Raw genomic sequence first — 57671 nt, forward strand, 5'->3', positions numbered from 1 at the left:
GCGATCCTACGGAACAACTTGCAAAGAGGTAACACCTATGAATATTACACCGGAGCAGCGAATCATGAATAACGACCCTAAACGCATCATCGACGCCGCGATGCAATTGGAGCCTACGGTTCGCGCCTTCATTGCTGAAACGCTATTGGAATCTTTGGATTTTGAGGAGGACTTCCCCGTCTCGGCTGCATGGCAGGAAGAAATTCAGCGCCGTTGTGCTGCCATTGATAACGGAACCGCTCGACTCGTCGATCACGAATTAGCAATGGTTCAACTGCGCACAAGCCTTGGCTAATGCGTGTTGTTTGGAATGATGAGGCATTGACCGAAGCGAATGCCGCTACCTTGTACTATAGGGAGAAACAAGCTGAGTTGGGACAGCGTTTTGTCGATGCAATCGAGGACGCGGCAGCGAAAATTGCTTACCGGCCATTGCTGTATCGGAAACTAGCGGGCGATGTTCGCAAATGTAAACTACCTCACTTTCCTTTCGGTATTGTTTACAGTGTTCGAGAGGACGCAATATACATCCTCGCCGTGATGCATATGCGGCAAGAACCGGGTTATTGGAAGCATAGGATTAAATCGTAAATCAGACGTGACAAATAAAAACCGCTGCCCACCCGGCAGCATTTTTTAACGCCGGTAAATTAGACGACCGGTCATTTATTAGGAGATTATCATGCCCAAATATCTTATCGAACGCGACATTCCCGGCGCTGGCCAGTTGACGCCAGCCGAGCTGCAAGGCATTTCCCAAAAATCCTGCGGTGTTTTGCGCGACATGGGGCCGCGCATCCAATGGCTGCAAAGCTATGTGACCGGTGACAAGGTGTATTGCATCTATATCGCCGACAGCGAGCTGGCGATCCGCGAACACGCCGAGCAGGGTGGTTTTCCGGCCAATCGCATTGAACAAATTACCACCATCATTGACCCGACTACGGGCGATTGATACACCAAACCTTTCATGGTTCCTACGCTCCGGCGTAGGAACCGAGTCAGGGACGCTCCAGCGTCCCGAACCGCAGAGCGGTTCAAGATGCATTCCCACGCTGGAGCGTGGGAACGATAACAACAACCAGGGGAGAGAACATCATGACATTCAAACTAAGCACCTTTACCGCCGCGCTAATGCTCGGCACCGCCAGCCTGTCGGCCAACGCCGACGAAACCTGCGCCTCGCCGTACATGGCGAAAATCACCGGCCAGGAAGATTTTGTGTACATCTGGACCTTGGGCGCGGAAGGCGTCGGCGACGAGCAGGACAAACTGGTCACCGTCGACGTCAATCCGAAATCCAAACAATACGGCAAGGTGATCGGCAGCCTGTCGGTGGGCGGCCGCAACGAAGCGCACCATTCCGACTTTACCGACGACCGTAAATTTCTGTGGGCCGGCGGCTTGGATACCAACAAAATTTTCATCTTCGATGTGTCTACCGACCCGGCCAAGCCCAAGTTGACTAAAACCATCACCGATTTCGTCGCCAAAAGCGGCGGCGTAGTTGGCCCGCACAGCTTGTACGCCTTACCAGGCCGGATGATCATCACCGGTTTGTCCAATAACAAAGACCACGGCGGCCGCACCGCGATTGTGGAATACAGCAATGCCGGCGACTACATCGCCACCTACTGGCTGCCGACCGACAGTAACATGGAAGGTGCGATCAAATCCGGCAAATACGCGGACGGCTATAACTACGACGTGCGGGTGTTGCCGCGTAAAAACCTGATGCTGACCTCGTCGTTCACCGGCTGGTCGAATTACATGATGGATTTCGGCAAGATGTTGGCCGATCCGGAAGCGATGAAACGCTTCGGCAATACCGTGGTGCAGTGGGATTTACATAGCCGCCAGCCGAAAAAAGTCTTCGACGTCCCCGGCGCGCCTTTGGAAATCCGCTGCGCCTGGGCGGAAGATCACAACTACTGCTTCACCAGTACCGCATTGACTTCCAAAATCTGGTTGATTCATCAAGACGACAAAGGCGAATGGCAAGCCAAGGATGTCGCGGACATCGGCGAACCGGCCAAAATCCCGCTGCCGGTGGACATCTCCATCTCCAGCGACGACAAAACTTTGTGGGTGAATACCTTCATGGACGGTATGACCCGCCGCTTCGACATCAGCGATCCGTTCCACCCCAAACAAGTGTTCGAACAAAAAATCGGCGCCCAAGTGAATATGGTGTCGTCAAGCTGGGACGGCAAACGCCTTTATTACACCTCGTCTTTATTGGCGAACTGGGACAAAAAAGGTGCGGACAACGAGCAATTCTTCAAGGCCTACAGTTGGGATGGCATCAAGTTGACCGAGCAGTTCTCGATTGATTTTACAAAAGAGAAATTGGGTAGGGCGCATCAAATGCGGTTTGGGGCGTATGCTTTGTATGGTGGTTCGCCTAAATAGATTTGTTGTTCAGGATAGCTTCCGGGTGTGTCGTATTTGTGTCGCTGTCGCGACGGGGTGTTTGGATGTCGGGTCTCGGCCCGACAGCCGAGTAACTTTTCTTTGTTTGGCCAAAGAAAAGTCACCAAAAGAAACGCCACCCGGATGCCGCTTTGATCCTGCGCTCCGAAGCTTTTATCGAGGGTCGACAGAAGGGGCTTCCCAGCCCCTCCGCCGACGCAGCGCATCCATGCGCTGCCCCTTCGGGCTGATCTCGATAAAAGCTTCGGTGCTCGGCGCGGCATACGGGACAAAACTCACGCCAGAAATTACGAGATGATATTTAGCAATGTGCGCGACTAGGCGTCAAAATCATAAAAATGGCTATGAAATGTTTTCACAAGAAATCTTGAATCAATTGGCCATTCCGATTGTTTCTTGCCCATGCTGCCAGTCTGCGTCATCTGAAATGATTAGAGAAATCCAACAGGCAGGGAGATGGGGCGAAGTTCAATGCCGCTCATGTAAACAAGTTTTTGAAATTGAAACAGCAATAGATGAAGGCTTAGTTAATACGTGTCCGTCTTGTTATGCGTTGTGGGTCGGTGGGAAACAAATCTGCGTACCGCTCGACATCGCCAGTGGAAAAACTGAGATTATCAATATCAAGGGGGAATTTGAGGAGGTCTATATCATGTCTCCTTATTTCGAATATTTTCGGTCTTTGGCTGGAGGTTTCGCCACTAAGTATATTCCCCAAGGCTATGCGATGTTTTCCTTGGCGCCGAATCCGAACGGAGAGATCCACAGCTTAAATGGTTATGTTTTAATTCAGGGTCGAGCATTCGGCCAACCGCAAATGAGCAATTGGAAAAGAATGTTGTTGAATGCAAAGCTTTCAATTTACGACTCACCAAATCTAACAATTATTACCGCTTTGAACGCAGTAGACTTATTTCTTGAAGAGTTAACAAATAAAGAACCGGGTAAAGGCCGCCCAGGCTCATGGAATCTGCTAATAAAAGAATATTTCGGCACCAAACTTAGTGAAATGCCAGGCATTGATTTTCAAAACATTGAGAAGTTTGTTCGAGTACGAAATGAGCTAGCTCACGGTAGGGACTATCTATGTAAACTTCCAGATGACATAAAACCGCTTGAGGAAGAATGGTTGAAAAACGGTAAGTTGATGGAAGGAGTGGGGGCGTATGCCCCAAGTGCAGCTTTTGCGCTAAAGATTGCGTTAGAAATCATAAGAAGCTGTAGAAGGATTGCCGATCAAGGCAAGTACATACCAATTTACAATTAACGGGAATCGAGGATCGAAGCCGTCTTCCCCTACATTTTTTATAAAAACAAAGTGTCCTTTAAATTTCGGGATGGTTTTCTCCCGTATGCCGCGCCGAGCACCGGAGCTTTTGAGCGGATCAGCCCGTAGGGGTGCGGCATGGATGCCGCACGTTGCCGAAGGGGCAGGAAGCCCCTTTCGGCAACCCCGTTCAAAAGCTTCGGAGCGCAGGGAATAAGCGGCATCCGGGTCGCCTTTTCTTTGGATACTTTCTTTTGGCGATGCAAAAGAAAGTATCTCGGCTGTCGGGCCGAGACCCGACATTAAATCAAGCCGTCGCGCCAGCGACACCTAATCCCAAAAGTAAACAGCAATCATGAAACTTCCTTATCGCCCAAGTCTTTTTTGTCTGAAAGCGGACGCCGGAGCGTCCGCAGCGGCATTCCCACGCTGGAGCATGGGAACGATAGGATTTGTTGTGCTCTGTTTACTGACAAACGCAGCAGTTCTCGCCGAAGAACAAAACCCAAAACCCTTAGCCCCCGGCTACACCGCATTACCTTTCGAACCCGCAAAACCCGGCACCTACACCCTGCCAATCATCACCCAAGCCACCAACGGCGAAGTCCTAACCACCAACAACCAACCCAAGCACCTCCAAGATCTAATGGGCGACAAACTGGTGTTGCTCAGCTTCATCTACGCCGCCTGCAGCGACGTCAACGGCTGCCCGCTGGCGACCCAGGTGTTGCACAAAATCAGCCGGCAATTGCAAAAACAGCCGGAACTGGCCGATAAACTCCGATTATTAACGCTTAGCTTTAACCCGACGCAGGACACGCCGGAAATGATGCGCCATTACGGCGAAGGTTTTAATACCGGCGATTTCGACTGGCAGTTTGTGACCACCCGCGATGAGGCTGCCTTGCAGCCCATCCTCGACGGCTACCAGCAAAACGTGCAAAAAGTCTACGACGACAAAGGCCAATTCACCGGCACGTTTTCGCATTTGCTTAGGGTGTATCTGATCGATAAGGATAAAAACGTCCGCAATATTTATAGCGTGGATTTTCTGCATGCCGACACGCTGATCAACGATGTAAAGACCTTACTGGCTGATGCCAAGCCGCAAGTCGCCGCAGTGCAAGCAGTCAAGCCCGAAATGTTGTTCCAGCCCGGCGACAATAAACAAAACTATCAGCAAGCCGATTACCAAACCCGCTCCCTGGCACTGGAACAGCGGCGGGGGCTGCCGGCAAAGTTGATCGACTTTGCGCTTAAGCCGCCGCTGGGTTTGCCGAAGTTACCGGTGCCGAAAGACAATCCGCTGACTAACGCCAAAATCGCACTGGGCCGCAAGTTGTTTTACGACCGCCGGCTGTCGCTAAACAATACCTTTTCCTGTGCCATCTGCCATATCCCGGAACAAGGCTTTAGTAATAACGAGATGACCACGGCGGTGGGTATTGAAGGGCGTAGCGTTAGGCGCAATAGCCCGTCTTTGTATAACGTAGGTTACGCGCAATTGCTGTTTCACGACGGCCGCGAAAACAGTCTGGAGCAACAAGCCTGGGGGCCGCTGCTGGCGCATAACGAAATGGCGAATCCGTCGATTGCTTACGTGGTGGATAAACTAAAAGCCAGCGCCGATTATCGCGGGCTGTTTGAAAAAGCCTTTAACAAAGGGCCGACCATGGAAACCATCGGTCAGGCCTTGGCTAGTTATCAGCGTACGTTAAATTCGGCTGATTCCCCCTTCGACCATTGGTATTACGGCAAACAAAAAGCGGCGATTAGCGAGGCGGCCCAACGGGGTTTTGCTGTATTTACCGGTAAAGCCGCTTGCAGCAGTTGTCATGTGATTGGCGATAAGTCTGCGTTGTTTACCGATCAAAAACGCCATAACACCGGCATTGGCTATGCCGAATCCATGCAAAAGTCGCCGGAAAAACAAAGAGTGCAAGTGGCGCCGGGCGTGTTTGTGGATGTGGATAGCGAGCATCTGAAAGGTGTAAATACCGAGAAACCCGGCGACTTGGGTTATTACGAGATCAGTCAAAATCCCGCCGACCGCTGGGCTTACAAAACCCCGTCGCTGCGCAACGTCGCGCTCAGCGCGCCTTATATGCATAACGGTTCCTTGCCTAGTCTGGCGGAGGTGGTGAAGTTTTATAATCAAGGCGGCGTAGCCAACGAAAATTTGTCGCCCTTGCTCAAGCCGCTGGGCTTGTCTGATCGGGAAATCGCCGATCTTGTAGCGTTTCTGGAAGCGCTGAGCGGCGGCAATATAAGTACTTTAGTGTCGGACGCCTTTGCCGCGCCGGTTGGCGATAGTGGCGTGACGGCGCGGCCGATGCCGGCCCCTGGTAAGGGACGATAGCTCGGGGATTGGTCGGCTTTTTTTGTCACAAAACGGTAATATAGCGCTGCTAAATTAGCCTAATCCTTGGACCCTTTAGACTAAACATGCTTATGTCGAACTTGAAAATCCTGGTCGTGGAAGACGAAGAAGCGATCAGGGAGATGCTGGTCATGGTGCTGGAACAGGCCAATTTGACGGTGATCGCCGTAGGCAGTGCCGAGCAGGCCAGGGAGAGTTTGGCCGATAATATGGTGGATTTGATTATCCTGGACTGGATGCTGCCGGGGATCAGCGGCGTGGAATTGGCCAGACGCTTGAAAAACGAACCGGGTTACAAGGAGTTGCCTATTATTTTGCTCACCGCGCGCGGCGAGGAAGAAGACAAAATTCGCGGTTTGGAAATTGGTGCCGACGATTATGTGACCAAGCCGTTTTCACCCAAAGAACTGATTGCCCGGATCAAGGCCGTGATGCGCCGCAGCGGGAAGTTGTCGGAATCCGGACAGCTCAGCGTCGGCGATCTCACTTTGGATGCCGAGCAACACAAACTGACTATCGCCGGCCGCAGTCTGGAAGTCAGTCCTACCGAGTTTAGATTAATGCAGTTTTTTATGACCAATCCCGACAAGGTCTACAGTCGAACCCATTTGCTGGATCAGGTCTGGGGGCGTAGCGTGTACATAGAGGAGCGTACCGTGGATGTGCATATTCGCCGCTTGCGCAAAATTCTGGCCGAATATGGCCGCGAGGAACTGATCCAGACCGTACGCGGATTTGGCTACCGCTTTTCGATGGCAGACTGATTCTTCATGCAGCGTTGGCAGCGGGAAATAAATATCGCTATTGCTTTACTGATACCGGCATTAATGCTGAGTTTTTTTGTCGGGCACCTCAGCTATTTCTTATGGGCAATCACCCTTTTTCTCTACATTAAGCAATCGATCAACGTGAGCCGCCTGGAGCGTTGGTTAAGCCAGGGCGGCCGCGGAGAGCGCCCCGATTTTAAAGGGATCTGGGGCGACATCTACTACCACTTTTATAAAATTCGCAAAAGCCAAAAACGCCAGAAGAAGAAGTTGGGCAAAATGCTGGATGGGTTTCGCAAATCGACCAGCGCCTTGCCTGATGCCATTGTGGTGCTAGGCAGCTATGGCGAAATCGAGTGGAGCAACAAAGTGGCCTATGACTATCTGGGCCTGAAGCGTTCCGATAACGGGCAGCGGATTCCTAACTTGGTGCGGCACCCGCTGTTTATTCAGTACCTGAAGGATCAGGATTACCACAACAAGGTTTGTATTCCCTCGCCTATCAACGAAAACATGATTTTGCAAATCGGCATTTTCCCTTACGGTGCCGGCTTACGTTTGTTGATGGCGCAGGATGTCACCCATCTAAAGAATATCGAACGGATGCGTACCGACTTTGTGGCCAATGTCTCGCACGAATTACGCACGCCGATTACCGTGTTGCGTGGTTATCTGGAGACCTTGCAGGAACTTGACGACGGTAGCAGTCCTTACACCCGCTCATTCCAAAACATGGCGGCACAGACCGAGCGCATGCAAGCTTTGATCGATGATTTACTGCTACTGGCGCGCCTGGAGAGCAAAACCAAGAAATTCGAATGCGTGAATATTCCTGATTTGCTCGTGCAGGTTTGCCAGGAAAGCGATTTGCTGGAAAAGGACGAGCGCCGGGTCGAGCTGGTGTTGGATAGCCGAGCCAATGTGCGTGGCGATATGGAGGAGTTGCGTAGCGCTTTCAGCAATCTGTTGGTCAATGCCATGAAATATTCGCAGCCTAGCTCGCCGGTTAAAGTGAGTTGGCGGGGCAAGCCCGACGGCAGCGTTTATTTTGAAGTGGAAGATTTTGGCGACGGCATCTCCAGTGTGGATATTCCCCGGATTACCGAACGTTTCTACCGCGCCGAAGTGAAACGCAATCAAAAAATCCCCGGCACGGGTTTGGGGCTGGCCATCGTCAAGCATGTGTTGGTCAGGCACGATGCCAAGCTGGACATTGAAAGCCAACTGGGCAGAGGCAGTAAATTCCGCTGCGTGTTTCCGCGGCAGCGCGTGTGTTGAGGCTTGGCTGAATCGCGGTTAAAACGCAGTCGGCGGATTGGCGAACTGGTAAGTTTGTGAGGCGGCTTTTTTGGCGGCATTCATAGCGGCTTGTTTCAGCGCTTCGGTATTGTCGGCATGGTCAGGGCAGATGGCGATACCGATACGGCAATTGAGTTGGGCTGTGTCGTGTTCCAGCGTAAACGGTTCGGCGAGTTTTTCGATAATTAATTGAGCGATGCGCTCCGTGCTGTCGGTTTTTTCCAGCTCGGCAAGGATGATCGCAAATTCCGCACCATCCATTCGCGCCACCAAATCGGTTTCCCGCACATTCGCTAGCACGCGCTGCGCGGCTTCCTGCAAAATGCTGTCGCCTTGCGCATAACCAAAGCGTTCGTTAATGTCTTTGAAGTGCTCGATGTCCACCACCAGCAATGCCAAAAACCAGCCGCCGCGCTGCGCTTTTTTAATGTCTTGCTCCAGTCTGTCGTAAAACAGGCGGCGATTGCCAACACCCGTGAGCGGATCTAAATTAACCTGTTTCCACAGTTGTTCTTCACCGAGTTTACGCTGGGTGATGTCGAAAAACAGGCCAATACGCTTTAGCGGTAGTCCGTTGCGGTCGAAAATGGTGTTGATGTTGAGCTGCTCGACATAGAGTTCGCCGTTTTTACGTCGATTCCAGATTTCGCCCTGCCATTTCCCTTTGCTATTGATGATTTGCCACATGGATTGGAAAAAACTATCGTCATGCCGGCCGGAGCCCAGAATCCGGGCGTTCTTGCCGATTATTTCGTCGGCGGAGTAACCGGTAATGCGACTGAATGCCGGGTTAATCGAGACGATGGTGGCATCCGCTTCGGTGATCATCATCGCTTCGCTGCAATTTTGGTAAAACAACATACCTAGTTGCCGATCTTCTTCAGCCAATTTGTGTGCCGTGATGTCTTGCAGAATACCGGTCATGCGCGGGCTATTGCCGATTTGGTGGCAACCGGAGCCGCGAATCCAGCGGATTGCGCCGTCGATGCGGCGAATTCGGCATTCGAAATTCCAATTGCTGTGTTGGGTGCAGGCAGTTTGGAAACCGGCATTGACCACATCTCGATGTTCCGGTGTGACATGGCCGAGAAATGTATGATAGGTCCAATGCGGCAGCAGTTGGCTGTAGCCGAAAATTTGATCGTGTATGGCCGTGCGTTGCACCGAATAATCTTGCAAATCCAGATCCCAGGCGCCGGTATCGATGGTTTCCAATGCAAAACTCAAGCGGGCCTCACTTTGTTGTAAGGCCTGGTTGATTTGTTGTTGATGGAATAAAGTCAGGGCCAACGGTATGCCCACGCTAGCCAGGATGAACAGGTAAAACCAGATGTTTAGCAGGCCGCTTTGCAGGTGTATGGTGGCGAATGCGCCCAACTGATGTTGCAATCCCCACAGGGATTGAATGGCGGTCATGGTCACCAAAAGCAGCACGCCGTGACGGCCGAATCTGACAGCCGCCCAAACCACAAACAGGAAGGCCCAATAGGTTTCGCCGTAAGCGTTCAGCAGGTTGGGAAACCAGCTTAAAAACACCGCCTGGCCGCTCAAAAAACTCGTTGCTATGAAGGCCAGCGTTTCCAGTGAGCGTTTGGGGGCGAACCAGTCTTTCGGCCAGTGTCGCCAGATCAGAATTAAAGGCGTGACCAAGGCGATTCCCAATACATCGGCCATCCACCAGTGCCGCATACTGGGCAGCAGGGCTTCGGCAGGCAGATACTTGCTTAAAAACAAGGTCATGGGGCCGATCAGTGCGCTGAAACAGGCGGCGATGATGCCTGTCAAAGTCAGCCAGGCAAAATCCCGCGGGTGCCGTAGCGATAGCGAAAAGCCTGGGTTGCCGAGCAGTAGCCAGGCGCCAAGCCAGGATTCCAGGATATTGCCGGTAGCGATGCAGGCGGAGATTAACCAGGAGTCGCCGACCAGCATGCCGGCCAGAAACGCGCCGATGAATACGCCCGGCCAATAGCGCTTGCCGCCCAACAGAAAAGTGGCCATCCCCAGGCCGGCTGGAAACCAAACCAGCGTGACATTGCCGTTGTCGGAAAAAAAAGCCAATACCAGTTTGGCCAGCATGGCGTAGAGCAGGGCTATAGCGACTATTTTCAGTCCAACGATGTGGCGCGGAGTAAAGCCCATGAGGATTTGGAATGTGTGCTTGTAAGTTGAAAAGTGTATATCAGTCGTCTGTATTCTCCAGTTTTTCACGCGGGTTTTAATGCGAATCGGTCGAGAAAAATCGCAGACAAACAAGCGGATAACTCTATAATTGCCCGCATTTTTGAGCTTGACCGAGGAGTGGGGATGATTTCCGAAACGGTTGTTGAGTTATCGCGGGCGCAGTTTGCGCTGCATGCGGTGCAATATTTTCTATTCGTACCTTTGACGCTGGGTTTATCGCTCTTGTTGGCGGCTATGGAGTCCTGGTTTGTATTCAGCGGGCAGAGCGTTTATCAACGTATCACCCAGTTCTGGGGCAAGTTGTTCGCGATTGGTTTTGGCTTGAATATGGCTTCTTCTCTGGTGATGGCGAGTCAATTCGGTACCCATTGGTCGTATTTTGCGCATTATGTCGGCGATGTGTTTGCCTTGCCTTTATTGTTGGGCTTTGCCGGTTTGTTTATAGCTGCCAACGGCCTGGGCTGGTTTTTATTTGGCTGGCAGCGCCTGGGTAAAGGCACACATTTGGCGGTAACTTGGCTAATCGCGATTGGCTGTCACTTGAGTTTTTTCGGTTTTCTGATCGCCAGCGGCTGGATGCAAAATCCCGTGGGTGCGGAATTGAACACTCAAACGCTGCGCCTGGAGTTGCTCGATGTGTCGTTGGTGCTGAGCAATCCGCTGGCTTGGGCGAAGTTTGTGCATAGTTTGCTGGCCGGTTATGTGGTGGCGGCTGGTTTTGTGTTGGCTATCAGCGCTTACTATTTACTGAATCAGCGCGAAACCGAATTGGCGCAATGTTCTTACCGGATGGCTGCTGCTTTGGGTTTGGCGAGTGTGATCGCTACGATGGCGATAGGCGATGCCAGTGTTTATGGCGTCGGCGCGATGCAGCATAACAAATTGGCGGCCATCAACGGTCTGCCCAATGCTGCGACTTTGGCACAAAATCGCCAGCGCATAGGTAATGGGATAAAAGCTTACGCGCTGTTGCAAGAATTGCGCGACGACAAAAAAGAGCCGGAACTGTTGGCGGCATTTGCTGCCGCCAAAGTGGATTTGGGTTATGGCTTATTGCTGAAGCGTTGGCGGGAAAGCGTGACCGATGCCAGTCCGGCGCACATAGAACAAGCCGTTAGCGCCAGCGTGCCGGCTAGCGGACGTTTGTATTGGGGATATAGACTGATGATTGCGGCCGGCGCCTTGCTGGCGCTGCTGTTTGTAGCGGCAAACGCGGTCAATATCGTCGGTTGGCGGCATGCCTGGTTATTGAAGGCCAGTGTTTACGCTTTACCGTTGCCGTGGTTGGCAAGTGCCAGCGGCTGGTTTATCTCGGAGTCCGGCCGGCAGCCTTGGCTGGTAGCCGATATGCTGCCTATCTGGCAAGGTGTATCCACATTGGCTGTCGCCGATCTGGCTGTCAGTCTGGTGGCTTACGGTTTGACTTATGCCGGCCTGCTGGCGTTGGCCGTCATGTTAACTTTAAAGTTTATCGGGCAGGGCAGCGCCACCGCGTTGCCGATTAACCAGGAGCCGAGTTATGTTGCTTGATTATGAAATGCTGCGCTTGATCTGTTGGGGCGTGTTGGGCTTGTTCGTGATCGGTTTTGTGCTGAGCAGTGGTATCGAGATCGGTGTCAGTCTATTGTTACCCTTTTTGCATATTTCCGAAGCGCAGCGCGCCGGGCTGATTGCCAGGTTGGCGCCAACCAGCGCCGGCAATCAAGTCTGGTTATTGGCAACCATTGGCGTGTTGTTTGCCGGTTGGCCGACAGTGTATGCGGCGACGTTTGCCAGCTTTCAGCCTTTGCTGTTGTTGATGGTGTTATCGCTATTCGTGCGGCCTTTGGGCTGGTATTTCAGAGCTAGCGTGACGCGCGAGGATAGCCTGAAAAAATGGGATAAGGCCTTGTTTATTAGTGGCTTGTTGCCGGCGGCGCTGTTGGGGGTGATGGCCGGCAATCTGTTGAAAGGCGTGCCGTTTCATTTAGCCAGTGATATGCACATTGCTTTTCTGGGCAGTTTTTCCGGGCTGTTCAGTCCGTTTGCGTCCTTGGTCGGCGCTACCTGCGTAGCCTTATTGGCAGTGCATGGCGCGATTTATCTGCAAACGCATAGCCAAGACGAGCTATACCAGCGCAGTAAGGCGCTGGTCATGTCCAGCGGTCTGGCGTTTTTGGTGTTGTTTGCGTTGGCCGGCGGTTGGATTACTCATCTGGAGGGTTATCACGTCAGCACCGAGATTATGCCGAATGGGGTTTCCAACCCATTGACCAAATTTGTGAAACGCGGCGACGGTTTGTGGCTGGACAATTACGAGCACGAACCGGCCTTATGGGCCTTGCCTGCTTTGGCCTTTGTCTGCGGCATAGCCGCGTTGGTGTTGTCCCGTCTGGATAGAGCGTATTGGGCGTTGCTGGCGAGTGCCGTGATGGTGGTGATGGTGATTTTAACCATGGGAGTGTCCTTGTTTCCGTTCTTGGCGCCGTCCAATATCTCTTTAAATAGTTCTTTGACTATTTGGGATGCCAGCGCCAGTCTGACGACCTTGAGCGCGCTGCTGTGCCTGACGGGAGTAATGCTGCCGCTGATGGCGATTGCCACGCGCGGCCTTTATAAAATGTTACCTTGAGTGCGGCTAGGGGTGTTTCGGAGGCAATGCATGCATCGAGACTTCCTTAACCGGCGTAACTCTGCTAAAACCTAGTTTCCTAACAACTATAATTAATAAAGGTAGGCGCATCATGAAGAAAATCCTTAACCACACCCTGATCGGCATTCTGGCGTTTATACCGATTATGGTGATTGTACAAATCGTGTTGTTCGTGAAAGACCGACTTACCGATTTGTTTCAATTCGTTTACGGTTATTCCGATAATTATCTGGTGACATTTCTGTTGTTTGCCGCCAGTTTCGCGACCATTACCTATGTGGGGAGTCGGGTCAGCCTGGGCCGGTTTTCCATCATCGCGATGTTCGAACACCTGATCGAGCGCATCCCGCTGTTAAGTACGATTTACCGGGTGACCAAGAAACTGGTGAACATGATTGCCGGCCATCAATTGCAAGAGCCGCGCGAAGTGGTGTACATCGAATATCCAAAGGAGGGCATTTGGGTGCCTGCCTACGTAACCAACAAGACCGACGACCGTTATGTGTTGTTTGTGCCGACATCGCCCAATCCTACTTCAGGGTTTGCGGTGATTGTGCACGAATCGAAAGTAGTTAAATCGGATATGAGTATCGAGCAAGTGACCAGCTTTATCATCAGCGTCGGCGCCGATTTCGAAAAAGTCTCGGAAATCGCCAAATTGCCTAAGTAAGTTCTCCCGTCTGTTGCAGCGATGACCTTTTCGCTGCAACAAAATCCCTTTTCGGCTTGATGCCGTATCAGCTAACCGGACTGCTATGCACGATCCAAGCTATTTACTCGCCGAAGCGCTCGGCAATCGACTAAACACCCTGAGTCTCCGTTTGGCCTTGGCGGAATCCTGCACCGGCGGCGGCATTGCCAAGGCAATTACCGATGTGCCGGGCAGTTCCGGATGGTTTGATCGGGGTTTTGTCACCTACAGCAACGATGCCAAAATCGATATGCTGGGTGTCAAACCGGAGACTTTGGCGAGAGTGGGGGCGGTTAGCGAGGAGACTGCTTTGGAAATGGTGGCGGGCACTTTGACCAATAGCCTGGCCGATCTGGCTTTGGCCGTCACCGGTATTGCCGGGCCGGATGGCGGCACGCCGGTAAAGCCGGTCGGAACCGTATTTATCGCCTGGCAAATGCGCGGCGCTAACGGCGCTTGTTTGCAGAAACAATTCAGCGGCGACCGGCAGTCGATACGTCAGCAGGCAACGCTGTTTTGCTTGCAGCAACTTTTACACATGCTGGAAAACGCCTAATCCCGGCGATTTTTATTTCTTCGACAGCTTCTGATCCAGGTATTTTCAAGAGCTGTTCTGTAAATAGCCTGAGTTCAATCCGGAGTCGGAACAAGGCTTGATGGGCCAAAAACCTTTTAACTCCGGCTCACAAGTTACGTTAAAATGCCGCTTCTTTTGCTTGCGGATATTGTCGCCATGTTGAAAAAATTCCTGCTTTCCACGGCTGTTTCCTTAGCGCTAACTGCTTGCGCTACTAGCCCTACCGGCCGCTCCCAGTTTATCTACATGTCCGATAATCAGGTCGATCAAATGGGTTTGCAATCCTTCAGTGACATGAAAAGCAAAAACCCTATTACGCAAAACCCGCGCTACAGTCAATTTGCTAGCTGTGTGGCGCAAGCCATTACCCAACAAACCGGCGGGCAATGGGAAGTGGTGGTGTTTGAAGATGAAACCCTGAATGCGTTTGCATTGCCTGGCAACAAAATTGGTGTACATACCGGTCTGATCAATCTGGTCGACAATCAAGATCAACTGGCGGCTGTCATAGGTCACGAGGTAGGCCACGTCCTGGCGCGCCACAGTAACGAGCGTTTGTCGCAGGAAACCGCGGTCAGCACCGGATTATCGATGGTGCAAGCCGTGTCGCAGCCGCAAACCGCATTGGGGCAAACAGCGCTGGGCTTATTAGGTGTTGGCGCCCAATACGGTGTCATCCTGCCGTTCAGCCGGGTGCATGAAACCGAAGCCGACACTATTGGTGTGGATTTGATGGCGAAAGCCGGCTTTGATCCTAGGCAAAGCGTCAACTTGTGGTTGAAAATGGATAAGGCTGCGCAGGGCGGCCAACCTATCGAATTTATGTCCACCCATCCATCGCACGGTAGCCGCATCGAGAACTTGAATCAGCATATGAATCAAGCGTTGCAGATGCAGCAACAAGCCCGAAACAATGGCAGACAACCGCATTGCAGCAAATAATGAATCCGCATTTATCCCAGTTACATCCGTATCCGTTTGAAAAACTGGTTACGCTAAAACAAGGCATTACGCCGCCGGCCGACAAAGCGCATATTGCTTTGTCGATTGGCGAACCGAAACACGCCACCCCGCATTTTATCCAGGAGGCCTTGCTAAGGCACTTGCACGGTTTGACCCAATATCCCACCACCAAAGGTTTGCCTGAGTTGCGCCAGGCCATTGCCGACTGGACCTGCCGCAGGTTTGGGATTCCGACCGGCGGTGTGGACGCCGAAACCCAGGTATTGCCGGTCAACGGCACTCGCGAGGCTTTGTTCTCCTTGGTGCAGGCCGTGGTCGATCCGGCCGATAAGCCGGTGGTGATCATGCCCAATCCGTTTTATCAGATCTACGAAGGCGCGGCCTTGCTGGCTGGCGCCGAGCCGTATTATCTGAATACCGTGGAAGTCGATGGTTATTTGCCGGATTTCGACAGCGTGCCGGAGGCGATTTGGCAACGCTGCCAACTGATCTTTATTTGTTCGCCCGGTAATCCCACCGGCACGGTGTTGACACAATCCGATCATCTGAAACTATTGGCTTTGGCCGACAAGTACGATTTTGTCATCGCCTCCGACGAGTGTTACACAGAGCTTTACGACGACGAGGCCCATCCGCCGCAAGGTTTGTTGCAAAGCGCTTATCAGGCCGGCATTACCGATTTCAAACGCTGCGTGATTTTCCAAAGTCTGTCCAAGCGCTCCAATGCGCCGGGCTTGCGTTCCGGCTTTGTCGCCGGCGACGCCGAGGTGTTGAAACAGTATTTTAAATACCGCACCTACCACGGTTGCCCGATGCCGGTGCCGACCCAGCACGCCAGCATCGCTGCTTGGAACGACGAGGAGCACGTCAACCTTAACCGCCAGTTGTACCGCGACAAGTTCAGCGCGTTTATCGAAATTTTGCAGGATGTTTGCGAGATCAGCCGGCCACCAGCCAGCTTTTACATCTGGCTGAAGACACCGATTGATGACGCTGAGTTTGCTAAACAGTTGTTTGCTCAGCAAAACATTACAGTGCTGCCGGGCAGCTATTTGTCCCGCGACAGCGGCGGCATCAACCCCGGCGCCAACCATGTGCGGATTGCCCTAGTGGCTCCTATCGAAGAATGCGTCGAAGCCGCACAACGGATTAAAGCCTTTCTCAATGAAAACAAGCCGTAGGAATTTCCCCTCTTTGAAAAAGAGGGGCTAGGGGAGATTTTTAGATAAATCCCCCTCGATACCCCTTTTACAAAGGGGGAAGAAACCCAGACCCTTTTTTAAAACCATTCCAAGAAGTGAAACCATGTCAAACCTGGAAACCATCATCAACGACGCCTTTGAAAACCGCGCCGAAATCAGCCCGTCCACCGTCTCAACCGAAGTGCGTAACGCGGTTGCCGAAGCCTTGAATATGCTTGATAAAGGCGAAGCCCGCGTCGCCGAGAAAAAAGACGGCGATTGGGTGACTAATCAATGGCTGAAAAAAGCCGTGCTGCTGTCGTTTCGTATCAACGAAAACAAAGTCATCGAAAGCGGCGACGTGCGCTATTACGACAAAGTGCCGACCAAATTCGGCCAGTACAGCGAAGCCGACTTTGCTCAAGCCGGCGTCCGCGTGGTGCCCAACGCAGTAGCCCGTTACGGTTCTTACATAGCGCCCGGCGCGATCCTGATGCCGTCTTACGTCAACATCGGCGCTTACGTCGATAGCGGCACCATGGTCGACACCTGGGTAACCGTAGGGTCTTGCGCGCAAATCGGTAAAAACGTGCATTTGTCCGGCGGCGTCGGCATCGGCGGCGTATTGGAGCCTCTGCAAGCCAACCCCACCATCATCGGTGACAACTGCTTCATCGGCGCCCGCTCCGAGATCGTCGAAGGCGTGATCGTCGAAGATAATTGCGTGGTATCGATGGGCGTCTACATCGGCCAAAGCACCAAGATTTTCAACCGGATGACCGGCGAAGTGACTTATGGCTGCATCCCGGCCGGATCGGTAGTCGTCTCCGGCAACCTGCCCAGCAAAGACGGCAGCCACAGCCTGTATTGCGCGGTGATTATCAAGCAAGTGGACGAGAAAACTCGCAGCAAAACCGGGATTAATGAGTTGTTGCGGGATTAACCGCTCGCTCTCTGATGCATGGCGCTGGTTTGGCGCCATGCGTTACAATGCTGGCACCGCTTTTTCCTTGAGGGCGTAGGGCATGAACGCAATTCCATTCGATACCTTAAAATTTGCGCTGCGTTTAAAGGCGGCGGGTTTTACCGAGGCCCAAGCCGAAGTAATCACCGAAATGCAAAAGGAAGTCGTCGACAACACGCTGGAGCAAGCCAGGCACGATTTTCATCTCGATGATGTCTCCACCAAACGCGATTTAAAAGACTTGGAAGTCGTATTGCGTACCGAAATCAAAGCGTTGGAATCCGAGTTAAGCCACAAAATCGAATTACTCCGAGCAGACACTCGACGCGATCAAGCGGAAACCAAAGCCGATTTAACTCGCTGGATTGTCGCCGCCGGGTTCTTGCAAACTACAGTCATTGTGGCGGTATTGCTGAAAATAGCGCATTTGGTTTGATTCTTCACGGAGACAGTTGCTAACCGGCCAAGATTTTTTCCTTGTTACTCCAGTCCAGACATAGTGGTTCTGGTTGGCCTGTATACTCCAAGCTCCTTAACAAAACGCCATGAGGGAGTGCGATGTCCAAAGCAAACAAAGTGAGGTTTTGGAGCTTATATGCCGTGTGCCTGCTGAGCTCGGGCGTCAGAGCCATCGAAAACTGCCCCATAGAACGTGCCCGTTATGAATTGATGGGGGACGAAAAGTTCTCCGCCGGTTTTGACATTAAGCCTACGCGAGTTAATCCGGCCGGAGAGCTTGTGGTATTTGTCTCGTCGTTAGCCAGTCAATACACCTACTGGTTCAGATTGAACTCGGGAAACGGTTACTCAACACTGTCCATGACGCCTTTGGAGCAGCCCAAGCCCGGTTCGGAGTCTATACCGCTCCGTGACGCGCCAACGACGCAGCTCGAGTTGACCGAGTTTCAACCGATATTCTTAATCGACGAAAATCTGGTGTTTTTTCCTCCAGAGTCCGCTCGGCCGGGCTTGGCTGCACCAATGTACCTGTTTCCAGCTGCTCTCGCTCCAAGTCTTTGGTACCACAGTGGATCGCTCGGCAATCCCGAAAATACCCGCGAATTGATGCTCCGTGCTTTGTTTAAATATAAGGATTGTCGGCAAAGTTAAATTTTATTCGCCCTGATGGTAAACACCATTACCAACTCCTCATCCTGTTTTAAGGTCAACGGCGTTGGCAGGCCGTCCTGCCCAGGTTGTTTGCCGATGATAGGCTCGATACAGACATACTCGGCTTTTTTGTCGCTCCAAATGCCAAAAGCCAACGAAAGTCCTGCCGACAATGGCGAGATGTCGCAAGCCATTGTGACCACGTAATCGGCTGTGCTTAACTGGATCGGTGCCGCTGGCGAGTTGGCGTGATGCACTCTCAAGCTATCGTGCGGGAGCGTTGCAACTTCGATCTGCGTATCCGCAATCTCGATAAAACTGTTGGGCGAAATCGAAAAATAGGGGTGAAAGCCAGGGCGAACCAAGGCGGTTTCCGACATCGCGCGAATGCGGGTGCTGACGGTCAGGGTTTTGCTGTTGGCTTCTGTCTGCTCTTGCCAATCGGTGATTACTGCGACGCTGCCCCAGTTAGTTTCGTCAGGCGCCGTGAGGTTTTTTTGGTGCGGTAGATCAGTCTCGCAAGGCGTTATGCGGTATTCGCCGTGTTTAAGCGCAAAAGGCGGTGTTAGTTCTTCAAAATTGGGTATGCACAGATACACACCGCCGCGCGAACCGCCGTCGGCTTTATCGTGTAAGGGTTGGATAATATGAATGTCGTCTAACTGCCAATTGACTAGGGTGCCTGTGTCGGTGAATTTCATGAGGGAAAATGTATCCTGTGCTGGAATGGTTTTACGGTATTGGGTATGGCGATATTTGAGTGAGTTTTTAGGGCGCGCGATGCGGCATAAGTTGCCAGTCTGCGGTCATGGGTCTCAAAAATAAGTGCCTTGAGGGCTATTGTAAACAACGGGGCAGGGAATATGGGGGATTTCAGGTTGCCTTGATGATGTTTCTGTAACCGGTCGCTGCCGATAGGCTCAGGATTGTCGAATTTTCGACTGTAATAAAATTAAGCTGTAACCTTGTTTTATCCAGGTCGAGACGATGCAAACAACCGATATTTTTTCCTTGAAAAGTCACGCCGGCGAATATCAAGATTGGCCATTGCAGACCCAATTACTGATAAATGGCTTGCCGAGCTCGTCTTATGTGCCCGGCTATCGGCTTTTGCATCAATTTCAAACTCCCGCGCATGAATACCTGTTAATTTGCGATTGGGATTGCCCCTTTGAAGAAGCCACAGAGATAATCTTGCTGGATTGCCAGTTCAACGTGCTGGCGGTGCGTTCGTTTGGCGTGCCCTACGGCTCTTTCTGGCTGGACGAGGTGTGGGTGTTGGACGATGCCAACCTCAAGCTTAGGTTTTTTCGAGATGAGGATTGGCAAGTGACTATCACGCCGCAAAACGTCCCTTGCCTGCATTTTTCAAGCAGAAGCTGGCTGCCGGTGTTTAGAACGCGGATACAGTTAAAACGGCTTTAAGCAGATAGATCGACCGGAGGCGGTCTGCCGCTCGGGTTTTTACGGCTATGCAGCCCTAGGTAGGAATTTTCCGAACCAACCGATGTAATTGCAAATGTAGCTGGTAAGCTGGTCCTGAGAATCGAAACGGGAGTATGCCCGGCGGAAAATAGCCGATCAGGGAAAGTATGACGGCGCGCGAGGGAGTTTTAACGCATGGCAAGGATGAGCGGCTATGCGTTACAATGCGGGCATAAGTTTCAAGGAGGCAACACAGCATGAATGCGAACCCTTTCGATACGCTGCCTACGCGCAGTTGATTTAATCGCCGCCAGTTGCCGGCCCCGTTTTTCTCTTCAATCCTAACCTGCGAGCACACCATGCCAGAAAATATTTCCAATAATGCCCTAATCCTCGCCCTGTTATCTCTGAACGGCGAGATCGCTATTCAAAAAGACTACCTGGAATCCGATGAAATTCCGGAAGACGAGGTAGCCGATGAGGAAGAAGTGCTGGACGATTTGGAGCAGGCTTTCATGGAGTTTGTGGACGTTTACAAAGCGCGTGCCCACGCCGATAAAACCTTGCCTAGCCTGGAAGAATTGTTGGCCGGCGAAGAAGGCTAATAATCCATGTTGGTAATGTACGGCATCAAGAACTGCGATAGCGTTAAAAAGGCGCGCACTTGGCTGGAGGCGCGGCACATTGCCTACCGCTTCCACGACTATCGAATCGATGGCCTGGATGCGGCTTTGCTGCAACGCTTTGTCGATGCGCTGGGCCTGGATGCCGTGCTTAACCAACGCAGCACCAGCTGGCGTCAGTTGGACGATGACCAAAAATCCGATTTAACGCCCGACAAGGCCGTGCAACTCATGCTGGCTGTGCCGACCCTGATCAAGCGCCCGATTCTGGATGATGGACAGCAACTGATCGTCGGCTTCAATCCCGATCAGTATCCTACCGAATAATGAGTGAAACCCTTTCTTTGCTAGAAGCGTTGATTCGTCGCGAATCAGTGACCCCCCACGACGCCGGTTGCCAGGATTTGCTGGCGCAGCGCTTGACCAAGCTTGGCTTTGTTGACGAGCGCCTGAATTTTGCCGATACCCAAAACCTGTGGTTGCGAAAAGGGCAACAGGCGCCGCTGTTCGTGTTTTTAGGGCACACCGATGTTGTGCCGACCGGGCCGCTGGCGGCGTGGGATTCGCCGCCGTTCGAGCCAACCATCCGCGACGGTAAGCTATACGGCCGCGGTGCGGCGGATATGAAGGGCGGCATTGCCGCGTTTGTCACAGCCGTCGAGCGTTTCCTGGCCGAGTATGCCGAACATAAAGGCTCGATAGCGATCATGATGACCAGCGATGAGGAGGGCATAGCCACCCACGGTGTGGTCAAGGTGGTCGAAGTGCTGGAGCAGCGCGGCGAAAAGATCGACTGGTGCTTGGTCGGCGAGCCGTCCAGCGACAAGAAAATCGGCGACGTGATTCGCGTCGGTCGGCGCGGTTCCTTGTGCGCCAAACTGACGGTGCTGGGTATCCAAGGCCACGTGGCTTATCCGGAATTGGCGGAAAATCCGATTCATACGTTTGCACCGGCTTTAAAAGAGTTGACCGAGGAAGTGTGGGATCACGGCAACCAATTCTTTCCGCCGACTCGCTTGCAGGTGTCGAACATCAACGGCGGCACGGGTGCGGAAAACATCATTCCCGGCCAGGTGGAAGTGCAGTTCAATCTGCGGTTTTGCACGGAGCTGGACGAAGCGACCATCAAGGCCCGTACCCAGGCAATTTTGGACAAACACGGCTTTAAATACGATCTGCAATGGCGCTTGTCCGGCAACCCATTCCTGACCTCGCAAGGCGAATTAATCGACGCCACGCATGCCGCGATTGAAAGCGTCTGCGGCTTCCAAACTTTGGACGATACCGGCGGCGGCACCTCCGACGGCCGTTTCATCGCCCCGACTGGCGCACAAGTGATTGAGCTGGGGCCTTTGAATGCCAGTATTCATAAGGTCAACGAGCACATTGGCCTGGACGAGCTGGAAGTTTTAAGCCGAATTTACCAACAGATTTTGGTCAATTTACTGGCGCATTAAGCAGGTTCTTAAAATACAGGCACTCCCGCTTCTGCGGGAGCCCAACTGCCTAAACAGGGTTCGCACCGGGCCCGTGTAAACAATTGTCTTCTCCCAGTCGTCACCCCTCGGCCTCTAATACTCTGCCCAAACCGCTGGCAAGTTAGAGAAAAGCCAGCCCATGATTGAGCTATGCCGAAGCGCTCAAGGGATTATCTTCAAGCAGTGATTACCGAAGGTTTGATCCTGAAATTACGCCGGATACTAATCGCAACGACCACGCTATACTTTTAAGCCTAGATTGTGGCGCAAGCTTGGCCGACGGTCTGAAACGGAATATTCCGATATCAACAGGGGAAAGCATGACTACTAGCCCTGCTCCACAAAAGTTATTGGCGCGCTACCGGCATTACTATCCGGCTCTCCTGATTTTGCTGATTTCGCTGTCTGCCTTGTTTGTGGCTTGGCAAGATCTGAATTGGCGTTATCAGCAGCGTTTACAGGAATATTTCGATTTTGAAACCCAACGCCTTACCAGCGACATCAGCAAACGCATGGCTTTGCATGGCCAAACGCTACGCAGCGCCGCCGGCTTATTCGCCGCCAGCGACGAGGTTACCCGCGAGGACTGGCGTGCTTTTGTTGAAATGCTGGAGTTGGATCGCAGCCATCCGGGGGTGCAAGGCGTGGGCTATACGGTCTGGATTCCAGCCGGACAGCTTGAACAGCATATTGCCGATATTCGCCGCCAGGGCTTTCCTGACTATGTAGTTAATCCGTTAGAACCGCGCAGCGAATATTCCAGCATTATCTACTTGGAGCCGTTCAGCGGCCGCAATCTCCGCGCCTTTGGTTACGATATGTACTCTGAACCGATTCGGCGCAAAGCGATGGAGCGCGCGCGGGACAACGGCGAGTTGGCCTATACCGGTAAGTTGGTTCTAATCCAGGAAACCAAGGCCGATTTACAAGCCGGGATGTTGGCGTATTTTCCGGTGTATCGCAACGGCAGCATCCCACAAACCTTAGAGCAGCGCCGTTCCGCGCTATTGGGCTGGGTTTACATTCCTTATCGCATGAATGACTTGCTGAAAGCTATCCTGGGACAGGATTTATTGGCCTTGCGCCTGGAAATTTTTGATCAGGACGATCTCAGCGCCGATGGCCTGCTTTACGATAGCCAGACCGGCTTGATGCCGGCAGCGTTTAAAACCCAGGATGATGCGAAGACACGCAGCCAGCGTCTGGATTTGGGCGGACATTTTTGGACCTTGCGTTACAGTGCCATGCCAGCCTTCAGTAAGACCGCCAGGTTCGAGCCGCCCTGGGTTGAAGTATTGGCGTTGGTGCTGATCAGCTTTTTGCTGTTTTTTATTACCTGGGCCTATATCAATGCGCGCCGAAATGCGGCGATTGCGCTGCAATTGACCGAGTCGTTACGGCAAAGCGAAAGCCGGTTCCGCAGCTTGTTCGAAAACTCGCCGGTGGCCTATCTGGCAATGGATAGACAAGGTAATTTGTTGGATGTCAATCCGCAATTGTGTGCGCTGCTGGACTACGACGTTGATGAACTGATAGGCCGCAAACTGTTTGAGTTCATTTCGCCGGAAACCGGACAGGATTTTCGGCTAAAACTGCACCTGCTGAATCACTACGGTTTGCTGGAATGCGAATTGTCGCTGCTGACAAAATTGGGTCATATGTTGACCGTGATTCTGGACGGCCGCTTGCAGGGCGATAAGGCCCGACCTGCCGTTATTCATTGCATTTTGACCAATATTACCGAGCGCAAGCGCGCCGAAGATAAATTGCAATTGGCGGCCCGGGTGTTTAGCGATGCGCATGAAGGCATCACCATCACCGATGCGGCCGGCAATATTATTGATGCCAACCCGACTTTTTGCGCGATAACCGGCTATGCCCGCGAGGAAGTGATTGGCCGCAATCATAGTATTCTGCAGTCGGGAAAACACGATGCGCAATTCTATAAAGACTTGTGGCAAACCCTGCAAACCGAGGGTTGCTGGCAAGGCGAGATATGGAATCGCAAGAAAAGCGGCGAGTTATATGTCGAATTGCTGACGATCTCGGCCATGCGCAACCGCACCGGCGAAATTCTGAATTATGTCGGTTTGTTTTCCGACATCACCCAAGCCAAACTTCAGCAGCAGGAGCTGGAGCGCTTGGCCCATCACGATCCGTTGACGCAATTGCCTAACCGCATCTTGTTCAACGATAGATTTTGTCAGGCCTTGGCGCGCTGTAAACGCGACAGTACCTTATTGGGCGTCGTGTATATGGATCTGGACGGGTTCAAACAGGTCAACGACCAGTTCGGCCACGAGGCTGGCGATACATTGCTGATCGAGGTGGCTAAGCGGATAAAAGCCAATTTGCGCGAGGACGACACGGTGTGCCGATTAGGCGGCGACGAATTTGCCTTATTGATGGGCGGTCTGGAATCCAAACCGCAGTGTGAGCAAGCCTTGCTGCGTGTTCATCAGGCTATTTCCCAGCCCTACTATATCGGCGGGCAAACCGCGAAAATTGGCGTCAGTAGCGGTATTACCTTATGTCCCCTGGATGTGGGGACGCCGGATTGCTTACTCAGTCACGCCGATCAGGCCATGTATCTTGCCAAACAGCAGGGCCGCGGCAGCTATGAATTTTTTCGCCCCGGTTGAGTCTGCTTATTAGCAAGCGTTTAATTTTTCAACTAAATAAGAGGAGATACCTATGCGTTGCCATCAAGTCGATTATCAGGTTATCGGTCATGACATCCAAATGGTCGAAGTCGAGCTCGACCCCAAAGAAACCGTGATCGCCGAAGCGGGGGCGATGACGTATCTGGAGCAGGATATAGACTTCGAAGCCAAGATGGGCGACGGTTCCGGTGGGGTGATGGATAAGCTGTTTGGTATCGGCAAACGAATGCTAACCGGCGAGTCGGTATTTTTGACCCATTTCACCAATCACGGTGCGCAAAAACGCCGGGTGGCCTTTGCCGCGCCTTTTCCGGGCTCAATCGCGGCATTGAATATGGCTGAATTGGGTGAAGAAGTGATTTGCCAGAAATCGGCGTTTTTAGCGGCGGCTTACGGCACCCAAGTGGATATCGCTTTCAACAAACGTCTGGGTAGCGGCTTTTTCGGTGGCGAAGGTTTTATTCTGCAACGTCTGCGCGGTGACGGCATGGCCTTTATCCACGCCGGCGGCACGGTGATCCGTAAGGAATTGCGTAACGAAACCTTGCGTCTGGATACCGGCTGTCTGGTGGCGTTCAGCGGCGACATCGATTACAACATCGGGATGAGCGGCGGCTTGAAAAGCATGCTGTTCGGCGGGGAAGGTTTGTTTCTGGCGACCTTGAAAGGTACCGGTTCGGTGTGGATTCAAAGTATGCCATTTTCGCGTTTGGCGGAGCGGGTGTTAAGCCAATATAAGCCAACCATCGGTCAAGATAGCCAGTAGCGGTGGTCAAGCGCTAAAGCAAGCCATGTTCGGCAAACGAAAAGGGCTGGCCGTCGCCGACGATGAAATGGTCCAGTACGCGGATGTCGAACAGGCCCAAGGCCTGTTTGAGTTTGTCGGTAATTTGCCGGTCGGCTTGGCTGGGTTCGTTGATGCCGGACGGATGATTGTGAGCAAATATGACCGCCGCCGCATGATGAAATAAGGCCCTTTTTGCCACTTCGCGCGGATAGACGCTGGCACCGTCGATGGTGCCGCGAAACAGCTCTTCCCATTGAATCACCCGATGCTGGTTGTCCAGAAACAGGCAGGCGAACACTTCGAAACTGTAGCTACGCAATTGGGCGCTGAGATAAGCGCGCGTGATGTCCGGGCTGGTCAAGGCGCTGCCGCGTTGCAATATCTCGGCGAAATGGCGGCGGGCCATTTCTAGTACGGCTTGTAATTGGGCGTATTTTGCATCGCCTAAACCGTTGCTCCGGCAAAAGCGTTGTTGATCGGCGCCGAGCAGCGCCTGCAAGGAACCGTATTCGCTCAATAAATCGCGGGCCATATCCACCGCGGACTTGCCGGGTGTACCGGTACGCAGAAAAATCGCCAGTAGCTCGGCGTCTGTCAGCGCGGTAGCGCCACGCTGCAAGAGTTTTTCACGGGGTCGCTCGTCTGTGGGCCAATTCTTGATGCTCATCAACTCCTTCCGGCCGTTAATAATTGATTTTAAGCATAGAAGAAGCAGAAGGAGTTTGCCATGAAGCAAACTGAAAAGATTAAATGGCTAATTGCGCCGAGACTTTAGGTGCGCTGCACGCAAAGTTAGCGATGAAGGGAATGTTTGCAAGGCGTTGGCATGCTTGCCGCAGCTTGGCGAAGGGGGCTGGCTCCTGTTGCGAAGCCTAATTTGTCCGCCAGCAAGGCCAGCAATCGTTCGGTTTCCGCCATGCCTTTCTCGTCGCGCGGATACAGCCGCAGTTCGGCAGGCAAACGGGCGTCGATGGATTGCAGCGATTCGTGCATGGTATATAAGGTTGCTTCGCTGGTGATCAGCACCGGCATAGTCTTGGCATCGGCACACTGACTTCTTCCCGATACGGTACCCCGCGGTAATCGAGCATCCAGCGCACTAACTCGCTGATATGGGATACCGGAATCGTCGATAAACCCTTCCGATTCTTTCTCTGCGGACCTTAATCAGATTGTCATTTGCCGCTGCCTATAATCCCGGCCTCTTCATAACGCTTAGGAGCAGTCACAATGCAATTCATAAAGCCAACCAAACTGGCATTGGCAATAGCCGGCTTGTCAGCGCTGAACGCGCCGGTATTTGCGGAAACCGTTGATGTACCGCAAATGGAGCAGGGCATTCAGATCGGCGATTTAGCGCCTGGACGCGCTATCGTTTGGAGCCGGGCGGATCGCCCGGCGCGCATGATGCTTAAATATGCTTACAACCCGCAGTTCAAGGACGCGATTAGTGTCCGTGGCCCGTATGCATTGGCAGAAACCGACTTTACCGCCCGCCAGGACTTGACCGGGTTGGCTGATGGAAAAGACGTTTATGTGAAAGTCTGGTTTGAGGATTTGACTAATGCTCGCGGCAAAAGCGCAGCGGAGGTTGGCCATTTCCATACCATCGGTAAGCGCGACGATATTCGTTTTGTTTGGGGCGGCGACACCGCTGGTCAAGGCTGGGGTATCAACGAAAGCTTTGGCGGCATGAAAATCTACGAAGCTATGCGCCAAGTCCAGCCGCAGTTTTTCATTCAAAGCGGCGACAACGTGTATTCGGATGGCCCGATTCCGGAGAGTAAACTGGCCGAGAACGGCCAGATTTGGACTAACCTGGTCACGCCGGAAGTGAGCAAAGTTGCGGAAACCTTGGATGAGTTCCGTGGCCGCTACAAATACAATCTGCTAGACGAAAACGTCCGCCGTTTCAATGCCGAAGTGCCGCAAATCTGGCAGTGGGACGATCATGAAGTGGTGAATAACTGGTCGGATTCCAAAGACCTAAGCGTCGATCCGCGCTATACCGAAAAGAATGTACCGACGTTGATTGCCCACGCCACCAAAGCCTTCTTGGAGTATGCGCCGTTGCGCCCGCACGACGCGGAAGAATCCGAGCGGATTTATCGCAAAATTTCCTACGGCAAACTATTGGACGTGTTCGTACTGGATATGCGCAGCTATCGCGGCCCTAACACCGCCAATCTGCAAACTCAAGAAAATGCCGAAACCGCTTTCCTCGGTGCCGAGCAAATGGCTTGGCTGCAGGACGAGTTGAAGCACTCTAAAGCCACCTGGAAAGTCATCTCCGCCGACATGCCGATTGGTTTGAATATCGGCGACGGTAACACGGCTCAAGGCCAAGCGCGTTGGGAAGCTGTAGCAAACGGCAATGATGGGCCGGCGGCCGGGCGGGAACTGGAAATCGCTCGTTTGTTGAGTTTTATCAAGCATGAGCAAATCAACAACCTGGTTTGGCTGACTGCCGATGTTCATTATGCCGCCGCGCATTATTACGATCCTGCCAAAGCGGCATCCAAAGACTTCGCGCCGTTCTGGGAGTTCGTCGCCGGTCCGTTAAATGCCGGTTCCTTCGGGCCCAACAGCACTGATGGCACCTTCGGTCCGCAAGTGGTTTTCTCCAAAGCGCCGCCAGCCGGCCAAGCCAATTTGTCGCCTTACGCTGGCCTGCAGTTTTTTGGCGAAGTGAATATCGACAAGAAAAGCCGCGCCATGACGGTGGATTTTAAGGACATCGACGGCGCTGTGGTCTTCAGTAAAACCCTGGCGGCGGAAGCCGAACGTGAACGCGAGCACGATCATCAGGACCGCGATCGCGACTAAAACCAAGTTGCCGGGACGGTAATTGCCGCCCGGCAATTTCTCTGGTTAAGCCATTTAACTTCAAGCAAAATAAGGACTCTATTCATGTTGAAACCCACGTTATTGACTATGGCCATGCTGGCTGCAATTGGTACGCAAAACAGTGCTCAGGCGCTGCCGCACAGTGAACATCACGAACACGCCAGTGCCGGTCCGTTGGTCATCGGCCATCGCGGCGCGTCCGGCTATCGTCCCGAACATACTCTGGCTGGCTATGCACTGGCGATTGAATTGGGTGCGGATTTTATCGAACCCGACCTGGTGCTGACCAAGGACGGCCAGATGATTGCCCGCCACGAACCCATGATAGGCGGCACCACCGATGTGGCCAATCACCCGGAATTTGCTGATCGGAAAACCACCCGCATGGTAGACGGCGTAGCCGTGACCGATTGGTTTGCCAGCGACTTTAGCTTGAAAGAAATCAAAACCCTGCGCGCCATCCAAACCCGCGGCCGGGATAATTCATATGACGGTGAGTTTGAAATCCCGACTTTGAATGAAGTGATTGCGCTGGCCAAGCAGCAAAGCGCAAAAACCGGCCGCCTCATTGGCATCTATCCTGAAATCAAACATTCCACATATCACGCCGAACTGAAGAACGCTAAGGGTAAGCCGTTGTTCGGTAAAAATTTCTTCGAAGACAAGCTGCTGAAAAAGCTGCATAAGGAATACGGCAATAGCCCATGTGCGCCGGTATTTATCCAGTCTTTCGAAGTCAGCAATCTGCAATATTTGAGCCGCAAAACCGACATCAAATTGGTACAGCTGATCGATGCGGACGACGTCAATGCCGACGGTTCCATGTCGCTGGTTGCGCCTTACAAGCAGCCCTACGACTTCGTGGTGAAAGGCGATCAACGTACATTTGCCGACTTGCTGAGCGACGACGGTCTGGACTTTGTTAAATCCTACGCGGATGCGGTAGGTCCTTGGAAGCCGTATTTGGTAAAAACGGTTGCCGACGGTGTGGACCGCGACAGTGATGGCAGCATCACTATCAAAGACCGCCGGGTAGAAGGCAGCACCGGCGTAGTGGAAATGGCCCACGATAAAGGTTTGCTGGTGCACACCTGGACGTTCCGCAACGACGCCAGTGGCTACGGCTTTGCTGATCCGCAACAGGAAATGACCTATTACTATGATTTAGGTGTGGATGGCTTGTTTACCGACTTTGCCGACACCGGAGTTGCGGCCCGTGATGCCTCGGTGCACGGGGATGGCACGCAGGCTGGAGAATGTTGCGGATTGGAGTGGAGTCACCTAGGGCGTCATCGTTAGCGCTAGTCGATGATTGTCATTATGTTCTGCAAGCTCCATGGTTTGCGGAGCATCGCCTTGGTGTTAGGCGAACAAGCGCCGGAACGAGTTGTACTTTAATTATTCATACGTCAGCGGCGAGCTTGTTCCGGCGGATGGTGGTAGTCATTAGTTGGCCTAGCGTGCCGTGCCCGGGCATAACCTCTTCCCCGAAAGGTTAACTACGCATGGCAAAGCGTATATGATTTGGATAGCTGGCAAGTTTGTCGGTGTCACGTGATGCCGGCTTGGAGTGGCTAAAATTCTTGATCAGCACGCAACGAATTTGGCTTTGTTTGGGTTGATTCATCGAATCCACCCAGAGAAGGCCAATGTCCAGCACCCCATCATGCTACGACTGTGGTATTTTAGCCGCCCTCTACTTCGTCGCGGTTCGGCGGCTTTCAACACAGGATTACTCGCAAAACCATGGGTGTACAGGAAAACTTCGAACAACTCCCGCTAAAAGAATTCACCGAAAAAGCCTATCTGGATTATTCCATGTATGTGATTTTGGATCGGGCTTTACCGCACATCGGTGACGGCCTAAAGCCAGTACAGCGCCGTATCGTGTACGCGATGTCCGAGTTGGGCCTAACGGCGTTGGCCAAATACAAAAAATCAGCTCGTACCGTCGGTGACGTGCTGGGTAAATACCATCCGCACGGCGATTCCGCGTGCTACGAAGCTATGGTGTTGATGGCTCAGGACTTTTCTTACCGTTATCCCTTGATTGATGGCCAGGGCAACTGGGGGTCGCCGGATGATCCAAAATCTTTTGCCGCCATGCGGTACACCGAGTCACGGCTGACTGCTTACGCGCAAACCTTGCTTAGCGAATTGGGGCAGGGCACGGTGGACTGGACCGACAATTTCGACGGCACCTTAAAAGAGCCCAGCCTCATGCCGGCCCGCTTGCCGAATGTGCTGCTGAACGGCACGATGGGTATCGCCGTGGGGATGGCAACCGATATTCCGCCGCATAATCTGCGCGAAGTCGCCAATGCTTGTCTGCAATTACTGGACGATCCTGAAACGCCACTCGAAAATTTGCTGACGCATATCAAAGGGCCTGATTATCCCACCGATGCCGAGATCGTCACGGCTGGCGCCGATATTCAAAAAATGTATGCGACCGGCAACGGCTCGATAAAGATGCGTGCCAAATACGAGCTGGAAGACGGCAATATCGTCATCACGGCTTTGCCGCATCAGGTGTCCGGTGCCAAGTTGCTGGAGCAAATTGCCGCGCAAATGCTGGCGAAAAAGTTGCCGATGATCGAGGATTTACGCGACGAATCCGATCATGAAAATCCGACACGGTTGTTAGTTATTCCCAAGACCAAGCGTATTGATGTCGATGCGGTGATGTCGCATTTATTCGCCACGACTGACCTGGAAAAAAATTATCGGGTCAATATGAATATGATCGGCTTGAACGGTAAGCCGCAGGTCAAAAATCTACGGATGATTTTGACTGAATGGATCAGCTTTAGAACCGAAACTGTGCGTCGTCGTCTGCAATATCGTTTGGATAAAGTGCTGGCACGTTTGCATATTCTGGAAGGTTTGCTAATTGCCTATCTGAATATCGACGAAGTGATTGCGATTATTAGAAGCGAAGATCATCCCAAGCCGGTTTTGATGGAGCGGTTTGGTTTGAGCGATTTGCAGGCGGAAGCGATCCTTGAGCTGAAATTGCGGCACTTGGCCAAGCTCGAGGAAATGAAGATTCGCGGTGAACAGGACGAATTGGAGCAGGAGAGACAGGCCTTGGAAAAAACCTTGGGCTCTGAACGCCTGTTGAATCGACTGATCCGCAAGGAAATCGAACGCGATGCGGAAAAATACGGCGATGACCGGCGTTCGCCCATCGTCGCGCGGGATGCGGCTCAAGCCCTGGATACCACTGAGCTGATTGCGAATGAACCGGTGACGATTATCTTGTCGCAAAAAGGCTGGATCAGGGCGGCCAAAGGTTATGACATAGAAGTCGAAAGCTTGAGCTATCGCGCCGGCGACGCCTATTTATCGTCAGCGAAAGGTCGGACCACGCAATCGGCGTATGTATTGGACTCCACGGGACGAGTCTATACCATTACGACTCACGATTTGCCCTCTGCGCGAAGTCAGGGTGAGCCACTGACTGGCAGGCTTAATCCGCCGCCAGGTAGTTTGTTTACCGATGTATTTACTGGGCAAGCCGACGATTGGCTATTGATTGCCAGTAATGCCGGTTACGGTTTTCGAGTGCAGCTAAAAGAGCTGCAAAGTAAAAATAAAGCTGGGAAGGCGTTGTTGAGCTTGCCAACTGGCGCCAAAGTTTTAACGCCGGCGCCGATTCCAACTGGTCACGACTTGCTGGCGGTTGCGACCTTGCAGGGTAGATTGTTGATATTTCCAGCGTTGGATCTGCCCGAGTTGGCGAAAGGCAAGGGTAATAAACTAATTCAGATTCCTGGCGGGGACTTGGTTTTCGGTAAGGATGCTGTGGTCGCGGTAACGGCGTTGTCGGCGAGCTGCGAATTGAAAATCGTCTCCGGCAAACGACATGTCACCCTGAAAGCCATGGATATTGCCCAATACACTGGCAATCGTGCGAATCGTGGCACAGCATTGCCGCGTGGTTTCCAAAAAGTGGATGGGTTGGAGTGTATTGTTGCTTAATACTTTGCGGTGCTGGACATATTATTGGGAGTTTAAAAGCTTTTTTTGGGATTTTTTGTGCCAACTATTTGAGACTCAAAATCGGTTTATCAGATCAGTTTGAAAAAATCTGTTGACGTAAGTAATCAATGTCTTTATCATGAGCATCTTTCTGGAGCGCTTCTGCTCTTCGGGATAATAAGAAGGTCAATTCGGGGTATAGCGCAGTCTGGTAGCGCGTCTGCTTTGGGAGCAGAATGTCGGGAGTTCGAATCTCTCTACCCCGACCAAGATTTGCGCTTGTAGCTCAGCTGGATAGAGCATCGGCCTTCTAAGCCGAGGGTCGCAGGTTCGAGTCCTGCCAAGCGTGCCATCGCAAAAAAAATCATCATTATGGTGAGCGTAGCTCAGTTGGTAGAGTCCCGGATTGTGATTCCGGTTGTCGTGGGTTCGAGCCCCATCGTTCACCCCAATTAAATCAATAGCTTGACGTTGTTTGTATGATGTAAGATCGGCATCTACTGACAAAGCTACTGACAAATGATCATTCGTTCGACGGTTTTACAGTTTTCAATTTAACATCATAAACATTCATCATCGAAGCCGTTCGGTGTCCACTCGCATCCAGTTTATTGCCTGTTGTATCGCTAACACCTTTACGTTTAAGATCATGAAAAGTAAAAGGCACCCAATTAATGCCTCTTTCTTCAGCTGCTAATTTGGTGGCAACTGTTATTCGCCCCATAGCCGTTTTAAGACTATCGACTACGATTTTGTCACCGGTACGTTCACTAATAATGATATGCCTATCCTCAGCGCGAATCGGATGAGGTTGTTTTCGATCGGACAATATTCGGTTTCTTGTCGCAACTGCAAAATCCCACGCAGTACGTAGTCGCGGATTCCATTCTGTAATGTTGTCACGAGATCCCTTGCGACGCTTAATTAATAGGCCTTCCGGCAATTCATTTGCATCGGTAAGATCCAGCACTTCCGATAAGCGCATACGGCAAAGATAGGCAATTTCCATGGCTGGCCAGAGATACCAATAATTTGACTCTTGAGCAATCTTGAGCATAAATTCGTAATCACGATCTTCGGCGTAATGTTGACGAGGTTTGATTGATAGTTTTTTCACACCTAACGTTGGATTGAATTTAATTTTTTCATATTCGTATGCCCATGAAAAAACTCGTTTAATGTATGCAAGCTCTTTATTTGCCCTACTTTCCGAAGATTCACCGCGGGTGTCTCGGTATTTTCTAACGAGACCCACTGTCCATTTAGTGATTGGAAGCTCACCAAGAGTGTCATTGGTTGAAATTTTGCGACCACAGATATGCTGATGGCAATCTAGATAATCTTTTTGCGTTGATGTAGCCAATTTGCGCCAGATAGGCGTTAGCTGGAAATCGAGACTAATTGATGCGAAGGTCGCCGCCATGGGAGCATTGAGACTTTCGTATGCTTGCCAAATTTCTGCCAAAGATGATTTTGGACCGATCAGTCGCTTTGAACGCCATTTCCCAAGATCTGGGTCTTTGTATTTGTACATCCATTTGCCAGTACCTGACTTATCCCACCAGACACCGGTCGGCAATTTTCTGGCATCAATGTTGGTCGGTACAACTGCAGTTCGCGCGGGACCTTTAGGCATAGGCGTTTAATCGATAAAATCGATTACCTCTTGATTGGCGTCTGGGATATCAAATTTTAATCCCATGGCGGCATTAATTGCATCTATCGTAGTAAAAATTTTACCCCCTTGCCCGTATAAGTAACGGACACCATTTTTTCTTAAGCATCGCTCAATATCACCGGGTCTATCGTAACCAGTAGCTATTTTCAGTTGATCAATAGAAACAAGAGTTGTCATATCGATTGGTTAGATAGGCTATAACTCTTCATTCACTTTTTTAGCGTAATCACGGTAGCCCGGAATTTTTGTTAGTTTTAAATAGGGAAAATATTCAACTTATTGGCTGTTTTAAAGCGGTTTTACAAACACAACACCGCTCCAGCGACTTTTCGCTGCCCAATATGATCAACGCCGCTGAATAACAATGGCCGCATTCCGTCATCAGCAATTTTTTATTTCTCAAGTCTCGTGCCACCAACCATGCCGTGGTGAAATCGAGATTGCCACTGGGCAAGGAAATTTTAAAAAGATCGAATGCCTGGATAACGTTATCAATTTCGCCGTGACTGTTTTCTGCTTCAATTGCACGAAATATCTTGGCGAAGAGCGTGGCTTCCTTGTACCTTTTTACGTTATGCGTCAAGCCACGAATTGACTCTTTGATGGGACCCGAACTACCGGATCGCCCTAGAATTTCTTTGTAAGTGGCCTTTATCAGCTCTCTGGAGATGGTGGTTTCTCGGACAATAACGGCAATTCTGGCCTGGCGTTGAATCAGGGTAATGGCCAACTGATACTGTTTAAGTGTTTTGATCATCTTTTTAGCCTCCATGATTCAAGCCCTCCCTTAACGTCAGTAACACATCAACGGCGGTGTGCTGCTTGCGATTCATGTACTCAAAAAAATGATTTGAAATCCTTGGCGCAAAACACAGCCAGCCCGATTGAGCGATATGCTCAATGTCCTCAATTGACAAACGACCAATGGCCTCAATTAACGCCTTATCCGAAATGCCCAACATAAAACCAGCGAATAGAGGATTATCTCGACAGAGATCACGGGCTTTGATAAGCCATAAACAATTCAACGTCGTTATTTCTTGATCAGCACTCTGAACCTGTGCGCGCTCCAAACAATCAAAATAATCATCCAACTCACCCATGGCAGACTGTATGATTTGCCTGACGTGGGAGGACGGGTTTTTTATCTGCAACCATTGATTTAAATAATCCGCGCCAAATTCGTTCGTCAACGGGCACAATAACGCTTGGCAGAAATGCGCAGTAACCTGCTCAACGTTGACAAAGTCAAGGATTAACGGTTGATGGTTGAAAAAGCATTCTCGTGCCAGGCGGGCTAAATTTTTTCCTTCCGCTGCATCCAGTAGGGTTCGAGATTGAATTGATTGAACTAATAAATACATTATGACTCTCCTTGGCCGTTAGTAACGGTCAAGACATATCGCCAAAGTTTTGCCGGCATTTTGTGAAAATGGCCGCGAAATTCGATATTGACGGGCTACGCTGCCAGTCTTGTTTTCACATACGGGACAGCGGGCAGCCAGTTGAGCTTCATGGCGGGGAATCAGGAATCGCGCTTGACAGCAAAGACACTTCACAAAATGCAATGCAGAGGCATGAAATTGTCTTGTTAGTTGCCATGCTCGATTAATATCCAACACTCTGTGGTGTTCGAATCCTGCCTCCCGATTGCTGGGCTTGGGGTTGCGGGCAACGATGCGGCAGTACAATGTATATGCGTTGCACAACTGCAACCCAAACTCGGTACCATTGGCTCTAACGGATACGTAATCCTGAATTAACCCCAAGAATATTGAGGCGTGCAGATTGTTGATGGTTGAACGACTTATCCAGTGTGGATCCCAAGGCAGCATGCCTTTAATTGGTGCTTGTTCTTGCGCAAGCCTGTAAATGCGTGTGGCTGTTTTACGTTTGATTCCACAGAGAGCACAAACCACCGGTGTTCGGGCGCCGTAGTCGAACAATGTCTTTGCCAACATCAGTTCAGCGCCAAAATGCGACAAGTCAACGAAGCCACCGTTATGCATGATGATCACCCTGATCATGAGCATCATGAACCAGTAAGGCCGCATGAGCGGCGGCTGAAACCGGATGGTTACCCAGTGGCAGCAAACTGATCACGGCGCGGTTAACCGCCGCCTGTTCTTTAATCTGTTCCAGCGACAAATCTGCCACATGATAGACCGTCTCCGGAATGACACCAAACCGCCAGGCGGCTTCCATGGGATTGCTTCGGGCACATTCTCTCAATAGCATCAGATATTGAAAATTCAGTTGCGTCAGATCGTCTTCTAGGGTGGCCATGCTCTTCTCTAATGAATTACGACATGGGGTAATACTAAAAGACTGGTTTTGTAATCGTCACGTTCGGAAAGTGGGTGTTTTTGGGGTACTTTCCGCGCAAAGCCTTGTTGGACGTGGCTTGGCAAGGTGTCAGGCAATGCTTCAGTGATAAAAAGTGATTGACAATACGTAACCGTTTGTATTTTCGATGAATTGTTTTTTTGGGGAGCTATAGATGGCGTAATTAGGTCGAAAGAAGGCCTTTTTTGAACACTTGAAATAGTGAGTTTTTGAGTAGACTCGGGGCAACCTTACGAGTCACTTCTGCTATGCACACTATCGATTTGAAATCCGGTTTCCGGCGGCCATGTGCCGCTAAACAGCATCGTCTATATCCGCTGCCGATTTTGCTGAGCTTTTTGGTTTGTAGTGCATCGTGTTTAGCCCATGGCAATGTCACCCAACAGGCCCGAGCGACTAGCACTGTACACACGCTACAAAATACGCTTTGGTGGCAGATTGCAAAGCAGCACCATTTGGATCCTTACATACTGTATGCGGTTGCATTAAAAGAATCCGCCAACGATGCCGATCCAACCGCGGTAAAACCCTGGCCATGGGCACTGAATAAATCCGGACACTCCTTGATGCCAGCCTCGCAGCGGGAGGCCCATGCCTTGCTCAAGCAATCGATAGACGAAGGCAATCGGTTGGTAGACGTGGGGTTAATGCAAATCAATGTCCGCTGGCATGGCCACAGAGTGAGCGCGCCGGCGCAATTACTGGATCCGATTACCAATGTACAAATAGGTGCCGAACTATTAGCAACCGCTATTGGTTCAGCCCCGCATGACTTGGCTTTAGGGATTGGGCGCTACTATAGCTGGAAGGATGAAAAGGCCGCCATCGCCTACGGACAAAGTGTGATGGCCATAGCCGACCGAGTGAAGCAGGTGATTTGAGATGGAGGATAGCCTCTATCATCTGCAATTGGATTATCTGTTGTTAGCACGGGAAATGGTGCTGTCTGGACAAGAAGAACAGGCGATGTTTAGCTTGGGATTAACGCCAGAAGCCGTGGGTATCCTGAAAAAATTGCAGGTGCAGCAAATTAGGGAGATAGCTCGGCGCGAATGCCTGGCCTTTACCCCTAGATTCAATGTCAGCTTCTGGGGGCGTTATCTTCAGGTCGATCAGTCAGTGCATGAGGGCGATACGTGTGATAGACAGGCGCGTGACTTGCTCATGCTGCTCACAGGATCAGGCGATATATCATGAGTGCTTGGTACACCTACGAAGACCGGCTAAAAGATCATTATCTTGCCTATCAATTACTGAAGCGAAAATTGCGGCCGACGTTCGTTAAAGCGCATATTAAAACGATTAGCCAACATGAGCTAAAGGCCATGTACTATGCCATTCACTTTCACGGACCCTCCAACGGACAATTACCGCTGGCTAAAACCATTCCGGCATCACGCGAGTCGTTTCTCTATCTGACGTTATTTCTGTCCATCTATCAAATCACCAGCAAGGTTAATCCGCAGTCACGAATGGACGTGCCGGCCATTTTGTTTACATGGGATTATTTCCATCGATCCTATGAACACCTTATCCCCGAAGAGCGACCTTACGGCAAAATACGACCCGCCAACTTCAACGAAGCCTGGGTATTGGCGCAAGGTATGCGCGAAGGACAAGTCGTCTTGAAATATTGCCCCCGCTGTCGACATAATTATGCGGTATTCTACGAGAGTAAATTCCGACCGGTTTGCCAGTTCTGTGAATTGGCAGATGCAAACGTTAACTCATTTCGCCCAAACACGCCTTAAGTCTGGTCAGCAATTGAATTGAACGGTTGACGATTTAGCCTTTTCACCAAGCCTGGCTCCATAGCCATGGCTATCTTGAAAGCGGACACCCAAGATATTTAAATTCACCAAGAAACAATTGTCGTTAACGACCCCAAGGCGTCATTCAGATATAGATTTAAGCTTCCCGATAACGGTCATTGGCAAAAGGCACCACCGCCAACTCCACTTGCCAAGTCGCAAATTTGAAGCGAGTTAATCGTAATTGACATTACAAACTATACTTCGGGCTTCGACTATTCGATTTTGGTGGAAAAGCCTTCACAGTTTATTAACCAAAGCATCAAGGCTTTTTCATACCTTTACTGGTACCCAATTCAAAACGGCTTTAAGCCTGGCATTGTTCATGCCGTTTTTGATTACCACCTGGTGCAGCAGCAATATCTTGGTTTTATATGTCTAAACATTCAGTACAAAAAGTACGGCGAGTTTATAACGCGTTTGTCGCCACAGAAACACTTGAGGATTACGCACTTCGTTATACGCCAGAACACTTCAGAAAATGGTCGCCCTGGGTTATTGGTAATACTGCAATCGGTGGAATTTCTTTTTTAGCGCTGGAAGCGATTGGCGCCTCAATTTATTTAAGCGTTGGTTATACCAATGCCTTTTGGGCGATTGCTTTGGCAGCCACCATTATCTTTCTCGCAGGCACACCGGTTTGTTATTACGCAGCTAAGCACAATATCGACATTGACTTGTTAACCCGAGCAGCAGGATTTGGCTATGTGGGTTCAACTGTGACGTCATTGATTTACGCCTCCTTCTGTTTCATCTTTTTTGCGCTGGAAGCCGCTATCATGGCCCAAGCATTAAAACTTTGCTTTGGATTGCCTTTATTCTTTGGGTATCTCATTTGCTCTTTAGTCATAATACCCATCGTGTTTTATGGTGTCACAGCCATCAATCGATTGCACCAGATTACTCAGCCCTTCTGGTTAATATTGATGGTTTTGCCGTTTGCGTATCTTCTGCTCGATAAACCTGACATTCTTGATGCATTTTATGCATATCGTGGTACATCGTCCGGAACGAATGAATTTGATCCATATCATTTCGGCATAGCCACCGGAATTTCCTTGTCGCTAATCGCGCAAATTGGCGAACAAGTCGATTACTTGCGTTTCATGCCAGCACGTAATCCAAAAAACCGATTCAGCTGGTGGCTATCTGTTTTAACCGCTGGACCCGGCTGGATTATTTTGGGTTTCTTTAAGCAGATTGGCGGCGCACTGCTAGCCATTCTTGCGCTGATATCCGGCTTGTCATTAATTGAAGCCAAGGAACCAGCGGAGATTTATTACACTGCCTACCGCCTGATATTTGAAAACCCTGGTTTTGCCCTCGCTGTTAGCACATTCTTTGTGGTGATTTCGCAAATCAAAATTAACGTCACCAATGCTTACGCGGGCTCGCTGGCATGGTCAAACTTTTTTTCCCGTGTGACTCATGCACATCCTGGCCGCGTAGTCTGGGTGTTTTTTAATATCGCCATCGCTATTGTGCTCATGGAACTCGGCGTCTTTGAGGGTTTACAAAAAATTCTGGGTTTGTATTCAAATGTTGCTATGGCCTGGATTGCAGCTATTAGCAGTGATTTGACCATCAACCGACTATTGAAACTTCGACCAACACTCATCGAGTTTCGACGAGCGCATTTGCATGACTTCAATCCTGTCGGCTATCTCAGCATGTTGCTGGCTTCTTTTGCATCCATTCTGGCTTTCACGGGATTGTTCGGTGAGCTATTTCAAGCGTATTCCTGGGCATTGGCTTTGGGGCTAGGATTTTTATGCCCACCTCTATTGGCGTTCATCACAAAAGGCCAGTATTACCTTATCAGAAATTTCGAAGCACCCAGCGATTCCGGTAACCATTCAGCAAATTGCCGCTGCGAAATCTGTGAATTTTCTTACGATCCCAAAGATACGACTTTCTGCCCCTACTTTAATTCGACGATTTGTTCGCTATGTTGCACGTTGGAAGCTAATTGTCACGATCAATGCAAACCCAATACAGCAAGTTACCAACATAGGTTTCTTGAAAGGCTGATGGCGGCCCTGTTCAAGGATAACCTCGAGCATGCCAGTGTGCAACGCGCAGCACAATTTACATGGCTCATGATGCTCATGGCATTTTTTACGGCTATCGTTTTTTGGTTAATCTTTACCAGCACACGCTCAGCGGAATGGTCTACCGAATTAATCACCGTAATTAAAGCATCATTTTTGCTGCTCTATGCGCTTGTGATGGGGATGCTTGCCTTAGGGACTTGGTGGTACGTGTTGTCAGACCAAAGTCGAACATTGGCCAAAGCGGAAATAGCGGCTCGAAATAGCGAGCTGGAAAAGGAAACCTGATTACCCATAAGCCTCAGCTAATTTGAGCAAACGCGCAGGCATGGGCGGAGTATTGGCTGCCGCGACGAGAAACCTGGGCATCATGGCTTGCAGATCGAACCGGCGGTTGAAGCGATAACAAAACTCGGCCAGATAACGTGGCAAGTGTTTGGGATTGATGGCATGGTACGTACCGTTAATCGAGCGCTTCACATTACCGATCATGGTGTTGACCCAAGCGAACTCTTCTTTGGTCACGCTGTCCGGTCCGCCGCCGGTCACAATGCTGTAGTGGTGGCAACCTCGATCAAGCACGGCGGAAAAACAGGCCAGACCGTCCGAGTAAACCAGGCTACCCGGCTCAAGATGTTTACCGGCCCAGCGTTTGATTTCGCTGGAACGAAAGCCTTTGACGACGTTCAAGTTCATGGCGATGGGATGATGTGCTTCGTTCAGTGCTACCGCCGCCACAAACGGGGTCTTGTTTTCCGAGCCTCGCCCGCGCTTTCCGCCGCGATGTTCACCACCCCAATAGACATCATCCAGTTGAATGATGCCGGTCAGCGGTTTGCGGTCATCCCGCTCTTTCATGGCTTGCATGATCTTGTGCTTGATGCTCCAGGCGGTGTTGTAGCTCACGCCGATTTGGCGCATCAAGGCCAAGGTCGACACGGCCGTTTTGGCTTGTGTCAGCAAGTGGATCGCCAGAAACCACACCGTCAGCGGCAGTTTGGTGTGTTCGAACAGTGTCCCGCTAGTCAGCGATGTTTGATGATGACAGGTCGTACATTGATAGAGATGACGGGTCTTGACCACGCTATAACGACGGCCAGCGCAACTTGGGCATTGAAAACCGGATGGCCATCGCGCCTGAAATAGGGCTTCCGCGCATTGGGCTTCGCTACCGTAGCGCTTTAGGAAATACATCAAACTGAAGCCTTTTTGAAATTGGATCGGATTCTTTTTCATGGCACGATCTCCAGTCAGGTTAGGACTTTCATTGGACTTGCAGGAGGCTTCAAAGTTGCTGAGGTTTATGGGTAATCAGGAAAGGAAATGGCCGAACGGTTGAAAATTGAACAGGAACTAATTCAACACAGAAGCCATTTGGCACGGTTGGTCGAACAAAAGACGGCGGATTTGGAACAATCGTTAGCCCAACTCAATGTCGAATCGGAACGCTTAAGAACGTTTCTGCAAAATGCCAGTGATGGCATTCATATTCTAGATACCGACGGTAACGTCATAGCATTTAGTGATTCCTTCGCCAGTATGCTGGGTTACGCAAATGAGGAAGCCAGTACGTTAAACGTCAAGGATTGGGATGCGCTGATCCCAAAAGAGCAATTGGCAGAAAGGATCAGGCAGCTCATCGATGAACCCAGGGTGTTTGAAACTCAACATAAGCGTAAGGATGGGGTTGTGTTTGATGTAGAAGTCAGCGCCCGCCATGTTATTCTCGATGGCAGAAGCTACCTGTATGCCTCTTCGCGTGATATATCCAGTCGCAAACAGGCTGAGGACGCTCTGGCGCGAAGCGAAGCATTTGCCAATCTGATTGTCGACACGGTACCAGAGGTGATATTGGTCGTAGATGCCGGGGGACGCATCACTCGGGCCAACACGCAATTAAAAAGGATATTTGGCTATCTGCCGAAAGAACTGACTGGTCAACCGGTTGAAAGACTAATTCCAGCGCGTTTTCGAGCGCAACATACCGGTTTACGGCAGGGTTATGCGGCCGAAAATATTCCCCGAATGATGGGCGCCAATCGGGAACTGTTTGGTATACACAAAGACGGCAGTGAAATTCCGGTAGAGGTGGGTCTAGCGCCACTGACAGTCGGCGAGAACCGATTCGTCATCGCCTCCATAGCCGATATCAGTTTGCGTAACACAGCCCTTCAATCGCTGCGTGACAGTGAAATGCGTTTCCGTCTACTAACCGAGACGATCAAGGACTACGCCATCATCATGCTATCCCCTGATGGCCATGTTTTGACTTGGAACGAGGGCGCGCGGCGTTTGAAAGGCTACAACAGTGACGAAATCATCGGGCGACCCATGACCCATTTTTATACTGCAGAAGCTATTGCCGCGGGAAAGGCCTTTACGCTGCTGGAAAAAGCCAAACGCCACGGTTCCGTTGAGGATGAGGGCTGGCGAGTGCGCAAAGACGGTTCTCGCTTTTATGCTGACGTGATCCTGACTGCTCTCCATGACTCGTCAGGCGAACTCATGGGCTTTGCCAAAATCACCCGGGACATTACAGAACGTAAACAGGCCGGGGAAGCTTTGCAAGAAAGCAGAGACCGTCTTGCAGCTGCCGCCTCCGCCGGCATTGTCGGCGTTTGGGATTGGGATATCCCTAATAATCGCCTCGTCTGGGATAGGGTAATGTATCAACTCTACGGCATTCGCGCCGAAGATTTTAGCGGGGCCTATGAGGCATGGTCAAACGCTATTTCCCCTGAAGACAGAGCTCTCGCTGAAGATAAGATTAACGCCGCTTTGCGGGGAGAGCAGGATTATATTCACGAGTTTCGTGTGGTATGGCCCAATGGCTCCATTCACCACCTCAAGGCCGTTTCAACGACTACCTTCGATACGCTCGGTAAGCCGCTACGGATGATCGGCGTTAATTATGATCTGACCGATCAGAAAGCCATTGAACATGAGTTATCAGAAGCACGAGCGAGGGCAGAATCCGCCAACCGCCTCAAGTCAGAATTCCTGGCCAATATGAGCCACGAAATCCGCACACCCATGAATGCCATTATCGGACTATCCGGGCTGGGCTTGGGTCTGCCCGGCCTGACACCAAAATTGCAGGACTATCTTGCCAAAATACATAAATCCTCCAAAGCGCTGTTGGCGATTATCAACGACATCCTCGATTACTCGAAGGTCGAGTCGGGACGACTGGAGTTAGAAACCATAGAATTCAATCTTGAGGAATTACTCGATAATGTGGCCGATTTATTTACCATTGATGCGGAAGCAAAAGGCCTTGAACTGGTGTTGGATATCGCACCCGAGATACCACCTTACCTGTTGGGCGATTCACTACGCTTGGGGCAAGTGATGAGCAATCTGGTCGGCAATGCCGTGAAATTTACCGAGGTCGGCGAAATCCATATCAAAGTCGCTGTCGTCGAAATGCCTGTCCTGAGTGACAATGAGCATGTCAGGTTGCAATTTTCGGTACGTGATACAGGTATTGGCATAGCGGCAGAGCAACAGGGACATCTATTTGAAGCATTTAACCAAGCGGATGGCTCAATCACACGCCGGTTTGGTGGTACTGGCCTGGGGCTAACCATCTGCAAACTTCTGATCGAAAAAATGGACGGGAACTTAACGGTAGTAAGCGAAGTAGGTCAAGGGAGCTGTTTCAGCTTCACCCTGAGTTTTTCGGTTTCCGACAAAGCGCATATCGAACGTTCACCTTTGGCATTACGCGGTATGCGTGTTTTGGTGGTGGATGATTTGGAAAGCTCGCGACAGGTGCTAACCGAAGTGCTTCGATCCTGGGGCTTCGAGATAACAGAAGCCAGTAGTGGTAGCGAAGCGCTAGAGCAGTTGCAACGGGCAGTGCATGAACCAACCCGATTCTTCGAATTGGTACTGGTGGATTGGAAAATGCCTGAGATGGATGGTGTAACCTTAGCACGGCAGATACACGATCAGGTATCGCTAGGGTATTTGCCGAGGCTGCCGCTGATCATGATGATTACAGCCTATAACCGAGATCAAGCAGTTCAGCAAGCGCATGACGTTCATCTGGATGCGGTATTAACCAAGCCCGTCAACGCCTCCCGGCTATTCGATGTCATCATGAAGATTCAAGGCGGCCACACCGATGAAAAAGCGGTTTTGGACACTTATACGCTTTATGAACTGGCATTACCACTTCAAGGCGCACAGGTGTTGTTAGTCGAGGACAACGACGTCAATCAAACCGTGGCACGCGAGCTGTTGGAACGTATGGGACTTCATGTTTCTATTGCCGGGAATGGTCAGGAAGCGCTGGCCTGTTTACAGCAGGCAACCTACGATATCGTCCTGATGGATTTGCAGATGCCAGTCATGGACGGTTTAGAAGCCAGTCGGCACATTCGCGAGCAAGAGTGCTTCAATGATCTTCCGATTATCGCCATGACGGCAGCGGTTATGCTACGGGACCAACAGGATTGCGAAGCAGCGGGAATGAATGGACATCTCTCAAAACCGATTGAGCCTGAGGTATTGCTTAAGGTCCTGCTCAGGTGGATAAAACCGCGTGCATCATCCGGCAAGGCTCTTCCACCTAGACCGATGATTGTGGAAGCAGATAGCGCGTACCCTGACATCAAGTGCCTGGACAGTCGGCAAGCCTTAACAAGGTTGATGGGTAACCAGGCGCTGTTTCATTCTTTACTTTCGCAAGTCACCCAGGAATACGCCGACGTTGTTGCGGAAATACGTCCAATCGCTGCAAGCGGTAAGCTTCACGATGCAGCCCGCACGTTACACAAGCTGCGGGGTGTGTTAGGTAACATTGCAGCCACTGAAGCAATCGAATTGACTGCAAAAGCCGAACTGTTAGCCAAGGAGGGAGTGAGCAATGGGCTGTTTGAACGTCTGGATCAGCTGGAACATGAAATGCATAGTTTGGTTGATTCAATAGGCGCTTATTTGGCCAGCGTCAGCAAGAAGGAACAAGGGAATAAATCACAAACTGCACTAGACTTTAATGCCTTGGATACACTGCTCACGGAACTACGCACGCAAAGTGTCGATGCGTTGGATCTATTTGAAAAACTCTATCCAGCGATTGAAGCAACCCAGGGAGAGTCATTTGCCTTGCATTTACGTAACCGCATGGAGGCTCTGCAATTTACACAAGCAACTGAACTGTTGTCATCCATCACTTTGCAGTAGGGAAACTCATGACTATCAACATGTCTCGAAATCAATCCCGAATTTTAATCGTTGATGACGATCCCGGAACCGTTCGCGCACTGGCTGAGATTCTAAAGGATATTGGCAAGGTTCATTTTACTACCAAGAGTACGGATGCCGTGGAGATGGCCATGTCGGTCGCGCCGGATTTTATTATTCTGGACGTGGAAATGCCTGAGTTGAACGGCATTGATGTGTGTGCACTGATCAAAAGTAATCCTGCTTTCAATGATGTGCCGGTACTGTTCGTCACCGCCCATTCCGATATTGATATCGAGACCCGTGCCTTGACGGCCGGCGCCATTGATTTTATTGAAAAGCCTCCCCATCCTCTGCTGGTCGAAACGCGCGTTCGGAATTACCTTGCGCTCAAACAACGTACCGATCATCTGAAAAAGCTGGCCTTGGCTGTCGAACAAAGTTCTGAAAGCGTCATCATCACGGATATTGATGGCAACATCGAATATGTCAACGACACTTTTCTCCGGAACACGGGCTATAGCCAACAAGAAGTCATTGGCGAGAATCCCCGCATACTGGCTTCCGGCAAGACACCAGCGGAAACCTTTGTGGAACTCTGGTCAGCATTGACCGGCGGTAAAAACTGGAAAGGGGAATTTATCAACCGCCGAAAGGATGGGAGCGAATATATCGAATTGGTGACCATTTCACCGATCCGTCAACCTGATGGTAAAATCACCCACTATTTATCGGTCCAAACCGACATCACCCATCAAAAAGCCGCCGAAGACCAGATCAGACGGCTGGCTTATTTCGATACATTGACCCAATTGCCCAATCGGCGCCATTTTCAGGACCGCCTTGATCAGGCGATTGCCGCCAGTCAACGTAGTAAACGCTATGGAGTCGTCATTATTATTGACTTTGATAACTTTAAGTTAATCAACGATACCTGGGGACACAGCATTGGTGAGCGTTTTCTTTGTGCGATCAGTATGCGATTGCGTAATAGCTGTGTGCGGGCTGCGGATTTAATAGCCCGGTTCGGGGGGGATGAATTTGCCTTCTTACTTGAAGATATCAACGATGACTACACCGAAGCTGCGAGACAGGTAGAAATCTGTACTCAGAAAATACTTCGCACGATTGATCAACCGATTGAGATGAATGCGGTTGAATATCATATCACTGCCAGCGCTGGCTTATATCTGTTCTCGAATAGCTCGGATGAAGATGTTGACAAAGCCATCAAGCGGGCTGAAGCAGCGATGTACCGCGCTAAAATTGAAGGACGAAATCGCCTCTGTTTCTTTGACCCCGATATTCAAGCAAAACAGGAAGAACGAGCCAAGTTGGAAGCGGCACTTCATAGCGCCTTGGTTCGCAATCAGTTTCGAATCGTTTTCCAGCCACAAATTGGTACAGACGACCGAGTGACGGGGGCTGAAGTACTGTTACGTTGGGAGCATCCGGAGCTTGGCATGGTTTCCCCGCTTGAGTTTATAGCCTTGGCAGAAGAAACCGGCTTGATTATCCCCATCGGTCTGTGGGTTTTAAAATCAGCTTGCCACCAACTCCGACGCTGGAATAACTTATCTGGGTGGGAAAGTTTCACCCTCAGCGTCAATATCAGCTCGCGCCAGTTACATCAGGAAGACTTTATTGCCAACGTCTCAGAAATTATTTTGGAAACTGGCGTCTCGGCAAAAAACCTGACCTTGGAACTCACCGAGAGCGCCATTCTGAAAAACGTCGAGGATTCGATCGAAAAAATGAATGTACTCAAAGCAAGAGGTCTTAGCTTTTCAATGGATGATTTCGGCACAGGATACTCGTCCTTATCCTATCTTAAACGGCTACCTGTAAACGAATTGAAGATTGATCAATCCTTCGTCCGCGACCTTGGCATTGACCTTGGTGATGAGGTCATTGTACGAACCATCATTGCCATGGGGCAAAGTCTAGGACTCTCGGTCATTGCCGAAGGGGTTGAAACAGCATTTCAGCATGAACTGGTGCGTGGTTATGGGTGCCATCATTTTCAGGGTTATCTTTTTGGACGCCCGCAAGATGCGAAAGAGTTTGAAAGTAACCATTTTGATCAATCCAGTTCACTCTTATTTCCAAATAAATGACTGATTTCAAAATATTAATCGCAGATGATGAGCCGGGCACGATTCGAGTGCTCTCCGAAATACTAAAAAGCGTTGGCAAAATTTATTTTACTACCCACGGCACCCATGTTTTAGAGCTGGCGAAGAACATACTCCCCGATATTATTTTGTTGGATATAGAGATGCCTGATATGACAGGTTTTGAAATATGCGAGCAAATCAGGCGCGACGCGATGTTTACGGATACACCGATTCTGTTTGTCACCGCCCAAAACGGTATTGATCAGGAAAGTCGGGCATTGACATCGGGAGCCATTGATTTCATTCATAAACCGCCTCATCCAGTGCTAACTAAAGCACGTGTCAGTAATTATCTGGCATTGAAGCGACAAACCGATGAGTTGAGAATGCTGTCTATGCAGGATGGTCTGACCAATATTGCGAATCGAAGGGCATTCGACAAAGCGCTGAGTCGGGAATGGCAACGCGCCTGCCGGAGTGGCCATTCGTTGTCACTGATCATGCTGGATATCGATTTTTTCAAATCCTACAACGATCGTTACGGCCATCTGGCGGGTGATGACTGTTTGCGAGCAGTTGCCAATTGCCTGGCACGCCACGTAAAACGTCCGAGTGATGTAGTAGCTCGGTATGGTGGGGAGGAGCTCGCGGTTTTATTACCCGGATGCGGGCTGGAAGAGGCATACGATATCGCTGAGAGCATTCGGCAGGAGGTATCGCGTTTGCGTATCGCACACGCCGGTTCGACTTTACCATCAACGATTACTGTCAGTGCGGGCATCGCCACGACTGTAACGCTTTGTCAAAATACAGAAATTTGTTGGCGTAAACCTGGAGGGCTTCAGTCCGGCGTCCCTTGCGGATTAACTGAAAATAACCTGATCAAGCGAGCAGACAGGGCATTGTATACGGCTAAAAATTCCGGCAGAAATTGTGTAAGGACATGACATGGATAGTATGACAACTTGTAAGCAGACACGCATTTTGATTGTTGACGACGATTCGGGAGCGATTCGGGTATTGACCCAAATTCTCAAGGATGTGGGCAAAGTGTATTTCACCACCGATAGTACCCAGGCCTTAGAATTAGCCCTGTCGGTGACACCTGATTTCATTCTATTGGATATCGAGATGCCGGAACTGAACGGTATTGATTTGTGTCAGCGCATCAAAAACCAGTACGCATTAAGCGATGTCCCGATTTTGTTTGTCACCTGCCACACCGATGTCGACACAGAAACCCGAGCATTGACGGCCGGCGCCATCGACTTTATTCACAAGTCGGCTAATCCCGTTCTGATTAAGACGCGAGTACAAAATTACCTCGCACTCAAACATCATTACGACGAACAACGCAAACTTGCCCAAGCTGTTGAGCAAAGTTCCGACAGCATCATTATCACGGATATCGACGGCAATATTGAATACGTTAACCCAATGTCTGAAAAAAGCAGTGGGTATTCCCGGCAGGAAATGCTTGGTCAAAACCCCCGGTTACTGGCATCCGGCAAGACATCTGCACAAGCCTATCAGAATCTTTGGTCTGCGTTGACCAGCGGTCGAACTTGGCGTGGCGAATTCATTAACCGCCGCAAAGACGGCAGCGAATATATCGAGCGCGCAAACGTTTCGCCTATCGCTCAAGCCGATGGCAAAATCACGCATTATCTGGCAATAAAGACCGATATTACGGATCAAACATTAATGCAGGATGAGATCAGTCGTTTGGGTAGATTCGACAGCCTGACGAATCTACCCAATCGTCGCCAGCTACAAGAACGGTTGCGGCAGGTGCTTTCAGCTTGCAGTCGTCACCAACACGCTAGCGCCTTATTATTTATTGATATCGACGATTTCAGGCGGTTGAACGACATATATGGGCATAGTCTTGGCGATAAAGTATTGACAGAAATCAGTTTGCGTTTACGCCAGGATTGTTTACGTACAGAAGATGTCATCGCTCGATTGGGGGGTGATGAATTTGCTGTTATTATTGAAAACTTGTCCAAAGATTTGTGGGTGGCAGCATCGCAAGCCGAAGAAGTTGCCGAAAAAATATTAGTAACTATTACGAAACCCCTGGTGTTTGATTCGATTGAGCAACACCTCACGGCGAGTCTGGGTATTTATCTATTTACAGGCGACGATCTGGATGTTGAAGAGGCGATCAAACGAGCCGACGCTACCATGTATCGCGCTAAAGCAGCCGGCAAGAATTGCTTCAAATTTTATGATCCGCAAATTCAACGCGACATCGAGAGGCGTATTACCTTGGAGACCGATTTGCGCCGGGCCGTGAGTGAACAGCAGTTAACTATTTTTTTCCAACCTCAATTTGATCAAGATAAGCGATTGACCGGCGCGGAAGTGTTACTTCGTTGGGAACACTCGGAACAAGGTATGATCCCCCCCAGTGAGTTCATACCCTTGGCGGAAGAAAAAGGGTTGATTATTTCCATTGGGCTATGGGTTTTGAAATCAGCCTGCTTACAGCTACGCACTTGGAATATGAAACCGGGTTGGGAACAATTTCAGCTCAGTGTCAATATCAGCCCTTGTCAGTTCCGTGACAAGGACTTCGTAAGCGATCTTCGAGAATTGATCATCGAGACGGGTATCTTGCCGCATCATTTAGTGTTGGAAATTACCGAGAGTACGGTACTGGAAGGTGTTAGTTCAATTATTGAAAAAATGAACGCACTGAAAGCCTTGGGAGTTCGATTCTCGATGGATGACTTTGGAACCGGATACTCGTCATTGTCTCAGCTAAAACAATTACCACTCAACGAATTGAAAATTGATCAATCTTTCGTTAGGGAGCTCGCTATCGATGCGAACGACGAAGTCATTGTGAGAACCATCATTGCCATGGGACAAAATTTGGGGCTGACGGTCATTGCGGAAGGTGTCGAAAATGCAAGTCAATACGACAAGTTGTTAGCGCAAGGCTGTAAACATTTTCAGGGTTACTGGTTTGGTCGCCCGCTGCCAGCCGAAGCGTTCGAGCATATGTATCAAAGCGCATCGGAGTACATCCATAATTCGTAAGAACGGATTGATCCAGAGCACAAAAACTGGCACGTATCGCGCCTGCGTCGACATGCTGGCGCTGGAACATTTTAAGTAGATATCCATGGAGTTAGCTAAGAATGACTAATAGTACAAACAATTCATTTGACTTTCAGGAGCTCAAGGCGTTGGAGCGTCTGCCATCGCCCTCCGGCACCGCGTTGGCCATCACGCAACTCGTACAGCGGGATGATGCCGACATTCATAAGCTGTCCGAATTGATCAAGGTAGATCCGGCTCTTTCCGCGCGCATCCTTCGTTTTATCAACTCGGCGGCCTTGAGCGCCCGCCGACCGGTAGCCAATATTCACGATGCCGTAATCATGATGGGTATGCAGTCGGTACGCAACTTTGCCTTGAGCCTGTCGTTGGTGGGCAACTATAAAAAAGGCCAGTGCTCGGGCTTTGATTACCCGTTGTACTGGTCACAGAGTTTAGCCATGGCGGTTGCCATCGCCGCCATGGCCGCTAGGGAACGCACTGTCGCCCCGGATGAAGCTTTTACTTTGGGGTTGCTATCGGATATTGGCAAATTGGCTTTGGCGACTGCTTGGCCCGATCGCTATAGCGAATGCCTGCAATCAACCCCTATAACTGACTTATTGGCGGTGGAGTTTGAGCATTTTGCAACGGATCATCGAGAATTGACCCAACTGCTATTGCGGGACTGGGACTTTCCCAGTGTATTTATCGATGCGCTAAAACTCAGCTTAACCCTCGACTCAACCGACGCGTCTCGCACAGCCCGCTTTGCCGAGCAACTGGCTTTTGCCCGCCAAATAGCGTGCTACTGTGTCACCAACGAATCTCGTCGAGCCAAGTTAATGACTGAACTCGAATCGCGGGCGCAACATCATCACATCGAGGCAAGTTCGCTCCAAGCGTTTCTCGACGAAATCGAGCAGCAATGGCGACAATGGGGCCAACAGATCGAAATTGACACTCAAGTACGGTTGTCGCCGGTCGATGAGGCTGATAAAGACCAAGTCGCCCCGTTAGGGTTGGATATTATGCTCGTGGATGATGACCCTGTATTACTGGCGCGCCTATCCAAACAGTTGACTGCGGCAGGCCATCATGTCGTGGGTTGCCGCGATGCGGAAACTGCGTTGAGGAAACTAGTGGAAAAGATGCCGCAGTTATTGATCACCGATTGGCGAATGAGTCCCATGGATGGGTTGACACTCTGCAATACCCTGCGCCGTTCTGCTTTCGGCGAAAATTTATATATCATCATGCTAACCGCATCGGAAACGGAAGATGATCTGGTGAAAGCCTTCGATGCGGGTATTGACGACTTTGTCACCAAACCGGTCAGTTTGAGAATTTTACTGGCCAGAATCCGAGCGGGGCAACGTATTGTCATGTTGCAACGCAACCTGGATCAGGATAAACAGCGTCTCGAACAATCGAATGCCAAATTAGCCGTTGCCAACCGTCGGTTGGCCATGATGGCGAATACGGACATGCTGACCGGTCTGCAGAATCGCCGCTACGCCATGACACGTCTTGAGCAGGAATGGGCGGCTGCCGTGCGCTATCGCCGGCCACTGAGCGTACTGATGCTGGATCTGGATTTCTTCAAATCCATCAATGACTTGTTGGGACATGCCGCAGGTGACCGTGTATTAGTCCATGCTGCGAAAATCATGAAATCAGCGGCCAGAGCCAGCGACATTGTCTGCCGTTTTGGTGGGGAAGAATTCTTGATTCTGGCCACGAACACCGACGGGGTGACTGCGCTGGCAGTGGGCGAAAGGATACGCAAGGCCATAGAAACTCATCAGCCGCCCGAACTCGCTTTGAAACGGTCCGTCACCGTCAGTGTGGGTGTTGCCGGCTCCGTGAATGATAAACCGGGCTGTCAGGCCTTGTTAACGTTAGCCGATGAAGCCTTGTATCAGGTCAAAAACAGTACCCGAAATGCAGTGCAATTGGCACCGTTATAAGATTGTCCTGGTCAAAACCTATGTTTAAAAATCAATCCCACGGATAGCGCTGATTCTTATGCAAAATTGTTTATCACCGATTGTGAGTTCATGTCTGTTTGGCTTGCCGGCCTTCATCGTTATCCTGTTACAGGATATAGTGCTTATTGCAATCGCTTATTATTTGAATAAGCGCGCTGTGAAAAAACGCTTGGACGCAGCCAAATGTCATATCCAGACGATTCTTGAATCAGAAAAAATTAACCTAACCCGCCGTATGCCAACCGCTGAAAATAATACCGTTATGGATTCTTTATCAGCGCTCAACATCTTGCTGGAACGCGGCGAAAATACGATTACAAATGTACGAGCATCTGTCTCCCGCTTGCTGCCTATGGCTCAGGAGTTGATGGATACTTATAGTGCCAATACCCAAAAAGCCGTGATGCAAACGCAAATCGGCCGCTCGGTGATTGAAGCCATCAACGATGTTTATGCATCGAACCAATTAGTCAATCAGCGTGCAGATGAAATTATTCAATCAGCCCGTTCGGGCATGGCCTGTGTGAATGAAAACCAAAAGTTGGCTAATGAAATGATGCTCAGTTTTCATCAATTATCCACCAGCCTTCAGTGCGCCTCGGAACAAATCCAAGCGCTACATATCAGCAGCGCGCAAATTGGCAACGTCGTTGAAGTGATTAAAACCATTGCCGACCAAACCAATTTATTGGCACTCAATGCCGCTATCGAAGCGGCACGGGCGGGAACCTATGGGCGTGGATTTGCTGTCGTTGCTGATGAGGTTAGAACATTAGCTGAGCGTACGCGGCAATCGACGATTGAAGTGCAACAAACGATTGAACTCATTCAAAAAAACACGACAGCAGTGGTTAATACGATGGCCAATAGTCAGGCGGCCATGCAGGAATCCATGTTCAAATCCACCCAGGCCGAAGTTCAACTGACCGAAATACAAAAGTCTACGCAAAATATTAATGACGTCGCCAGTAATATCAGGATTTCAATTGCAGAACAAACAGCCTTCGTGGAAAAAACCCGAAAGGCCTCCGACTGCCTCACCGAATTGAACGCCGATTCTCTGGAAAACTCTCGCATCCATAGCATTTCCAATCAAGATTTGGTTAAGCTTTATGAGATGTTAAAACAACAATTGGAGATATTTATCGTTAACGATGCCTCATGGCACACCCACAAACGAAAAAAACCGCGAGCTGCAGCAGACACTGAAACGACTTCTCAAGCCGCACAGAATACCGTTGAAGATTCGGAGGACATCGAACTTTGGTAATCAGGTATGTATGCCTCCTACATTAGCCGTTTTTTCCGAACAGAGCCTACAAATTTTCTAGAAGGTATTTCTACCGTGAAGCGAACCAAGCACTGGAAAATCGGCTGAGCCTGCATGCCACTTTGCGGTAAGTCCGGTGCGTGGTTAAAAACGAGTGGGCATGAATAAAAAATCATTTATCCGATAATGCGTATGCCAAAACCACACATCAAAACCTCATTCGTTTATTACATTGCCATCATTAGCGCTACCATAATCTCGTTCGAGATTCTGACAATAAGTCTGTTGCAAGCATTGCCGTCATGGGGGGTGTCGCTGACGCCGCGGCAGTATGATTTTGCCGATACTATCGTGCCGGCGGTTTTGGCGGCTATATCGATATGGTCATATGCTTTGCAACCTTTGTTAATAACGATTGCACAGAAAAAACACATTAACGAACGTCAATTTGCATTTCAACGCCAGTTATTTGAGGCATTGAATATTCATGCCCTGGTTAGCATCACCGACGTACATGGGCGAATCACCTTTGTTAACAATTTATTTTGCCAAGTATCCGGTTACAGCCAGGATGAACTAGTGGGCCAGGATCACAGGATCGTCAATTCGGGCCATCACGATAAAACATTTATCCGCGTTATGTGGCGCACTATTTCGAAAGGTAAACCTTGGCAAGGCGAATTATGTAACCGAAATAAACAGGGCACGTTGTATTGGGTGGATAGCACTATTGTGCCTATCTTAGGAACGGACGGCAAACCGGAGCAATACATCTCTATCCGTCGCGACATTACCCAGCTAAAAGAAAACGAAAAGCGTTTACTGACGTTAAAGCGGGCACTGGATGCCAGCAATGAGATGATTATGATCACCGATCTCGCCGGTCATATTGAATATGCCAATCCAACCTTATGCCGTTTTACCGGCTGGCTGGAGTCCGATTTGCTTGGTTGTTCAGCGAATACATTGGACAGCCAGAATGCAAACCCGGAAACGCTTGGCTGCCTGCAACGCGCGCTGCAGAAAAGCGGTACCTGGAGTGGCCGTTTGTTGAATCGCCGCCGTGGTGCCGGCCCCTTCCATATTGCCGGTCAGACCACACCACCCGATGGGAGAGATTATTGGGCAGAAATCAATATCACAGCCATTCGCGATAATAAGCAAGTCGTGATGGGGTACGTTCAAATTCAGCGCGATATCACCGAGCAAGTCCACAGGGAACAAGTGTTGTTGATGGAGAATGCCGATACCGTTGCCAGATTGGTCATTTCGGAAACTTTGCAAAAAACGCTACCATTACAGCAGCGCATCACTCAAGTGCTGGATATTTTGTTCGAATTGAAGGCGTTCGATCTGCAGCGAAAGGGGGGGCTTTTTTTGAAGGACCCCGAGCAAGATTTTTTAGATATGTTCGTATTGCAGGGCCTGTTCAGCGAGGAATTCATCCACCGGGAGCAACGCATTCCTTACGGTGCTTGCCTGTGTGGAAGGGCCGCCATTTCTCAGGAGTTGATCGTCTCAGACGATTGCTTTTGCGATCCGCGTCATGACCATGTTTTCGAGGGCATGCAGGCACACGGTCACTACATTGTGCCTGTCGTATCGGCAGGCAAAACCTTGGGGATTTTATTTTTATATACTGATCCTTACCCAAGCCGCGAGGAGTCTCGATTGACCATGTTACAGCAAGTCGGCGATATGTTGGCACTGGCATTGTTGCAGGAGCAGGCGAAAAAAACGCTGGAAGTGGCAAAGGATACAGCGGAACAAGCCGTCCGGGTAAAATCGGAATTTTTGGCCAACATGAGTCATGAAATCAGAACCCCCATGAATGGTGTGCTGGGCATGTTGGATCTTATCAAAGATACCGATCTTAGCGCCGAGCAGCGCGATCTGATCGATACCGCCGGCAATTCGGCGGAGTCTTTACTTATTATCATCAACGACATTTTGGATTTTTCTAAGCTGGAAGCCGGTAAACTCGAATTAGAGCAGGTCGAATTTGATTTGTCGGCACTGGTCGAGGAAGTGTGCGCGTTGATGTCCAATCGTGCTCACGACAAGGGTCTGGAACTCAACTGTTTTTTACCGCCGAATTTACAAAAACACTGGCAGGGTGATCCCAATCGAATTCGCCAAGTGTTGACCAATTTGATCAGTAATGCCGTCAAATTTACTGATAACGGCGAAGTGTTTATCAAGGTAATGCAGCTAGAACAGTCCGGCAAGACAGGCATGTTACGGGTCGAGGTAACAGACACGGGCATTGGTTTGAATCCGGAAACACAAGCCAGACTGTTTCAGCCGTTTGCACAGGCCGACAGCTCGACCGCAAGGCGCTTCGGCGGTACCGGTCTGGGGCTCTCCATCAGCAAAAACTTGGTGCAGATGATGGGAGGACACATTGGGGTAGAAAGTGTTCCCAATCAGGGTGCCTGCTTCTGGTTCACCTTGCCGCTGCAAGCCGGTGAGGCGGATTCGATGGCGATTGTCGACTTAACCGAAAAAAGTGTTTTAATCGTGGATGACAATGCGACCAACCGCAAAATCCTGCGCCATTACCTTGAATATTGGGGCATGACGGTAAGCGAGATCGATAATGCTGCTGACGCACTGCAGATACTGGTTGCTGCAGTGCGCGACGAACGGCCCTTCGATATTCTATTGTCTGATTTACACATGCCGGACATGGACGGTTACGCTTTGGCCGATGCCATCGGCAAAGTGCCTGCAATTGCGCGGATACCTCGCTTATTATTGTCGTCAGGCGGTTTCGACAGCGCAAGTGAACGAACTCGATTCGGTTTTGCGCAAACCTTGTTAAAACCGGTACGGCAAGCGACGCTGTTTGATGCCATCATTAACACCTTGCAGGCGCAGGTCGAAACAACGCCCAATGAGATAACTATTGATACCTCTACGCCGGATTATGGCGGTAAGCGCATCCTTATCGCCGAAGACAACAAAATCAATCAGAAAGTAATCACGGGTATGTTGGCCCGCTTTAACTGCCACGTTGATCTTGTGGAAAACGGCATTGAAGCATTGGAGAAGATGGCGAAGCACGAATACGATTTAGTATTGATGGATTGCCAGATGCCGGTGATGGACGGATACACAGCCGTTCGCACCTTACGCGGGCGTGAACGAAGCAACCAATTGAAGCGCACCTTCGTAATAGCGTTAACTGCGCATGCCTCCAATGAAGAACGCGATAAATGCCTGGAAGCCGGCATGGACGATTTTCTCAGTAAACCGGTCTCTAAAATCTTGCTCGCGCAAACCTTGGCCCGCTGGCTAGAAAAAAGCACGCCCGTCACAAGGAAGGTTGACAGCAAAATTACTGAGCACTACGCTAGCGAAGCGGCTGTATGGGATGCCGCTTCATGCTTAGAATGCTTGGATAACGATACTGAATTACTGCAAACCATGATCGATTTGTTTATCGACGAAAGCCCAGCTAGATTGTCCGACCTGGAAACAGCTTTGGCCGCAGATAATCTGCCGGCGTTAGCCGATGCAGCTCACGCCATAAAAGGTATGGTGGGACACTTTTTCGCCGCTCGTTTGGTAGCCTTGGCTGCCGATCTGGAGCGTAATGCCAGACAGGCTAACCCAGTCAATTTTGCGGAAATGATTGAGGCCATCAAAGCAGCTATTGACGAATTACTCCTCGCCTGGAGTAAAAAGAGTATGCTTAACGAAGGGCATTGATTGATTTCGATTGCATTAATGAAATACGGCCTAATGTGTGTTTTTTGCCTATCGATACCGCACTGTCTGGCTCCGATAAGTGCAAACTGAGGCCAGGCTGACGGTGCGAATCGACCTGCTTTTTGGAATGTTCTTTTGAACTGTATTGGCTGCGTTCTTACTATAGTGGAAGACCTCTTTCGTTACTTTTGAGTAACTGGTCA

At 50.5% G+C, this 57671-nt stretch carries 48 protein-coding genes and 3 tRNA genes; 40 read left to right on the plus strand and 11 right to left on the minus strand.

The features are described 5' to 3' along the window. The first annotated feature begins 37 nt into the window (after positions 1-37). The 8 genes from QLH52_RS00855 to phoR all read left to right on the plus strand — a co-directional run bounded on the left by QLH52_RS00855 (position 38) and on the right by phoR (position 8125). On the plus strand, positions 38-295 hold the full coding sequence (locus QLH52_RS00855; RefSeq protein WP_319960238.1) for an addiction module protein: 258 nt from the start codon (positions 38-40) through the stop codon (positions 293-295). Next, positions 295-591, plus strand: a complete 297-nt coding sequence (locus QLH52_RS00860; RefSeq protein WP_319960239.1) for a type II toxin-antitoxin system RelE/ParE family toxin — start codon at positions 295-297, stop codon at positions 589-591. Before QLH52_RS00855 ends, QLH52_RS00860 begins: the two co-directional genes overlap by 1 nt. A gap of 91 nt (positions 592-682) precedes the next feature. Further along, positions 683-955 (plus strand): DUF4242 domain-containing protein, encoded by a 273-nt coding sequence (locus QLH52_RS00865; protein ID WP_319960240.1) that lies wholly within the window; start codon positions 683-685, stop codon positions 953-955. A 143-nt stretch (positions 956-1098) separates the two neighbouring features. Next, positions 1099-2412, plus strand: coding sequence for a methanethiol oxidase (gene mtoX / locus QLH52_RS00870; protein WP_319960241.1), 1314 nt, complete (start codon positions 1099-1101; stop codon positions 2410-2412). Between the two features lie 370 nt (positions 2413-2782). Then, a complete protein-coding gene (locus tag QLH52_RS00875) occupies positions 2783-3700 on the plus strand; it encodes a hypothetical protein (RefSeq protein ID WP_319960242.1) in 918 nt (305 codons plus the stop codon). 436 nt (positions 3701-4136) lie between these two features. After that, positions 4137-6059 carry a cytochrome c peroxidase gene (locus QLH52_RS00880; RefSeq protein WP_425256935.1) on the plus strand — a complete coding sequence of 641 codons (1923 nt, stop codon included), beginning with the start codon at positions 4137-4139 and terminating at the stop codon, positions 6057-6059. Positions 6060-6151: 92 nt separating this feature from the next. Then, the gene (gene phoB / locus QLH52_RS00885) at positions 6152-6844 is read left to right on the plus strand and encodes a phosphate regulon transcriptional regulator PhoB (protein ID WP_033155876.1); all 693 of its coding nucleotides are present in this window, start codon (positions 6152-6154) and stop codon (positions 6842-6844) included. A gap of 6 nt (positions 6845-6850) precedes the next feature. Then, positions 6851-8125 carry a phosphate regulon sensor histidine kinase PhoR gene (phoR, locus tag QLH52_RS00890; RefSeq protein WP_319960244.1) on the plus strand — a complete coding sequence of 425 codons (1275 nt, stop codon included), beginning with the start codon at positions 6851-6853 and terminating at the stop codon, positions 8123-8125. Positions 8126-8143: 18 nt separating this feature from the next. Here phoR and QLH52_RS00895 read toward each other — a convergent pair whose 3' ends face one another. After that, on the minus strand, positions 8144-10285 hold the full coding sequence (locus QLH52_RS00895) for an MASE1 domain-containing protein (RefSeq protein WP_319960245.1): 2142 nt from the start codon (positions 10283-10285) through the stop codon (positions 8144-8146). A gap of 165 nt (positions 10286-10450) precedes the next feature. Between QLH52_RS00895 and QLH52_RS00900 the strand changes: the two genes are divergently transcribed. From QLH52_RS00900 to QLH52_RS00940, 9 genes are all read left to right on the plus strand, one after another. Further along, positions 10451-11857, plus strand: coding sequence for a cytochrome ubiquinol oxidase subunit I (locus QLH52_RS00900; RefSeq protein ID WP_319960246.1), 1407 nt, complete (start codon positions 10451-10453; stop codon positions 11855-11857). Beyond that, positions 11847-12938 (plus strand): cytochrome d ubiquinol oxidase subunit II, encoded by a 1092-nt coding sequence (gene cydB / locus QLH52_RS00905; protein ID WP_319960247.1) that lies wholly within the window; start codon positions 11847-11849, stop codon positions 12936-12938. Before QLH52_RS00900 ends, cydB begins: the two co-directional genes overlap by 11 nt. A 112-nt stretch (positions 12939-13050) precedes the next feature. Beyond that, positions 13051-13629: a DUF502 domain-containing protein gene (locus QLH52_RS00910; RefSeq protein WP_205453023.1), complete on the plus strand. Its 579-nt coding sequence runs from the start codon at positions 13051-13053 to the stop codon at positions 13627-13629. Positions 13630-13714: 85 nt separating this feature from the next. Beyond that, entirely contained in the window at positions 13715-14206 is a 492-nt protein-coding gene (locus QLH52_RS00915) for a CinA family protein (protein WP_171696652.1), read from the plus strand. A gap of 177 nt (positions 14207-14383) precedes the next feature. Continuing rightward, a complete protein-coding gene (locus QLH52_RS00920; protein WP_319960248.1) occupies positions 14384-15169 on the plus strand; it encodes a M48 family metallopeptidase in 786 nt (261 codons plus the stop codon). Further along, complete coding sequence (gene dapC, locus QLH52_RS00925) at positions 15169-16371, plus strand: succinyldiaminopimelate transaminase (protein WP_319960249.1); 1203 nt, start codon at positions 15169-15171, stop codon at positions 16369-16371. Before QLH52_RS00920 ends, dapC begins: the two co-directional genes overlap by 1 nt. A 124-nt stretch (positions 16372-16495) precedes the next feature. After that, complete coding sequence (gene dapD, locus QLH52_RS00930; RefSeq protein ID WP_319960250.1) at positions 16496-17314, plus strand: 2,3,4,5-tetrahydropyridine-2,6-dicarboxylate N-succinyltransferase; 819 nt, start codon at positions 16496-16498, stop codon at positions 17312-17314. Positions 17315-17396: 82 nt separating this feature from the next. After that, positions 17397-17771: a CCDC90 family protein gene (locus QLH52_RS00935; protein ID WP_171696648.1), complete on the plus strand. Its 375-nt coding sequence runs from the start codon at positions 17397-17399 to the stop codon at positions 17769-17771. Positions 17772-17893: 122 nt separating this feature from the next. Continuing rightward, entirely contained in the window at positions 17894-18445 is a 552-nt protein-coding gene (locus tag QLH52_RS00940; protein ID WP_319960251.1) for a hypothetical protein, read from the plus strand. On the opposite strand, the gene QLH52_RS00945 is transcribed toward QLH52_RS00940, so the two are convergent. Further along, positions 18442-19146: an aldose epimerase family protein gene (locus QLH52_RS00945; RefSeq protein ID WP_319960252.1), complete on the minus strand. Its 705-nt coding sequence runs from the start codon at positions 19144-19146 to the stop codon at positions 18442-18444. The two genes, QLH52_RS00940 and QLH52_RS00945, sit on opposite strands and share 4 nt — an antisense overlap. A gap of 286 nt (positions 19147-19432) precedes the next feature. Between QLH52_RS00945 and QLH52_RS00950 the strand changes: the two genes are divergently transcribed. From QLH52_RS00950 to QLH52_RS00975, 6 genes are all read left to right on the plus strand, one after another. Beyond that, positions 19433-19870 (plus strand): hypothetical protein, encoded by a 438-nt coding sequence (locus QLH52_RS00950; RefSeq protein WP_101052008.1) that lies wholly within the window; start codon positions 19433-19435, stop codon positions 19868-19870. A 359-nt stretch (positions 19871-20229) separates the two neighbouring features. Next, positions 20230-20475 (plus strand): hypothetical protein, encoded by a 246-nt coding sequence (locus QLH52_RS00955; RefSeq protein WP_033155885.1) that lies wholly within the window; start codon positions 20230-20232, stop codon positions 20473-20475. A gap of 6 nt (positions 20476-20481) precedes the next feature. Next, positions 20482-20820 (plus strand): ArsC family reductase, encoded by a 339-nt coding sequence (locus QLH52_RS00960; protein ID WP_101052009.1) that lies wholly within the window; start codon positions 20482-20484, stop codon positions 20818-20820. After that, entirely contained in the window at positions 20820-21950 is a 1131-nt protein-coding gene (dapE, locus tag QLH52_RS00965; protein ID WP_101052010.1) for a succinyl-diaminopimelate desuccinylase, read from the plus strand. Before QLH52_RS00960 ends, dapE begins: the two co-directional genes overlap by 1 nt. Positions 21951-22291: 341 nt before the next feature. Beyond that, complete coding sequence (locus tag QLH52_RS00970) at positions 22292-24613, plus strand: sensor domain-containing diguanylate cyclase (protein WP_319960253.1); 2322 nt, start codon at positions 22292-22294, stop codon at positions 24611-24613. A 52-nt stretch (positions 24614-24665) separates the two neighbouring features. Then, the gene (locus QLH52_RS00975; RefSeq protein ID WP_319960254.1) at positions 24666-25400 is read left to right on the plus strand and encodes a TIGR00266 family protein; all 735 of its coding nucleotides are present in this window, start codon (positions 24666-24668) and stop codon (positions 25398-25400) included. Positions 25401-25413: 13 nt separating this feature from the next. Here QLH52_RS00975 and radC read toward each other — a convergent pair whose 3' ends face one another. Next, positions 25414-26088, minus strand: coding sequence for a RadC family protein (gene radC / locus QLH52_RS00980; protein ID WP_033155889.1), 675 nt, complete (start codon positions 26086-26088; stop codon positions 25414-25416). 125 nt (positions 26089-26213) lie between these two features. After that, entirely contained in the window at positions 26214-26453 is a 240-nt protein-coding gene (locus QLH52_RS00985; RefSeq protein ID WP_319960255.1) for a hypothetical protein, read from the minus strand. Positions 26454-26651: 198 nt separating this feature from the next. Here QLH52_RS00985 and QLH52_RS00990 point away from each other — a divergent pair, with 198 nt between their 5' ends. From QLH52_RS00990 to QLH52_RS01015, 6 genes are all read left to right on the plus strand, one after another. Continuing rightward, on the plus strand, positions 26652-28247 hold the full coding sequence (locus tag QLH52_RS00990; RefSeq protein ID WP_319960256.1) for an alkaline phosphatase D family protein: 1596 nt from the start codon (positions 26652-26654) through the stop codon (positions 28245-28247). An 84-nt stretch (positions 28248-28331) separates the two neighbouring features. Beyond that, positions 28332-29567, plus strand: coding sequence for a glycerophosphodiester phosphodiesterase (locus QLH52_RS00995; RefSeq protein ID WP_319960257.1), 1236 nt, complete (start codon positions 28332-28334; stop codon positions 29565-29567). A 447-nt stretch (positions 29568-30014) separates the two neighbouring features. Further along, entirely contained in the window at positions 30015-32252 is a 2238-nt protein-coding gene (parC, locus tag QLH52_RS01000) for a DNA topoisomerase IV subunit A (RefSeq protein WP_319960258.1), read from the plus strand. A 192-nt stretch (positions 32253-32444) separates the two neighbouring features. Further along, positions 32445-32521, plus strand: a tRNA-Pro gene (locus QLH52_RS01005). A gap of 6 nt (positions 32522-32527) precedes the next feature. Then, a tRNA-Arg gene (locus QLH52_RS01010) sits at positions 32528-32604 on the plus strand. A 23-nt stretch (positions 32605-32627) separates the two neighbouring features. Further along, positions 32628-32703: transfer RNA gene (locus tag QLH52_RS01015), tRNA-His, on the plus strand. 72 nt (positions 32704-32775) lie between these two features. On the opposite strand, the gene QLH52_RS01020 is transcribed toward QLH52_RS01015, so the two are convergent. From QLH52_RS01020 to QLH52_RS01045, 6 genes are all read right to left on the minus strand, one after another. Next, positions 32776-33888: a hypothetical protein gene (locus QLH52_RS01020; RefSeq protein WP_319960259.1), complete on the minus strand. Its 1113-nt coding sequence runs from the start codon at positions 33886-33888 to the stop codon at positions 32776-32778. Between the two features lie 6 nt (positions 33889-33894). Further along, positions 33895-34107, minus strand: coding sequence for a hypothetical protein (locus tag QLH52_RS01025; protein WP_319960260.1), 213 nt, complete (start codon positions 34105-34107; stop codon positions 33895-33897). 94 nt (positions 34108-34201) lie between these two features. Next, positions 34202-34702: a FlhC family transcriptional regulator gene (locus QLH52_RS01030; RefSeq protein WP_319960261.1), complete on the minus strand. Its 501-nt coding sequence runs from the start codon at positions 34700-34702 to the stop codon at positions 34202-34204. Beyond that, entirely contained in the window at positions 34692-35294 is a 603-nt protein-coding gene (locus QLH52_RS01035; RefSeq protein WP_319960262.1) for a hypothetical protein, read from the minus strand. Before QLH52_RS01035 ends, QLH52_RS01030 begins: the two co-directional genes overlap by 11 nt. Positions 35295-35312: 18 nt before the next feature. After that, positions 35313-35939, minus strand: a complete 627-nt coding sequence (locus tag QLH52_RS01040; RefSeq protein ID WP_319960263.1) for a FlhC family transcriptional regulator — start codon at positions 35937-35939, stop codon at positions 35313-35315. After that, positions 35932-36216: a flagellar transcriptional regulator FlhD gene (locus QLH52_RS01045; protein WP_319960264.1), complete on the minus strand. Its 285-nt coding sequence runs from the start codon at positions 36214-36216 to the stop codon at positions 35932-35934. Before QLH52_RS01045 ends, QLH52_RS01040 begins: the two co-directional genes overlap by 8 nt. Before the next feature lie 308 nt (positions 36217-36524). Between QLH52_RS01045 and QLH52_RS01050 the strand changes: the two genes are divergently transcribed. From QLH52_RS01050 to QLH52_RS01065, 4 genes are all read left to right on the plus strand, one after another. Continuing rightward, positions 36525-37157 (plus strand): transglycosylase SLT domain-containing protein, encoded by a 633-nt coding sequence (locus QLH52_RS01050; RefSeq protein WP_319960265.1) that lies wholly within the window; start codon positions 36525-36527, stop codon positions 37155-37157. 1 nt (position 37158) lies between these two features. Beyond that, a complete protein-coding gene (locus QLH52_RS01055; RefSeq protein ID WP_319960266.1) occupies positions 37159-37473 on the plus strand; it encodes a flagellar transcriptional regulator FlhD in 315 nt (104 codons plus the stop codon). Next, positions 37470-38027: a FlhC family transcriptional regulator gene (locus QLH52_RS01060; RefSeq protein ID WP_319960268.1), complete on the plus strand. Its 558-nt coding sequence runs from the start codon at positions 37470-37472 to the stop codon at positions 38025-38027. Before QLH52_RS01055 ends, QLH52_RS01060 begins: the two co-directional genes overlap by 4 nt. Positions 38028-38461: 434 nt before the next feature. Beyond that, on the plus strand, positions 38462-40426 hold the full coding sequence (locus QLH52_RS01065) for a purine-cytosine permease family protein (RefSeq protein ID WP_319960269.1): 1965 nt from the start codon (positions 38462-38464) through the stop codon (positions 40424-40426). Here QLH52_RS01065 and QLH52_RS01070 read toward each other — a convergent pair whose 3' ends face one another. Further along, positions 40427-41374, minus strand: coding sequence for an IS1595 family transposase (locus QLH52_RS01070; protein WP_319960270.1), 948 nt, complete (start codon positions 41372-41374; stop codon positions 40427-40429). A gap of 87 nt (positions 41375-41461) precedes the next feature. Between QLH52_RS01070 and QLH52_RS01075 the strand changes: the two genes are divergently transcribed. From QLH52_RS01075 to QLH52_RS01105, 7 genes are all read left to right on the plus strand, one after another. Continuing rightward, positions 41462-45328, plus strand: a complete 3867-nt coding sequence (locus QLH52_RS01075; RefSeq protein WP_319960271.1) for a PAS domain S-box protein — start codon at positions 41462-41464, stop codon at positions 45326-45328. An 8-nt stretch (positions 45329-45336) separates the two neighbouring features. Further along, a complete protein-coding gene (locus QLH52_RS01080) occupies positions 45337-47445 on the plus strand; it encodes a two-component system response regulator (RefSeq protein WP_319960272.1) in 2109 nt (702 codons plus the stop codon). After that, positions 47442-48392, plus strand: a complete 951-nt coding sequence (locus QLH52_RS01085) for a GGDEF domain-containing response regulator (protein ID WP_319960273.1) — start codon at positions 47442-47444, stop codon at positions 48390-48392. Before QLH52_RS01080 ends, QLH52_RS01085 begins: the two co-directional genes overlap by 4 nt. A gap of 1 nt (position 48393) precedes the next feature. Beyond that, positions 48394-50493: an EAL domain-containing response regulator gene (locus QLH52_RS01090; protein WP_319960274.1), complete on the plus strand. Its 2100-nt coding sequence runs from the start codon at positions 48394-48396 to the stop codon at positions 50491-50493. 101 nt (positions 50494-50594) lie between these two features. Continuing rightward, the gene (locus QLH52_RS01095; RefSeq protein WP_319960275.1) at positions 50595-52463 is read left to right on the plus strand and encodes a diguanylate cyclase; all 1869 of its coding nucleotides are present in this window, start codon (positions 50595-50597) and stop codon (positions 52461-52463) included. Positions 52464-52521: 58 nt separating this feature from the next. Next, positions 52522-53754, plus strand: coding sequence for a methyl-accepting chemotaxis protein (locus tag QLH52_RS01100; protein ID WP_319960276.1), 1233 nt, complete (start codon positions 52522-52524; stop codon positions 53752-53754). 192 nt (positions 53755-53946) lie between these two features. After that, positions 53947-57468: a response regulator gene (locus QLH52_RS01105; protein ID WP_319960277.1), complete on the plus strand. Its 3522-nt coding sequence runs from the start codon at positions 53947-53949 to the stop codon at positions 57466-57468. The last annotated feature ends 203 nt before the right edge of the window (positions 57469-57671 follow it).

Origin of the sequence: Methylomonas defluvii, from assembly GCF_033949435.1 — a bacterium.
Classification (GTDB): domain Bacteria; phylum Pseudomonadota; class Gammaproteobacteria; order Methylococcales; family Methylomonadaceae; genus Methylomonas; species Methylomonas defluvii.

Coding starts and splice junctions, on each gene's coding strand:
- QLH52_RS01040 (WP_319960263.1), bottom strand. CDS start 35,939: ATGCATAACGGTGGCTTCGTTGACTTGTCGCATTTTGGCGCTGAACTG.
- QLH52_RS00935 (WP_171696648.1), top strand. CDS start 17,397: ATGAACGCAATTCCATTCGATACCTTAAAATTTGCGCTGCGTTTAAAG.
- QLH52_RS00995 (WP_319960257.1), top strand. CDS start 28,332: ATGTTGAAACCCACGTTATTGACTATGGCCATGCTGGCTGCAATTGGT.
- QLH52_RS00860 (WP_319960239.1), top strand. CDS start 295: ATGCGTGTTGTTTGGAATGATGAGGCATTGACCGAAGCGAATGCCGCT.
- parC (WP_319960258.1), top strand. CDS start 30,015: ATGGGTGTACAGGAAAACTTCGAACAACTCCCGCTAAAAGAATTCACC.
- QLH52_RS01075 (WP_319960271.1), top strand. CDS start 41,462: ATGGCCGAACGGTTGAAAATTGAACAGGAACTAATTCAACACAGAAGC.
- QLH52_RS00895 (WP_319960245.1), bottom strand. CDS start 10,285: ATGGGCTTTACTCCGCGCCACATCGTTGGACTGAAAATAGTCGCTATA.
- QLH52_RS00920 (WP_319960248.1), top strand. CDS start 14,384: ATGTTGAAAAAATTCCTGCTTTCCACGGCTGTTTCCTTAGCGCTAACT.
- QLH52_RS00900 (WP_319960246.1), top strand. CDS start 10,451: ATGATTTCCGAAACGGTTGTTGAGTTATCGCGGGCGCAGTTTGCGCTG.
- QLH52_RS01090 (WP_319960274.1), top strand. CDS start 48,394: ATGGATAGTATGACAACTTGTAAGCAGACACGCATTTTGATTGTTGAC.
- QLH52_RS00950 (WP_101052008.1), top strand. CDS start 19,433: ATGCAAACAACCGATATTTTTTCCTTGAAAAGTCACGCCGGCGAATAT.
- QLH52_RS01035 (WP_319960262.1), bottom strand. CDS start 35,294: ATGTATTTATTAGTTCAATCAATTCAATCTCGAACCCTACTGGATGCA.
- QLH52_RS00855 (WP_319960238.1), top strand. CDS start 38: ATGAATATTACACCGGAGCAGCGAATCATGAATAACGACCCTAAACGC.
- QLH52_RS00865 (WP_319960240.1), top strand. CDS start 683: ATGCCCAAATATCTTATCGAACGCGACATTCCCGGCGCTGGCCAGTTG.
- QLH52_RS01085 (WP_319960273.1), top strand. CDS start 47,442: ATGACTGATTTCAAAATATTAATCGCAGATGATGAGCCGGGCACGATT.
- QLH52_RS01025 (WP_319960260.1), bottom strand. CDS start 34,107: ATGACAACTCTTGTTTCTATTGATCAACTGAAAATAGCTACTGGTTAC.
- QLH52_RS01065 (WP_319960269.1), top strand. CDS start 38,462: ATGTCTAAACATTCAGTACAAAAAGTACGGCGAGTTTATAACGCGTTT.
- QLH52_RS00940 (WP_319960251.1), top strand. CDS start 17,894: ATGTCCAAAGCAAACAAAGTGAGGTTTTGGAGCTTATATGCCGTGTGC.
- QLH52_RS01070 (WP_319960270.1), bottom strand. CDS start 41,374: ATGAAAAAGAATCCGATCCAATTTCAAAAAGGCTTCAGTTTGATGTAT.
- QLH52_RS01080 (WP_319960272.1), top strand. CDS start 45,337: ATGACTATCAACATGTCTCGAAATCAATCCCGAATTTTAATCGTTGAT.
- QLH52_RS01060 (WP_319960268.1), top strand. CDS start 37,470: ATGAGTGCTTGGTACACCTACGAAGACCGGCTAAAAGATCATTATCTT.
- QLH52_RS00945 (WP_319960252.1), bottom strand. CDS start 19,146: ATGAAATTCACCGACACAGGCACCCTAGTCAATTGGCAGTTAGACGAC.
- radC (WP_033155889.1), bottom strand. CDS start 26,088: ATGAGCATCAAGAATTGGCCCACAGACGAGCGACCCCGTGAAAAACTC.
- QLH52_RS00970 (WP_319960253.1), top strand. CDS start 22,292: ATGACTACTAGCCCTGCTCCACAAAAGTTATTGGCGCGCTACCGGCAT.
- QLH52_RS01045 (WP_319960264.1), bottom strand. CDS start 36,216: ATGGCCACCCTAGAAGACGATCTGACGCAACTGAATTTTCAATATCTG.
- phoR (WP_319960244.1), top strand. CDS start 6,851: ATGCAGCGTTGGCAGCGGGAAATAAATATCGCTATTGCTTTACTGATA.
- QLH52_RS00990 (WP_319960256.1), top strand. CDS start 26,652: ATGCAATTCATAAAGCCAACCAAACTGGCATTGGCAATAGCCGGCTTG.
- QLH52_RS00975 (WP_319960254.1), top strand. CDS start 24,666: ATGCGTTGCCATCAAGTCGATTATCAGGTTATCGGTCATGACATCCAA.
- QLH52_RS01105 (WP_319960277.1), top strand. CDS start 53,947: ATGCCAAAACCACACATCAAAACCTCATTCGTTTATTACATTGCCATC.
- QLH52_RS01030 (WP_319960261.1), bottom strand. CDS start 34,702: ATGGAGGCTAAAAAGATGATCAAAACACTTAAACAGTATCAGTTGGCC.
- QLH52_RS00955 (WP_033155885.1), top strand. CDS start 20,230: ATGCCAGAAAATATTTCCAATAATGCCCTAATCCTCGCCCTGTTATCT.
- cydB (WP_319960247.1), top strand. CDS start 11,847: ATGTTGCTTGATTATGAAATGCTGCGCTTGATCTGTTGGGGCGTGTTG.
- phoB (WP_033155876.1), top strand. CDS start 6,152: ATGTCGAACTTGAAAATCCTGGTCGTGGAAGACGAAGAAGCGATCAGG.
- QLH52_RS00985 (WP_319960255.1), bottom strand. CDS start 26,453: ATGCCGGTGCTGATCACCAGCGAAGCAACCTTATATACCATGCACGAA.
- mtoX (WP_319960241.1), top strand. CDS start 1,099: ATGACATTCAAACTAAGCACCTTTACCGCCGCGCTAATGCTCGGCACC.
- QLH52_RS01095 (WP_319960275.1), top strand. CDS start 50,595: ATGACTAATAGTACAAACAATTCATTTGACTTTCAGGAGCTCAAGGCG.
- QLH52_RS01050 (WP_319960265.1), top strand. CDS start 36,525: ATGCACACTATCGATTTGAAATCCGGTTTCCGGCGGCCATGTGCCGCT.
- QLH52_RS01100 (WP_319960276.1), top strand. CDS start 52,522: ATGCAAAATTGTTTATCACCGATTGTGAGTTCATGTCTGTTTGGCTTG.
- QLH52_RS00915 (WP_171696652.1), top strand. CDS start 13,715: ATGCACGATCCAAGCTATTTACTCGCCGAAGCGCTCGGCAATCGACTA.
- dapC (WP_319960249.1), top strand. CDS start 15,169: ATGAATCCGCATTTATCCCAGTTACATCCGTATCCGTTTGAAAAACTG.
- QLH52_RS00880 (WP_425256935.1), top strand. CDS start 4,137: ATGGGAACGATAGGATTTGTTGTGCTCTGTTTACTGACAAACGCAGCA.
- QLH52_RS01020 (WP_319960259.1), bottom strand. CDS start 33,888: ATGCCTAAAGGTCCCGCGCGAACTGCAGTTGTACCGACCAACATTGAT.
- dapD (WP_319960250.1), top strand. CDS start 16,496: ATGTCAAACCTGGAAACCATCATCAACGACGCCTTTGAAAACCGCGCC.
- QLH52_RS00910 (WP_205453023.1), top strand. CDS start 13,051: ATGAAGAAAATCCTTAACCACACCCTGATCGGCATTCTGGCGTTTATA.
- QLH52_RS00960 (WP_101052009.1), top strand. CDS start 20,482: ATGTTGGTAATGTACGGCATCAAGAACTGCGATAGCGTTAAAAAGGCG.
- dapE (WP_101052010.1), top strand. CDS start 20,820: ATGAGTGAAACCCTTTCTTTGCTAGAAGCGTTGATTCGTCGCGAATCA.
- QLH52_RS01055 (WP_319960266.1), top strand. CDS start 37,159: ATGGAGGATAGCCTCTATCATCTGCAATTGGATTATCTGTTGTTAGCA.
- QLH52_RS00875 (WP_319960242.1), top strand. CDS start 2,783: ATGTTTTCACAAGAAATCTTGAATCAATTGGCCATTCCGATTGTTTCT.